Origin of the sequence: Sphingomonas sp. G-3-2-10, assembly GCF_012927115.1 — a bacterium.
GTDB lineage: Bacteria > Pseudomonadota > Alphaproteobacteria > Sphingomonadales > Sphingomonadaceae > Sphingomonas.
This window is the reverse complement of record NZ_JABBFY010000001.1, coordinates 226098-283401: the sequence shown is the minus strand read 5'-3', so window position 1 is coordinate 283401 and position 57304 is coordinate 226098. Positions and strand designations below refer to the sequence as shown.

General features: G+C 66.2%; 53 protein-coding genes, 1 tRNA gene and 1 pseudogene (2 of these 55 only partly in view). 26 read left to right on the top strand and 29 right to left on the bottom strand.

Annotated features, from left to right (window positions below; genetic code table 11):
- The 5 genes from HHL13_RS01410 to HHL13_RS01390 all read left to right on the top strand — a co-directional run.
- A protein-coding gene (locus tag HHL13_RS01410) for an ATP-binding protein (RefSeq protein ID WP_240953589.1) crosses the window boundary here: on the top strand, positions 1–824 show its 3' portion. The gene continues 1147 nt to the left of window position 1, outside the view; only the last 824 of its 1971 coding nucleotides appear in the window; its start codon lies beyond the left edge, outside the window; its stop codon occupies positions 822–824.
- A 50-nt stretch (positions 825–874) separates the two neighbouring features.
- Complete coding sequence (locus HHL13_RS01405; protein WP_169553996.1) at positions 875–1402, top strand: hypothetical protein; 528 nt, start codon at positions 875–877, stop codon at positions 1400–1402.
- Between the two features lie 43 nt (positions 1403–1445).
- On the top strand, positions 1446–2153 hold the full coding sequence (locus HHL13_RS01400) for a DUF922 domain-containing protein (protein ID WP_169553995.1): 708 nt from the start codon (positions 1446–1448) through the stop codon (positions 2151–2153).
- Positions 2154–2195: 42 nt separating this feature from the next.
- On the top strand, positions 2196–4061 hold the full coding sequence (locus tag HHL13_RS01395) for a M1 family metallopeptidase (RefSeq protein ID WP_169553994.1): 1866 nt from the start codon (positions 2196–2198) through the stop codon (positions 4059–4061).
- 88 nt (positions 4062–4149) lie between these two features.
- Positions 4150–5406, top strand: a complete 1257-nt coding sequence (locus HHL13_RS01390; protein ID WP_169553993.1) for a hypothetical protein — start codon at positions 4150–4152, stop codon at positions 5404–5406.
- Positions 5407–5413: 7 nt separating this feature from the next.
- On the opposite strand, the gene HHL13_RS01385 is transcribed toward HHL13_RS01390, so the two are convergent.
- From HHL13_RS01385 to HHL13_RS01360, 6 genes are read right to left on the bottom strand one after another with little or no spacing between them, the layout of a single operon-like run.
- Entirely contained in the window at positions 5414–5689 is a 276-nt protein-coding gene (locus tag HHL13_RS01385; RefSeq protein ID WP_169553992.1) for a hypothetical protein, read from the bottom strand.
- Positions 5650–5991 carry a DUF423 domain-containing protein gene (locus HHL13_RS01380; RefSeq protein WP_169556710.1) on the bottom strand — a complete coding sequence of 114 codons (342 nt, stop codon included), beginning with the start codon at positions 5989–5991 and terminating at the stop codon, positions 5650–5652. Before HHL13_RS01380 ends, HHL13_RS01385 begins: the two co-directional genes overlap by 40 nt.
- Entirely contained in the window at positions 5991–6473 is a 483-nt protein-coding gene (locus HHL13_RS01375; protein WP_169553991.1) for a hypothetical protein, read from the bottom strand. Before HHL13_RS01375 ends, HHL13_RS01380 begins: the two co-directional genes overlap by 1 nt.
- On the bottom strand, positions 6470–6931 hold the full coding sequence (locus HHL13_RS01370; protein ID WP_169553990.1) for a hypothetical protein: 462 nt from the start codon (positions 6929–6931) through the stop codon (positions 6470–6472). The genes HHL13_RS01375 and HHL13_RS01370 overlap by 4 nt, the downstream gene beginning before the upstream one ends.
- Positions 6928–8715: a cation:proton antiporter gene (locus HHL13_RS01365; RefSeq protein ID WP_169553989.1), complete on the bottom strand. Its 1788-nt coding sequence runs from the start codon at positions 8713–8715 to the stop codon at positions 6928–6930. The genes HHL13_RS01370 and HHL13_RS01365 overlap by 4 nt, the downstream gene beginning before the upstream one ends.
- Positions 8715–9152, bottom strand: coding sequence for an iron-sulfur cluster assembly scaffold protein (locus tag HHL13_RS01360; RefSeq protein ID WP_169553988.1), 438 nt, complete (start codon positions 9150–9152; stop codon positions 8715–8717). Before HHL13_RS01360 ends, HHL13_RS01365 begins: the two co-directional genes overlap by 1 nt.
- 230 nt (positions 9153–9382) lie before the next feature.
- On the opposite strand from HHL13_RS01360, the gene HHL13_RS01355 reads away from it, so the two are divergent.
- Positions 9383–10204 (top strand): phytanoyl-CoA dioxygenase family protein, encoded by an 822-nt coding sequence (locus HHL13_RS01355; protein WP_206376816.1) that lies wholly within the window; start codon positions 9383–9385, stop codon positions 10202–10204.
- Between the two features lie 91 nt (positions 10205–10295).
- Here the strand turns inward: HHL13_RS01355 and HHL13_RS01350 are convergent, their stop codons facing one another.
- The 4 genes from HHL13_RS01350 to radA form a co-directional block, all read right to left on the bottom strand.
- Positions 10296–10868, bottom strand: coding sequence for a CvpA family protein (locus tag HHL13_RS01350; protein WP_169553987.1), 573 nt, complete (start codon positions 10866–10868; stop codon positions 10296–10298).
- A 68-nt stretch (positions 10869–10936) separates the two neighbouring features.
- A complete protein-coding gene (locus HHL13_RS01345; protein WP_169553986.1) occupies positions 10937–11500 on the bottom strand; it encodes a lipocalin family protein in 564 nt (187 codons plus the stop codon).
- A gap of 52 nt (positions 11501–11552) precedes the next feature.
- Positions 11553–12209, bottom strand: coding sequence for a DsbA family oxidoreductase (locus HHL13_RS01340; protein ID WP_206376815.1), 657 nt, complete (start codon positions 12207–12209; stop codon positions 11553–11555).
- An 88-nt stretch (positions 12210–12297) separates the two neighbouring features.
- Positions 12298–13683 carry a DNA repair protein RadA gene (radA, locus tag HHL13_RS01335; protein ID WP_169553984.1) on the bottom strand — a complete coding sequence of 462 codons (1386 nt, stop codon included), beginning with the start codon at positions 13681–13683 and terminating at the stop codon, positions 12298–12300.
- A gap of 129 nt (positions 13684–13812) precedes the next feature.
- Here radA and HHL13_RS01330 point away from each other — a divergent pair, with 129 nt between their 5' ends.
- Positions 13813–14916 carry a helix-turn-helix transcriptional regulator gene (locus tag HHL13_RS01330; protein ID WP_169553983.1) on the top strand — a complete coding sequence of 368 codons (1104 nt, stop codon included), beginning with the start codon at positions 13813–13815 and terminating at the stop codon, positions 14914–14916.
- Position 14917: 1 nt separating this feature from the next.
- Here the strand turns inward: HHL13_RS01330 and HHL13_RS01325 are convergent, their stop codons facing one another.
- The gene (locus HHL13_RS01325) at positions 14918–16015 is read right to left on the bottom strand and encodes an alpha/beta hydrolase (RefSeq protein WP_169553982.1); all 1098 of its coding nucleotides are present in this window, start codon (positions 16013–16015) and stop codon (positions 14918–14920) included.
- Positions 16016–16228: 213 nt separating this feature from the next.
- On the opposite strand from HHL13_RS01325, the gene HHL13_RS01320 reads away from it, so the two are divergent.
- Complete coding sequence (locus tag HHL13_RS01320; RefSeq protein WP_169553981.1) at positions 16229–16669, top strand: surface-adhesin E family protein; 441 nt, start codon at positions 16229–16231, stop codon at positions 16667–16669.
- 129 nt (positions 16670–16798) lie between these two features.
- Positions 16799–17947 (top strand): glycosyltransferase family 1 protein, encoded by a 1149-nt coding sequence (locus HHL13_RS01315; protein ID WP_169553980.1) that lies wholly within the window; start codon positions 16799–16801, stop codon positions 17945–17947.
- Between the two features lie 148 nt (positions 17948–18095).
- Here the strand turns inward: HHL13_RS01315 and HHL13_RS01310 are convergent, their stop codons facing one another.
- Both HHL13_RS01310 and HHL13_RS01305 read right to left on the bottom strand, forming a co-directional pair.
- Positions 18096–18419 (bottom strand): DUF2218 domain-containing protein, encoded by a 324-nt coding sequence (locus HHL13_RS01310; RefSeq protein ID WP_169553979.1) that lies wholly within the window; start codon positions 18417–18419, stop codon positions 18096–18098.
- Between the two features lie 80 nt (positions 18420–18499).
- Positions 18500–19108 (bottom strand): PadR family transcriptional regulator, encoded by a 609-nt coding sequence (locus HHL13_RS01305; protein WP_169553978.1) that lies wholly within the window; start codon positions 19106–19108, stop codon positions 18500–18502.
- 118 nt (positions 19109–19226) lie between these two features.
- On the opposite strand from HHL13_RS01305, the gene HHL13_RS01300 reads away from it, so the two are divergent.
- The 6 genes from HHL13_RS01300 (at position 19227) to HHL13_RS01275 (ending at position 24034) form a co-directional block, all read left to right on the top strand.
- Positions 19227–20546, top strand: a complete 1320-nt coding sequence (locus HHL13_RS01300; RefSeq protein ID WP_169556708.1) for a replication-associated recombination protein A — start codon at positions 19227–19229, stop codon at positions 20544–20546.
- A gap of 279 nt (positions 20547–20825) precedes the next feature.
- Positions 20826–22232 (top strand): serine hydrolase, encoded by a 1407-nt coding sequence (locus HHL13_RS01295; RefSeq protein WP_240953588.1) that lies wholly within the window; start codon positions 20826–20828, stop codon positions 22230–22232.
- Between the two features lie 10 nt (positions 22233–22242).
- Positions 22243–22590 carry a hypothetical protein gene (locus tag HHL13_RS01290; RefSeq protein WP_206376814.1) on the top strand — a complete coding sequence of 116 codons (348 nt, stop codon included), beginning with the start codon at positions 22243–22245 and terminating at the stop codon, positions 22588–22590.
- A gap of 172 nt (positions 22591–22762) precedes the next feature.
- A complete protein-coding gene (locus tag HHL13_RS01285; RefSeq protein ID WP_169553976.1) occupies positions 22763–23623 on the top strand; it encodes a hypothetical protein in 861 nt (286 codons plus the stop codon).
- Positions 23624–23640: 17 nt separating this feature from the next.
- A tRNA-Thr gene (locus HHL13_RS01280) sits at positions 23641–23716 on the top strand.
- A gap of 24 nt (positions 23717–23740) precedes the next feature.
- Complete coding sequence (locus HHL13_RS01275) at positions 23741–24034, top strand: hypothetical protein (protein ID WP_169553975.1); 294 nt, start codon at positions 23741–23743, stop codon at positions 24032–24034.
- A 7-nt stretch (positions 24035–24041) separates the two neighbouring features.
- Here the strand turns inward: HHL13_RS01275 and HHL13_RS01270 are convergent, their stop codons facing one another.
- The 5 genes from HHL13_RS01270 to HHL13_RS01250 form a co-directional block, all read right to left on the bottom strand.
- Positions 24042–24518 carry a GNAT family N-acetyltransferase gene (locus HHL13_RS01270; RefSeq protein WP_169553974.1) on the bottom strand — a complete coding sequence of 159 codons (477 nt, stop codon included), beginning with the start codon at positions 24516–24518 and terminating at the stop codon, positions 24042–24044.
- Complete coding sequence (locus HHL13_RS01265) at positions 24515–26218, bottom strand: ABC transporter ATP-binding protein (protein WP_169553973.1); 1704 nt, start codon at positions 26216–26218, stop codon at positions 24515–24517. The genes HHL13_RS01270 and HHL13_RS01265 overlap by 4 nt, the downstream gene beginning before the upstream one ends.
- Before the next feature lie 45 nt (positions 26219–26263).
- Complete coding sequence (locus HHL13_RS01260; protein WP_169553972.1) at positions 26264–27598, bottom strand: pectate lyase; 1335 nt, start codon at positions 27596–27598, stop codon at positions 26264–26266.
- 85 nt (positions 27599–27683) lie between these two features.
- Entirely contained in the window at positions 27684–30992 is a 3309-nt protein-coding gene (locus HHL13_RS01255) for a TonB-dependent receptor (protein ID WP_169553971.1), read from the bottom strand.
- A gap of 319 nt (positions 30993–31311) precedes the next feature.
- Positions 31312–32343 carry a LacI family DNA-binding transcriptional regulator gene (locus HHL13_RS01250; protein ID WP_169553970.1) on the bottom strand — a complete coding sequence of 344 codons (1032 nt, stop codon included), beginning with the start codon at positions 32341–32343 and terminating at the stop codon, positions 31312–31314.
- A gap of 137 nt (positions 32344–32480) precedes the next feature.
- On the opposite strand from HHL13_RS01250, the gene HHL13_RS01245 reads away from it, so the two are divergent.
- Positions 32481–33851, top strand: a complete 1371-nt coding sequence (locus HHL13_RS01245; RefSeq protein WP_169553969.1) for a pectate lyase — start codon at positions 32481–32483, stop codon at positions 33849–33851.
- A 115-nt stretch (positions 33852–33966) separates the two neighbouring features.
- Here the strand turns inward: HHL13_RS01245 and HHL13_RS01240 are convergent, their stop codons facing one another.
- Entirely contained in the window at positions 33967–34455 is a 489-nt protein-coding gene (locus HHL13_RS01240) for an Lrp/AsnC family transcriptional regulator (protein WP_169553968.1), read from the bottom strand.
- A 74-nt stretch (positions 34456–34529) separates the two neighbouring features.
- Here HHL13_RS01240 and HHL13_RS01235 point away from each other — a divergent pair, with 74 nt between their 5' ends.
- On the top strand, positions 34530–35462 hold the full coding sequence (locus HHL13_RS01235; protein WP_169553967.1) for a DMT family transporter: 933 nt from the start codon (positions 34530–34532) through the stop codon (positions 35460–35462).
- Here HHL13_RS01235 and HHL13_RS01230 read toward each other — a convergent pair.
- The 8 genes and pseudogenes from HHL13_RS01230 to HHL13_RS01195 form a co-directional block, all read right to left on the bottom strand.
- Complete coding sequence (locus HHL13_RS01230) at positions 35447–37009, bottom strand: carboxylesterase family protein (RefSeq protein WP_169553966.1); 1563 nt, start codon at positions 37007–37009, stop codon at positions 35447–35449. The genes HHL13_RS01235 and HHL13_RS01230 overlap by 16 nt on opposite strands.
- Positions 37006–38337, bottom strand: coding sequence for a methyl-accepting chemotaxis protein (locus HHL13_RS22685; RefSeq protein WP_169553965.1), 1332 nt, complete (start codon positions 38335–38337; stop codon positions 37006–37008). Before HHL13_RS22685 ends, HHL13_RS01230 begins: the two co-directional genes overlap by 4 nt.
- Positions 38338–38393: 56 nt before the next feature.
- Entirely contained in the window at positions 38394–39398 is a 1005-nt protein-coding gene (locus HHL13_RS01220; RefSeq protein WP_169553964.1) for a sugar kinase, read from the bottom strand.
- Positions 39395–40150, bottom strand: a complete 756-nt coding sequence (kduD, locus tag HHL13_RS01215) for a 2-dehydro-3-deoxy-D-gluconate 5-dehydrogenase KduD (RefSeq protein WP_169553963.1) — start codon at positions 40148–40150, stop codon at positions 39395–39397. The genes HHL13_RS01220 and kduD overlap by 4 nt, the downstream gene beginning before the upstream one ends.
- Before the next feature lie 130 nt (positions 40151–40280).
- Entirely contained in the window at positions 40281–41123 is an 843-nt protein-coding gene (gene kduI / locus HHL13_RS01210; protein WP_169553962.1) for a 5-dehydro-4-deoxy-D-glucuronate isomerase, read from the bottom strand.
- Positions 41124–41140: 17 nt separating this feature from the next.
- Positions 41141–42589, bottom strand: coding sequence for a glucuronate isomerase (gene uxaC / locus HHL13_RS01205; RefSeq protein ID WP_169553961.1), 1449 nt, complete (start codon positions 42587–42589; stop codon positions 41141–41143).
- A gap of 243 nt (positions 42590–42832) precedes the next feature.
- Positions 42833–44146: pseudogene (locus tag HHL13_RS01200) on the bottom strand (MFS transporter); the annotation flags it as partial.
- 31 nt (positions 44147–44177) lie between these two features.
- Positions 44178–44984, bottom strand: a complete 807-nt coding sequence (locus HHL13_RS01195) for a 2-keto-4-pentenoate hydratase (RefSeq protein WP_169553959.1) — start codon at positions 44982–44984, stop codon at positions 44178–44180.
- Between the two features lie 225 nt (positions 44985–45209).
- On the opposite strand from HHL13_RS01195, the gene HHL13_RS01190 reads away from it, so the two are divergent.
- The 5 genes from HHL13_RS01190 to HHL13_RS01170 are packed head-to-tail and all read left to right on the top strand — an operon-like array spanning position 45210 to position 51614.
- Positions 45210–46334 carry an 8-amino-7-oxononanoate synthase gene (locus HHL13_RS01190; protein ID WP_169553958.1) on the top strand — a complete coding sequence of 375 codons (1125 nt, stop codon included), beginning with the start codon at positions 45210–45212 and terminating at the stop codon, positions 46332–46334.
- The gene (gene bioD / locus HHL13_RS01185) at positions 46331–46957 is read left to right on the top strand and encodes a dethiobiotin synthase (protein ID WP_169553957.1); all 627 of its coding nucleotides are present in this window, start codon (positions 46331–46333) and stop codon (positions 46955–46957) included. Before HHL13_RS01190 ends, bioD begins: the two co-directional genes overlap by 4 nt.
- The gene (locus HHL13_RS01180) at positions 46954–48210 is read left to right on the top strand and encodes an adenosylmethionine--8-amino-7-oxononanoate transaminase (RefSeq protein WP_169553956.1); all 1257 of its coding nucleotides are present in this window, start codon (positions 46954–46956) and stop codon (positions 48208–48210) included. Before bioD ends, HHL13_RS01180 begins: the two co-directional genes overlap by 4 nt.
- A 49-nt stretch (positions 48211–48259) precedes the next feature.
- Positions 48260–50383, top strand: coding sequence for a malate synthase G (locus HHL13_RS01175; protein ID WP_346775456.1), 2124 nt, complete (start codon positions 48260–48262; stop codon positions 50381–50383).
- 55 nt (positions 50384–50438) lie between these two features.
- Entirely contained in the window at positions 50439–51614 is a 1176-nt protein-coding gene (locus HHL13_RS01170) for a phage tail sheath C-terminal domain-containing protein (protein ID WP_169553954.1), read from the top strand.
- On the opposite strand, the gene pobA is transcribed toward HHL13_RS01170, so the two are convergent.
- Together pobA and HHL13_RS01160 are read right to left on the bottom strand one after the other, a co-directional pair.
- Positions 51611–52777, bottom strand: coding sequence for a 4-hydroxybenzoate 3-monooxygenase (gene pobA, locus HHL13_RS01165; protein ID WP_169553953.1), 1167 nt, complete (start codon positions 52775–52777; stop codon positions 51611–51613). The two genes, HHL13_RS01170 and pobA, sit on opposite strands and share 4 nt — an antisense overlap.
- A 202-nt stretch (positions 52778–52979) precedes the next feature.
- Positions 52980–54095: a 5-methyltetrahydropteroyltriglutamate--homocysteine S-methyltransferase gene (locus HHL13_RS01160; RefSeq protein ID WP_169553952.1), complete on the bottom strand. Its 1116-nt coding sequence runs from the start codon at positions 54093–54095 to the stop codon at positions 52980–52982.
- 86 nt (positions 54096–54181) lie between these two features.
- Here HHL13_RS01160 and HHL13_RS01155 point away from each other — a divergent pair, with 86 nt between their 5' ends.
- The 4 genes from HHL13_RS01155 to HHL13_RS01140 form a co-directional block, all read left to right on the top strand.
- The gene (locus HHL13_RS01155; RefSeq protein WP_169553951.1) at positions 54182–55210 is read left to right on the top strand and encodes an aromatic ring-hydroxylating dioxygenase subunit alpha; all 1029 of its coding nucleotides are present in this window, start codon (positions 54182–54184) and stop codon (positions 55208–55210) included.
- Complete coding sequence (locus HHL13_RS01150; RefSeq protein WP_240953587.1) at positions 55200–55616, top strand: MarR family transcriptional regulator; 417 nt, start codon at positions 55200–55202, stop codon at positions 55614–55616. Before HHL13_RS01155 ends, HHL13_RS01150 begins: the two co-directional genes overlap by 11 nt.
- Before the next feature lie 81 nt (positions 55617–55697).
- Complete coding sequence (locus HHL13_RS01145; protein ID WP_169553950.1) at positions 55698–56870, top strand: cytochrome P450; 1173 nt, start codon at positions 55698–55700, stop codon at positions 56868–56870.
- Positions 56867–57304, top strand: partial view of a phytanoyl-CoA dioxygenase family protein gene (locus HHL13_RS01140; RefSeq protein WP_169553949.1) — the 5' portion only. The gene runs 381 nt beyond the window's last position; only the first 438 of its 819 coding nucleotides appear in the window; it begins with the start codon at positions 56867–56869; the stop codon falls past the right edge of the window. The genes HHL13_RS01145 and HHL13_RS01140 overlap by 4 nt, the downstream gene beginning before the upstream one ends.

The window sequence follows — 57304 nt, the reverse complement described above, 5'->3', positions numbered from 1 at the left end:
TGCGCACCGGTCGCGTCTGGCCGGTCGAGGCCGATCCCAACCAGCTCGAAAACGCGATCATCAATCTCGCGATCAACGCCCGCGACGCGATGCCGGACGGCGGCAAGCTCACCATCGAGACCGCCAACACCCATCTCGACAAACATTATGTCGAACGCGACGTCGAGGTCACGCCCGGCCAATATGTCGTCATCTGCATCTCCGACACCGGCGAGGGGATGGAAGAAGACACGATCGCCCACGCCTTCGAGCCTTTCTTCACCACCAAGGAAGTCGGCCGCGGCACCGGTCTCGGCCTGTCGATGGTCTATGGCTTCATCAAGCAGTCCGGCGGCCATGTCGGCCTCTATTCCGAGCCCGGCCACGGCACGACGGTGAAGCTCTATCTCCCACGCTATTTCGGCCCCGATGCCGAGCCGGAGGAAACCGCTGCCGATCACCCCGTCTCTGAAGGTCAGGGTGAAACGATCCTGGTGTGCGAGGATGACGAGAACGTCCGGGCCTTCACGGTCGAGGTGCTGCGCGAACTCGGCTACCGCGTGATCGAAGCCGGAGACGGCCCCGCCGCGCTCGCCGCGCTCGATCAGGCCGGTCAGATCGACCTGCTGTTCACCGACGTCGTCCTGCCCGCCGGCATGACCGGCGCCCAGCTCGCAGCGCAGGCCCAGTCCCGCCGGCCCGGCCTGAAAGTCCTCTATACGACCGGCTATGCCCGCAACTCGATCGTCCACCACGGCCGGCTCGATCCGGGGGTGGAACTGCTGCCCAAGCCGTTCACCTATGCCGACCTCGCGGCGCGGATCCGGGAATTGCTGGATCGGTAGAAGCGGCCCGGCATTGGCGCGCGACTGCCTCTGCGCTAACCTCATGCGCTATGCGGGTTCGGGGCATCGGCGGATGGCGGCAAACGACATTGCTTCTCGCCATTCTGGCGATTCCGGTCGTCGCATTCCTGATCACCAAACCATCGTTTCGCGCAAGCGAAGTGGATCCGCTCCCGATTGTCCGTGAGGCCCAACGCAAATCCTTTTGGGGATCGACCCCAAAATGGATCGATTGGACCGATGAAAAGCGGATCTTCCGCGAAGTCCGTGATGCGGGTTACTTATATTGCTACCGCTTTGGAAAAATCGACGAAGCCTGCTCCAGCGATCAGGATGAGGCCGTCCATACCGCAGTGCTTCTGCTGATGGTCGATCGCGAGCAGCGTGGCGCGAAAAACAAGTCAGGGTTTAGCCGCGAGCAGCTTTGGGTTGCCGAGCACCCCCACATAACGCGCGATATTCGTGCCTATTGCTGGAAGCTCTACCGCGACCATGGCGGCAAGGATGCGCGCCTCATTGCATCGTGCCTCGCTAACCTGCCGGCATTTTCTCCTATGGTCGATCTTCCGGTCGATTAGTCCCTTCTGGCAATCCCCCGCCCCCTGCGCCACCATGCTGCGCATGGGGACCATGCCCGTCCGTCTCGACACGATCGATCGCTTCGCAAAGCGCGGGCTGTGGATGTGCCTGCTCTGGCCGATGCTCGCCGCGCCCGCGCCCTTGTTCGGTCCGCCCGCCATGCCGCCGGAGCTGCGCAATGTCGGTAGCGTGGAGATTCAGGAATTCGATGTGACGGGCGTGACGCTGGGCGAGATCCGCCAGTCGGTCGAGGACAATCTCATCGAGTCGCCCGGCATCGACGATCTCGCGCTGGCGACCACGCGATCGCGGCTCGAATGGGACTGGAACAGCACGACGACTTCCGACGGCGGATGCCGGATCGGCACACCGGTCGCCGATCTGGACTTCCGCGTCCTGCTGCCGCGCCTCATCAGCACCGGGCAATCGCCCGAGGTGCTCGATCGCTGGAAACGCTATCGCCGGGGGCTCGAGATGCACGAGGCCCGGCATGTCCATATCACGCTCGACTATGCCCGGCGCATCCGCCAGGCCGCGACCGGTCTCGAATGCACCGAAGCGGCAAAGGTGGTGGCGCAGCTCGAACGCGAAGCGACGCTCGCGCACGACGCGTTCGACGATCAGGTCTGCGCGGCGTGGAACCGGGGGGACACCGGCCAGTCCGCGCGCGACGAATGCACCGAAGTCTATCTCGAGCCGGATCCGCCCCGCAGGGTCGCGGCGCCGATGCCGGATGCCGTCGCCCGATAGCCGTCAGTTGCGGTTCATCGCCCATCGGCATAGCAGGGCGCCATGCGTAACTTCATTGCCTCGCTCGCCGCGATCTTCCTCGCGCTTCCCGCTGCCGCACAGGTCGCCCCGATCCTCACCACGCCCGAAGCGAAGGACGTGTGGACCCGGGCCCGGCCCGAAATCGCTCGCGTCACCCATGTCGATCTGAACCTGCGCGCCGATTTCGCCGCGAAGACGATGACCGGCCACGCCACGCTCGACATCCTCGCAGCGAAGGGTGCGAAAGAGATCGTTCTCGACATCGACGACCTCACTATCGCCGCGATCACCGACGCTCGCGGCCGCGCGCTCAAGTACACGGTCGGCGCCGACGATCCCGAACTGGGCAGCCCGCTCACCATCCAGCTGGGTGGCAGCAAGCGGATCATCATCCGCTACACGACGAAGCCCGGTGCCAGCGCGCTCCAGTGGCTCGCGCCCGAGCAGACCGCCGGCAAGCTACAGCCCTATCTCTTCAGCCAGGGTCAGCCGATCAACAATCGCAGCTGGATTCCGACGCAGGACAGCCCCGGCATCCGTCAGACCTGGTCCGCGACGATTACCGTCCCCGGCAATCTCGTCGCGGTGATGAGCGCCGCGCGCCTCAACGACGGCAAGGCGAAGGCCGCTGCCAATGGCGAGCACAGCTTCAGCTTCAAGATGGACAAGCCCGTCCCGCCCTATCTGATCGCGCTCGCGGTCGGCGATCTGAAGTTCAAGGCGCTCGGCCCGCGCTCGGGCGTATGGACCGAAGCCTCGATGCTCGAAGCCGCCGCGACCGAATTCGCCGATATCGAGAAGATGATCGACGCCGCCGAGGCGCTCTATGGCCCGTATCGCTGGGGCCGCTACGACATGCTCGTCCTGCCGCCCGCCTTCCCGTACGGCGGCATGGAAAATCCGATGCTGACCTTCCTCACGCCGACCATCCTGACCGGCGACCGCTCGAACACCGATGTCGTCGCACATGAGCTGGCGCACAGCTGGTCGGGCAATCTCGTCACCAACGCGACCTGGTCGGACAGCTGGCTCAACGAAGGCTTCACCACCTATTTCGAGAACCGCATCATGGAAGCGCTGTACGGCGCCGAGCGTGCCGCGATGTATAGCGATCTCGACTGGGACGGCCTCCAGCGCGACATCCGCCTCGCCGGCGGTCCCGATGCGCTGCCCACCCGCCTGCATGGCAATCCGGGCGAGACCTATGGCCAGCTCGATTATTTCAAGGGATCGGTATTTCTCCGCACGATCGAGCGCACCGTCGGCCGCGAGCGGTTCGACGCCTATCTCCGCTCCTATTTCGACCGCCACGCCTTCCAGCCGCAGACCACCGCAGGCTTCCTCGCCGACATTCGCGCCAATCTGATCAAGGGCGACAAGGATCTGGAGGAACGCCTCCAGCTTGATCGCTGGGCCTATGGCGCGGGCCTCCCCGCCAATGCCGTCCATGTCACCAGCACCACGCTGGCCGCAGTCGATGCCAAGCTCGAAGCGTTCAAGGCCGGTGGCCCGGCCAGCGCGGTCCAGCCGATGGGCTGGAGCACGCAGGAATGGCAGCGTTTCCTCAACGGCCTGCCCCGCCAGCTTCACGCAGCGCGCCTGAAGGAGCTCGACGAGACGCTCGGCCTGTCGGCGTCGAACAACGCCTATGTCCGCTCGGCCTGGCTCGATCTGGCGATCGGCAACCGCTACGAGCCCGCGCTGCCCTCGCTGCGCGAGTTCACGCACAGCGTCGGCCGCGGCCTGCTGATCCGTCCGCTCTACACGCGGCTGATGGAGCAGGGCGACTGGGGCAAGGCAATCGCAAAGGACCTCTTCGCCTCCGCCCGCGCCGGCTATCACCCGTCGACGGCGGCCGGGATCGAAAAGATTCTGAATCCCAAATAAGCCGTCCGAAATGGCGAGTTGATCCAATACAACTCGTTTCCGATATGCAACGATCTCCGCTCGATCATCTGATGCGCGGAGAGAATGCATGTCGGCGGCCGGAACCTGGGACTTCGTCTATGGCATCACCAACCGCGGGCTGAACGGCCTGCTGGGCCAGATCGCCGCCGCTTCGCCCGGCCTGTTCGGCACTACGGTCGCCATCAACGGAGCCCAGGTCGAAGCGGTAATAGTCCAGATACCGACCGCCCATATCGCTTCGCTTCAGCCGGTCGCGGGCAACAGCGCTTCGGCCGCGGTAACACTCGGCTCACCCGGCACGCAGGTGCTGGTGATCCCCTCCACCACCGGCTTCGCACCGGGCGACGTCAGCGTCACCTGCGGCGTCCAGCTCAACGGCTCGACGCTGGCGTGGCAGGTCACCGCTGACTCGATCAGCTCCACGGCGCTCACCGCCTATCCGGGCCTCGCCGATCAGGTATCGGGCGGGCTGGCATTCCATATCTATGACACGCTGCTCCAGCCCTTCCAGCTCACGCTGGGCGCGCCGATGGTCGACAATCTCGGCGCCTTCTCGCTCACCTCGATCGCGATCGACGGCAGCCACGCCGCGATCCTCGCCTTCAGCGCCCTCACCTCGTCGACCCTTGTTCTTCCGGATCCGGACGCGAGCTGGCTGACCGGCGGCGCCTTTGTCGGTTTCGGGCCGAACCTGCTCAACACGATCATCGCGCCGTTCCTCGTCCCGGCGACCCAGAATTCGGGCAGCCCCGATCCGAATCTCAGCTGGGACTATTCAGTCCCGCTTATTCCCGATGCCGGCACTGGCCTGCTCGCGACGATCGGCCGGTCCGATCTCCCGCCTTCGACCGTTCTGATCGCGTTCGATCTCAACACCATCACGCCGGTGACGCTGCACACGCCGGAGCCTTTCCCCAACTTCATTTATGGCGTCGAATTGTCGGGGATCGCCTATGCGCAGATGCGGATCGACTTCGAACCCATGCCGTCGCCCGGCACGTGGCAACCGGTCGGCACGATCACCATCCTCGATTCGACCCAGGTCTTCGTGAACCCGACGCAATATATCTACGATATCGGCGTCGATTCCTGGTCGCTCGACTTCGGAGACCTGATGACCGAGGGTCTGATCATCGCCATCGGCAACGCACTGATCGGCCTGAGATTCCCGCTGATGATGTTCGAAACGATCGCCGTCACCCCGCCTCAGGGGCCCGCGCTCGCGCTGAATTTCATCAATCCCACGGCATCGGCACTGGCCGCGCCTGGCAACAGCGCGATGCTGGTGGTGAAGGGCGATATCGGCGTGACGGCGGCCAGCTAGACTCGCTTCATTGCAGGCAGGTCCCCAGCGCGTGTGCCAACAGTTCCGGCGACATCATCCCCGGCACGATCAGCATCGCCAGCAGAATCGCCGCCAGCGTCCGGTCTGAGCTTTCGCGGTAGAGCAGCAATGCGGTCAGCACCGGCGGCACGATGCTGAGAGGGAGCACCCACGGCCCTCTAGCCGCCAGCAGCACCAGCACAACCTCTCCCGCCAGCACCAGCTGGCGGGCGACGGTGAGGTTCAGGCAGCTCGCTCGCGCGCAGCGCCGATCGCCAGACACACCCAGCCCGCGATCAGCAGCACCCCGCCGATCGGCGTCACCGCGCCCAGCCAGCGCGGCAGCCCCAGCGCCATCAGGTACAGCGTCCCCGCGAACACCAGCCCGCCCGCCACGAACATGACGGGAGACCAGCGCATCCCCATCCGCAACGCCACCAGCGCCGCGACGGCATGCACCATCTGGTACTGCGCCCCGGTCTTCAGCCATTCCTGCGCCACGCCCGTCGCGCCATGCGCCCCGAACGCGCCCGCAATCACCGCCAGCGCGCCCGACAGGCACGCAAGGATCGTCATCGTCCGCATCATCTCGCCACGCTCCGTACCCGCCCCGTACACCCGCTGCGCCGGGCAATGTCCTGCAGGATCGTCAGGTCCGCCGCATCGATCCACGAGACCCCGTCGTTCAGGTGGATCCGCACCGGATACCGTTCCGGCGCGCGCATCGGAATCCCGGCATTGAAGCCGCCATCGCGCGTCCGCAGCGAGATCAGCAGATCGACGCGCACGGCATGGCGCTCCTGCGCAGATACTTGGCTTTCGTCCGGCACGCTATCGGGACGCGTCCGCAACAGCGCCGCCACCAGTTCGCGCCGGTCGCGTCCGCGCGGCTCGCAGGCGCGCGTCTCGACGATGGTCACCCGCGCATCGCCGGGCGGCGCAGCTTCATAGGTTGGCGGCCGCGTGTAGCGCATCGAAACCGAGGTGATGCCATATTCCCCGTCCGCCGGCCCGGCACACCCCGCCAGACCCGCCAACGCCGCCAGCATGAATGATCCGTTCTTCATTCGCCGGTCTCGGGATAACCGCACCCCGCGTCCGCGGCCACATCATGCACCTGCACCAGATCTGCCGGGTCGAGCCACGCCAGCCGCCCGCCAAAGAAGATATGCGCCTTCCCGCCTTCCTCGTCCGGCCTCGCGATCACCGCGACCAGATCGGTCCTGCCGGCGCGCCGGAAGCGGATCACCATGTCGGCACCCAGCCCGTCGCGCATCTCCTTCAGCGCCTGCGCCCGCTTCAGCGCATCGATCATCCGCTCGATCTGCCCGCGGTTCAGATCGCATCTCTTGCCCTCGCGCTCGGGCACGATATCGTCGGCAAGCACCTCGCTTCGCTCGATCCACGCATCGCCGATCGTCGCCACGTCGATATAGTCGAACGCCGAAGCCCGCTGCGCCATCGCTTCCGGCGCCGTTAGCAGCGGGGCCAGCAGCGCAGCGAAGGCAAGCGCGAGCAGCCTCACCCGGTCTTCTCGATATCGTCGACCAGCGCCGCGGCCAGCGCCTCGGTGCTGAACATCGTCTCGCGCGCCGCGCGCAGGTCTCCGGTATCGCGCTGGATCTTCAGCCGTGCCGAATCCCGGCGGCGATATTCGGCTTCGGTCTTCTCGATCTCCATGTGATCGACGCCGACGGCCTCCATCGCCTTGCGCGCCATCGCGATCGCGCTTTCCAGAACTTCGCGGACGATCCCCGTTACCGGCGCGCCCTTCAGCTTGATGATGCTGCGCCGGTCATAGGCGCGCACGAAGATGCTCGCCTGCGGGAAGGCATGGTGGATCGCCTCGATCGCTTCGGTGTCCAGCTTGTCGCCGTCCTGGCAGAACAGGATCAGTTCGGCATCCGCCGCACCAGCCAGCCGCAACAGGTCGATCCGCGTCCCGTCGCCATAATAGACCTTCGATCCGAAATCGCCGGCCACGTCGATCATCTCGACATCGGTGTCGATCAGCGTGACGGGGATGCCCTGCCCCATCAGCATCTGCGCCACCGTCTGGCCGAAGCGGCCGTAACCGACCACGATCGCATTGCTGCCATCATGCTGCGGCCCCTCGCGCTCCTCGCCCGGCGCGGCCTCGCCATCGACGCGCAGATTCTGCGTCAGCATCATCAGGAACGGCGTGGTCGCCATCGAAAGCGTCACGATCGCGCCGAACAGGCTCGCCGCCTCGCCGGTCACCAGATACGCCGCCTGCGCCTGCGCGAACAGAACGAAGCCGAATTCGCCGCCCTGGCTCAGCAACAGGCCCAGCGCGAACGCCGCGCGCCGCTTCATCCCGAACAACATGGCGATGCCCATGATGATCACTGTCTTGGCCGCGATAAGCGCAACCGCCATGCCCGCCACGAAGAACGGCCGCTCGGCGATCGCGTTCAGGTTCAGCGTCATGCCCACCGCGAGGAAGAACAGCCCGAGCAGGATCGAGCGGAACGGCTCGACATCGGCTTCCAGCTCGTGCCGGTACGGGCTGTCGGCCAGCATCACGCCCGCGACGAACGCGCCCAAAGCCGCCGACACGCCCAGCCACTCCATCAGCGCCGACGCCGCGATCACCGTGAAGAGGCCCGCAAACACGAACATCTCGCGCTCGCCCAGATTGCCGATCAGCCGGAACAGCGGCCGCAACAGATAGCGGCCCGCCAGGATCAGCCCCAGCACCGCCGCCAGCGTATAGAGCCCCAGCAGCCAGCCCGGCGTCCCGCCCGCGTCGGCCGGATTGCGGCTCATCGCGGCGGTGATGGTGATCAGCGGGATCAGCGACAGGTCCTGGAACAGCAGGATCGCAAAGGCGCGCTCGCCGAACGGTGTGCGCATCCGTCCCGCCGATTGCAGCATCGGCAGCACCTGCGCGGTCGACGACAGCGCCAGCGGCAGGCCCAGCGCGAACGCCGCTTCGACCGAGAAGCTCGTCCCCAGCAGCACGATACCGGAGATCGCCAGACCGCACAGCACGACCTGCAACAGGCCCAGCCCGAAAATGTCCTTGCGCAGCCGCCACAAGCGGCTCGGGCTCAATTCCAGCCCGACCAGGAACAGCAGCAGCGCGATGCCCAGCTCGGCAATGCCCAGCTTGCCCTCTGCATCGCCGACCAGTCCCAGCACATGCGGCCCCACCAGCGCACCGGCGACGAGGAAGCCCAAGGTCGCGCCCAGCCCCAGCCGGCGAAAGATCAGCACGAATACCAGCGCGAAGCCGAGCAGCGGCACGCCGTCCCTCAGCAGCGACATCCCCCCATGATCTTCCATCAGGCCGCCTTCCCTCTCGCCGCCAGTTCCGCCGCCTCCGCCACCGCCTCGAACGCCAGCCGGATCGAGGGATGCCGCGCCCGGTGCGGCAAGGCCGGTTCGAACAGGCTCAGCCCCGGCCAGTCCGGCGCCGCCTCACGCTCGCCCGCCAGCCACGCCGCCAGTTGATCCCGCGCCTCGGCCAGTTCGGCGACGCCTTTCCCGCGCACCGCCGCCGACATCAACGCCGCCGAAGCCTGACCCAGCGCGCACGCCCGCACCAGCATCCCGATCTCCGTCACCCGCCCCTCGCCGTCCAGATCGACATCCACCGTCACCCGGCTCCCGCACACCGGCGATCGCTTTTCGACGCTCGCCTGCGCCCCCTCGATCCGCGCGTGAAACGGGATCGAAGCCGCAAGGCGAAGAATTTCGGCGTTGTAGAGAGGCGCGCTCATTCCCCCCGATGTAGGCGAGCGGCACGCGAAGGGCGAGAGGGCCGACCAAATTCCTCCCTGGCACAAGGAAGGGGCCGATTTCGCGCCTCCCCCGAAGCAGCCGTTCATGTTGCGTCCACTGCCGATCGCATTATGTTGAGCGCATGAAGTTCATCACTCTCAATCGTGCGTCCGCCTTTCCGCTGATCTAGGCCAGCCGGTTTCGGCTCACTCGGTGGCTTTGCCGCCAGATGGCCCACGCCTTTTTGAGAGACTTTATGCGAAACAAATCAGATCCTGCGCTCAGCGCAGAAGAAGTTGACTCGTTCGTGCGAGACGGCTTCGTCCGCATCGACGAGGCCTTTAGCGAACATACCGCGGAGCAGGCCCGCTCGATCCTGTGGAACGCCACCGGTTGCACCCCCGACGACCGTTCATCATGGACCCGGCCAGTCATACGCCTGGACCAATTCGGCCAGGCCCCGTTCCGGGAGGCGGCGAATACGCCGAAGCTGCACGCGGCATTCGATCAGCTTGTCGGTGCTGGCCGCTGGTGGCCTCGTGACAGTCTGGGAACCTTTCCGGTTCGCTTCCCCTCCGAAGATGCAGCCGGCGACGACGGTTGGCACATCGACGTGAGTTTCGGGTACGAACACCCGGACTTCATGGAATGGCGCGCCAATGTGAGCAGCAAGGGACGAGCACTGCTGATGCTGTTCCTGTTTTCGGATGTCGGTGCCGATGATGCGCCGACCCGCATTCGTGTCGGCTCGCATTTCGACATCGCCAGGCAACTCGCGCCGGCCGGCGACGCTGGCCTGACCCTTCGCGAGCTTGCCGCAGATGGGTTTGCCGGCTCCGCGCATCGGCGAGAGGAACTGGCTTTGGGCAAAGCGGGCACAGTCTATTTGTGCCATCCCTTTCTCGTGCACGCCGCGCAACGGCATCGTGGAACAACACCGCGGTTCATGGCCCAACCGCCTTTGATGCCACGTGAGCCCGTCTCTCTGTGCCGGCCGGACGGAGACTATTCTCCTGTCGAACAGGCGATCCTGAACGCGATCTCTGGCTGACAGGTAATCTTGATCGGCCCGTTTGCTTCAAGCCCGCGAGGGTGAGAAGCGGACGGGCCCCGTTCCCGCCTACCGGTTCGCGACCTGAGGCTCAGTCGCCCGAACTCACATTCTCGAACTCGGCTTCAGCCGCATTGTCCGTATCGCCCCCGAACACCGGCTCGCCCTTGCGCCGCTTGTCCACGAAATCCGCCACGAACGCGCTCGTCGCGTCGAGCAGCGGATAGGTCGTCGACTGGGTGATCCATTCCGGCCGCTTCGCCGGGCCGCCGCGCACGGTGTCGACCACCAGCACCAGCAGCAGGAAGGCGATGCTGACCAGCACCAGCCCCTTCAGCGCGCCAAAGCCCAGCCCCAGCGCGCGATCGACCGGGCCGAGGAAGCTCTGCCGCGTCCGCGAACCCACGGCATTCGCGATCAGCCGCCCGCCGAAATAGGTCACGCCCGCCAGGATCGCGAACGACAGCACCGCCGCGCCCTGCGCCGTGCCCACCGGTCCCGACAGCGCCGACGCCAGCGGGGTGTGCAGCAGCTTGAGCGCCAGCACGATCACCAGCCACACTGCCAGCGCGAGAATCTCGGTCACGAAGCCGCGAATGAAGCCCAATATTGCCGCGCCGCCGATCGCGATCAGCACGATGATGTCGAGTCCGCTGAATGCCATTGTCGAATCCCTCCGCCCCGCGGCGATGATAGGGTGTCGTGCGCGTTAACGAAAGCCGCGCCGCGCGCTCAGATGTGGCGCGTCAGCCGCAGCGCCCAGCGGTCGTATCCCAGCGTCTCGACGCGCTTCAGGATCGCTTCGGTCACCGCCGGCGCGGGCTTGGCCTCGCGCGTCAGCACCCACAGATAGCGCCCGCCGGGCTCGCCGACGATCGACCAGTCATACGCGTCGCCATGATCGAGCACCCAATAGTCGCCGGTATAGAATGGCCCGAAGAATGAGACCTTTAACTTTGCATTGGTCTCTTCGTCCGCGACGATCGCATGGCCCTCGACAAAGCTCCGCTCGCCCTTCGGCCCGCCCTGAGCGCCGCTGTTGGCGACGATGATCGTCCCGTCCTCGTCCAGCGAATATTCCGCCGTCACCGCGTCGAGGCCCTTTTCGAAGCGGTTCTCGTGCCGTGCCAATTCGAACCATTTGCCCAGATAGCGGTCCAGATCGACGCTCTTGGCGGGCTCGGGCACCTTGGGATTGATCACCGGCGGCCGCGTCGATCGCGAATAGAGGAACGCGCCGCCGATCGCGGCAGCCGCCACGCCCGCGGCGATCTTGAGGGCAGTCGATTGCTTCATCCGCTCATGATGCGATGCCGCGGCGCGAAATGGTAGGCCCCAATTCCGCGCCTCAGGCTTCCTTCGCCGCGATCAGGCGCAGCTGGCGCTCATATTCCTCCGGGGGCAACCCGCCCGAGATCAGGTAGCGATCGTTGACCACCACGGCCGGCACGCTGTTGATCCCCCGGCTCTGCCACAGTGCCTCTTCGGACCGCACCTGATCGGCATAGCCGCCGGATTCGAGAACCGCGCGCGCCGCCGCGCCGACCAGGCCGACAGATTCCGCGGCGGCGACCAGCGCGTCATGGTCGCCCGGATCGGCCTGGTCAGTGAAGTTCAGCACCAGCAACCGGCGCTTCAATTCCAGTTGGCGCCCTTCTTCCCTGGCCCAGGCAAGCAGGCGGTGGGCATCGAACGTGTTGTAGATGCGGCTGTCGTCGGACGAATTCATCACCACGCCGACACTCGCGGCACGCTCGCGGATCATATCGCGATTGGCACGGATCTGCGCCGGCGCCATGCCGTATTTCTGGCTCAGATGCTCAAGGCCGTTCTGCCCGCCCGCCGGCATTCCCGGGTTCAACTCGAACGGGTGGAAGCTGATATCCGCGACGACCTCGCCCTGCAGCGCGTCGAGCGCCTGTTCCAGCCCGCCCAATCCAACCGCGCACCAGGGACAGGCGATGTCGGAAACAAAATCGATCTTGAGCTTGGTCGTCACGGGCATCTCCGATGAAGTGACGCCAAGGTTGGGGCTACCGCCTCCGTCGGCAAGTCCCGCATCGCCACAGCCCCCCGCAAATGATCCGCCGGCCTCACCGCCCCAGCAAATGATCCACGAAACTCCCCAGATCCTTGAACCCCGACAGCGACAGCGCCCCCTTCTCCTTCGTCATCGCCGCCGGAGCCAGCGCTCGCCCGAACCCCAGCTTCGCCGCCTCGCGGCACCGCAAGGACCCATGCGCCACCGGCCGGATTTCGCCCGACAGCGCGATCTCGCCGAACGCGACGCAATCGCTCGCCAGCGGCCGCTCGCTCAGCGCCGACACCAGAGCCGCCGCCACCGCCAGATCCGCCGCCGGGTCCTGCACCCGGTATCCGCCCGCAATGTTCAGATAGACTTCGCAGGCCGAGAAGCTGAGGCCGCACCGTGCCTCCAGCACCGCAAGGATCATCGACAGGCGCGAGCTGTCCCACCCCACCACAGCCCTGCGCGGGGTGGCACCCGAAGCCAGCCGCACCGTCAACGCCTGTACCTCGACCAGCACCGGCCGCGTCCCCTCCAGCGCGGGGAACACGATCGTTCCGGTCACGCTCTCGTCCCGCGACGTCAGGAACAGCGAAGACGGATTGGAGACTTCCGAAAGCCCCTCGCTCTCCATCGCAAACACGCCGATCTCGTCGGTCCCGCCAAAGCGGTTCTTCACCGCACGCAGGATGCGATAGAGGTGGCTGCGCTCGCCCTCGAACGCCAGCACCGTATCGACCATATGCTCCATCACGCGCGGCCCGGCGATGCTGCCGTCCTTGGTGACATGGCCCACCAGCACCACCGCCGTCCCGCGCTCCTTGGCGAAGCGGATCAGTTCGCCCGCCGCCGCGCGGACCTGGCTGACGGTGCCCGCCGCGCCTTCGATCAGGTCCGAATGCATCGTCTGGATGGAGTCGATGATCAGCAGCGCGGGTGGCTCGCCCCCCAATTCTGAACTGCTTCCCATCGTCGTCAGGATATCCCGCACCGAAGTCGCCGCCGCCAGCAGCACCGGCGCATTGCCCAGCCCCAGCCGTCGCGCGCGCAGTCGCACCTGGTCCGCGGCTTCCTCGCCCGAGACATAGGCGACCTTCAGCCCGCGCATCGCCACCTTGGCCGCCGCCTGCAGCAGCAGGGTGGATTTGCCGATTCCCGGATCGCCGCCGATCAGCGTGGCGGACCCTTCGACGAACCCGCCCCCCAGCGCCCGGTCCAGCTCGGCGATTCCGGTCGACATCCGCTCGGGCAGCGCCACATCGGCGTCCAGCCCGGAGAGCAAAATCGCCCGCCCGCCCGATTGCAGGTTATGCTTCGCCGAAAATGGCGTCACGTTCCCGCCCGCATCCTCGACCAGCGAGTTCCAGTCCCCGCAATCGGCGCACTGCCCCGCCCATTGCGACGTGACCGACCCGCAGGCCTGGCAGACATAACGTTTCCGGGGCTTCGCCATGCGGCGTTGGTAACGTGAGAACAAGAAGGGAACAAGTTAAATTCTCTCTCCCCTCGGGGGAGAGGGAGTCTGGCCCTCCACACCGAATTATGCCACCCAATCTGCACCCCAGCGCAGGAACGGCAATAGATGCACAACGCCGCCCAGGAAGCCGAACTGATCGACCGCATCTACGAATGCGCCGTCGTCCCGGAACTGTGGCCGCAGGTGCTCGACGATGTCGCGAAGATGACCGGCAGCCGCGGCGGACTGCTCTTCTCCGCGCGCAAGTCGCTTTACTGGACCGCTTCGGAGACCGTCCGCGACGTCTTCGCCGAATATGTCAACGACGGCTGGTTCACCCGGTGCAGCCGCCGCGTCTGCCTCTACAGCCGCAGCGAGCCTTCCTTCTTCGTCGAACAGGATTTCTGGACCGAGGAGGAACTCGACGCCAATCCGATCTATCGCGACTTCTTCCGCCCGCGCGGCCTCGGCTGGTCGGCGGGTACCGGCCTGGCGGTCCCCACCGGGGACAATATCGTGTTCAGCGTCGAGCGCGAATATGGCGGCGGTCCGATCCAGCCCGAACAGGTCGCCTGGCTCAATTCGCTCCGCCCGCATCTCGCGCGCAGCGCCTTCGTCACCGCGCGCCTTCGCCTGCAACGCGCGCAGGGCGCCAGCGAAGCCCTTACCGCGCTTGCGCTTCCCGCGGTCCTGCTCGACGGAAACGGCGCGGCGATCGAAGCCAATCCGCTCGCCCGGGATCTTGGCGATCTGATCGTCTGGGGCGCGAACAACCGCATCCTGCTGGCCGACAAGCGCGCCAACGAGATGCTCCACGGCGCGCTCGCCGCAATCGAAGTCACGGCGGAAACGGCCACCCGGTCCTTCCCGGTTCGCGACGCTGACGGAAAGGCGGCGATGGTCGCGCATCTTATCCCGATCAAGCGCTCCGCCCACGACATTCTCGGCACAAGCTATGCCCTGCTGATGCTCACCCCGGTCGCTGCCGAGCGCCGCCCGTCGAGCGATCTGGTCAAGTCGCTGTTCGATCTCACCCCGTCCGAAGCCCGCGTCGCCGGCGCCATCGCAACCGGCAAGACGCTCGAGGAGATCGCCTCCGACGGCAATGTCGCGATCACCACGGTTCGCTCCCAGCTTCGCCGCGTGCTGGAAAAGACCGGCTGCACCCGCCAGGCCGAAGTCGCCGCGCTCCTCGCCAACATCGCGATCGGCCCCGCCAGCGAAGCCTGAGCTATTTCCTCAGGCGCTTGTCGAAGAAGCGCACCACCACGTCATAGACTTCGCGCGATTCGGGCAGGTCAGGGTCCATGTGGAAAGCGTGCGGCAGCCCTTCCCACACATGCAGCTCGGCTTCGACGCCCTGCTTCACCATCCGCGAATGGGTATAGACGGTCGAACTCAGCGCAAAATCGCGCGTGCTCGTCACCAGCAAAGTCGGCGGGAACTTCGCCAGCAGTTCCAGGGACCGCGCCGGAAAGGCCAGCGGATCGTTGGGCGATACCCCGGTGAAATAGGGGTTCACCGCCATCGTGTGCGCCGAAGTATCGTACACGAAGCGCGAGGAATCGCCTTCGGTCCAATAGACCCCGCCTTCGCACAGCATCGCGATCGCCCCGGGCAGCGGCAGCTTCTCCTTCAGGAACCACGCCACGCTCTGCGCGGTCAGCAGCCCGCCCGCCGAGCAGCCGAAAATGCCGATGTCGCGCGGGTCATGGGTTTTCAGCAGCTCGCGATACACCGCCGCCACATCCTCGCTCGCCGCGGGAAAGGTGAAATCCGGCCCCATCCGGTAGTCCACGCTGACGACCTTGATCCGCCCAATCGCCGCGATCGGCACGGACTCGATCCGGCTCAGCGTCCGCGCGCCGCCCATGAACGCGCCGCCATGCACGTTGATCAGCACGCGCCGCCGGTTGGCCGGGGCGATCCCGCCGCGCGGCATCACCACTTCGGTCCGCACCCCGCCCATCAATTGCTCGGTGATCGAGACGTCGAACTGCGCGCGTAGCTTCGCGTAGCCGGGCGATGCGTAGAAGGCTTCGGCCTCGCAGGCGCGGATTGCGGGGATGTCGGCCTTCGCCGCGCCCGCCATCGAGGGACAGGAAACCGGTGCGTTGCTCGGCCGCGGCTGGGGCGGCGCGGGCGGCGGGTTGCGCTGCGCGTTCAGCACCGCGCGCGTTTCGGGGCTCAGCAGGGTGGACTCCGGAAAGGTCCGCGCAGGGGCATGGACCGTCCCGTCGGCGTCGACCGTCTGCGCGCTCGCCGCGACCGGTCCGATCGCCAGCAACCCCGCCAAAATCCCGCACACCATGCCTGCCGGAAACCCCATGACGCCCTTCTCCTGCCGCTCGCTTGCCCAGCGAGTCGTTCCACAAAACAAATACAGTTTTATATTTGATACACAATGCCGGACGCGGCGCATGTCGATCCATCCTCCAAATGGAGGATGACCGCGCCTGCTCCACCGGCGCACCTTGCGTCTCGTGAGGCGCTGGCTCGGAAGGACCGGTCGGCTGCCCCCGCACCATTTTAGGAGGATGTCATGCGTTTGCTTCTCGCTGCCGCCGCGCTCGCGCTGCCGATGTTTCCCGCCACTGCCGCCGCTCAGGAATGGGTCCGCGTCGGCGGCAACGAACAGCTTGCGGCCTATGTCGATTCCGCTTCGATCTTCCCGAGCAGCGGCAAGATCGTCGCCACCACCTTCTCGGGCTATTCCAAGGCGCTGGGCGATACCCAGATCTGGTTCACCGCGGTGAAGATCGAATATAACTGCAATGCCAAGCAGTTCCGGACGCTCGAATATACTTTCTACGACAAGAGCGGAAAGTCGCTCGGCACCGAGCCTTCGGCCACGATCGACCAGATCCGCACGATCACGCCGGGCAGCATCGACGAAGCCTATATGAAGTACGCCTGCACCAAGAATGGCGGCGTGCCCGTCCAGAGCCCCTTCGACGACACCCGCCAGCGCCTCCCGCGATAACGGCCTGCCGGGCTGCCGGGCGGGAGGCTGAACCTCCCGCCCGGCGCTGATCGCGCGCCTGCGCTTGATCCCCCGCAAATCCCCCAAACTCGACACCGGGATCGCCGGGCGCTATTCGCCCGCCCCAATATGAAGACCGAAGATCTCCGCGTTGCCCTGTTCAGCGGCAACTATAATTACGTCCGGGACGGCGCGAACCAGGCGCTGAACTTCCTCGTCGGCCACCTGCTCAATCAGGGGGTGAAGGTCCGCGTCTATTCGCCGACCACCGATACCCCGGCGTTCGAGCCGACCGGCGATCTGGTCAGCGTGCCCGCCTTGCCGATGCCCGGCGGCCGCGACGAATATCGCTTCGCCACCGGCATCAAGAAGGTGCTGCCCGATCTCGAGGCGTTCAATCCAAACCTCGTCCATGTCTCGGCGCCCGAAATCCTCGGCCACCGCGCCGTCACCTGGGCGCGCAGCAAGGGGATCACTTCGGTCGCGTCGGTCCACACCCGGTTCGAAACCTATCCCCAATATTACGGCATCGGCTTCCTCACGCCGCTGATGATCCGCGCGCTCACCCGCTTCTACAATCGCTTCGACGCAGTGCTCACCACCGGCCCGATGATGACCGAGCTGATCCAGAGCTGGGGCGTGAACAAACCCATCAGCATCTGGTCGCGCGGCGTGAACCATGACCGCTTCAATCCCAACATGCGCAGCCTCGAATGGCGCCGCTCGCTCGGCATCGCCGACGATGAAGTCGCGATCGGCTTTCTCGGCCGGCTGGTGCTGGAAAAGGGCCTCGACGTCTTCGCCGACGTGATCAAGCGGCTCGACGCGCGCGGCGTGAAGCATCGCGTGCTGGTGATCGGCGAAGGCCCCGCGCGCGAATGGTTCGCCGAACGCGTGCCGCAGGCGGCGTTCGCCGGCTTCCAGTCGGGCGACGATCTCGGCCGCGCCGTCGCGTCGATGGACGTGTTCTTCAATCCGTCGGTGACCGAGAGCTTCGGCAACGTCACGCTCGAGGCGATGGCCGCCGGCGTCGCGGTTGTCGCCGCCTATGCGACCGGCCCGGTCGGACTGGTCGAAGACGGCGTCACCGGCATCCTGTGCGATCCCAAGGACATGGAAGCCTATACCGACGCCATCGCCCGCTTCGCGACCGACCACGAGTTCCGCAAGGCCGCCGGTGCCGCGGGTCACGAACTCGGCAAGCGCTACGAATGGGACCGCATCAACCAGGCCGCGCTGGACACGTACCTCGAAGCAATGGCGCGTAAGGGTCTGTAACCAAAAAAATCCTCCCCCGGAGGGGGATGGGGGGACCGCGAAGCGGTGGAGGGGGCTTGCCACAGGCGATATCGCGTGGGGCGCTCCCCCTCCGTCAGCCTTTGGCTGCCACCTCCCCCTCCCGGGTGAGGATTTTGCCGATCCACCGCTACTTCCAATCGAACCCCAACGGCGCCTCGCGAAAAGCGAACCGGTCGAGATGCCGCGCAACCGCGCCCTTCAGCCCTTCCAGTTGCGCCTCGCTCGACGCGTCGATGCGCACGTCCAGCCCGCCTTCGGCGACGTTGAACGTCACCACCGCATCGCCCGGATGGTCCGCGCCGCGCGCGTCCTTCGGAAAGATCACGGTGCCGTTCTCGGGCGTGAATTCGACCTGCAGGTTATGGCTCCAATGCTTGCACAGCTGCTGGAGATAGCGGCTCGCGCTTGCCGTGGGGACAAGGGCGCTGCTGCTGACGGTGGCGATGGACATGATACTTGCTTCCGAAGTTTGCGTTGCGGCCGGGTGCAGCCCCAGCCGCCGCCTGAGAATTTGGAGACGGGTCAAACGGCTTACAACCGCTCGATCTTCTGCACCGCCTCGTCGATGATCGCCGCCACCTGGTGCAGCGTGTCGGGATCGATATCCTCGCGGGTCAGCCGGTCCTGCAACGCGCTGCGCAGATTGCCCATCGCGCGGCGCACGGGCCCGCCGCTGGTCCGTTCGGACACCGAACCCAGTTCCGCGAGCCGGGTCAGAAGCAACTTCAGAGTCTCGGACTGTTCAGTCAGCTGTTCGGTGCCCGCTTGGGTCACCGCGAACTGCTTCTTCGCGCCATCGGTCTTCTGCTCTTCGATCAGGCCCATATCGACCAGCATCGTCAGGGTCGGATAGACCACGCCCGGGCTGGGCGCATAGGCCCCGCCGCTCAGCGCCTCGATCTCGCGGATCAGGTCGTATCCGTGCCGCGGCGTCGCCGCGATCAGGCTCAGCAGCACCAGCCGCAGCTCGCTCCCGTCGAACATCCGGCGGCGTCCGCCACCGCCACGCGCCCCGCGCCCGCCATCGGGCCCATGCCCCCAGCCGCCGCCGAAGCCACCCCCGAAACCACGTCCCCGGCCCATGCCGCGCGTGGCGCAATCGCGGCCCTTCCGGCCGCCATGTTGAAATCCAAATCGCATTCGTAAAATCCTATATGAGCGAATCAAGATGCGTCTAAGATATATCTTGAAAGAGATTATGCAAGCCCGTTCCGTACAAACTTCGCAAACCAGCGTGGATGCTACTATCTGGTCGGCGATGGCCGATCTCTTCGCGACCCACGATTCCCCCGCCCCGCCCGAGGAACTGCCCGAGGGCGCGCCCCTCGCCGACCGCCTCCGCCCCCGCCGGCTCGAGGATGTGGTGGGTCAGGAGCATCTCACCGGCCCCGAAGGCGCGATCGGCCGCATGGTCGCTGCCGGCCGCCTGTCCTCGATCATCTTCTGGGGCCCGCCCGGCACCGGCAAGACCACCATCTCGCGCCTCCTCGCCGATGCCGTGGGCCTCAGATTCGTGGCGATTTCCGCGGTATTCTCGGGGGTTGCCGATCTCAAGAAGGTCTTCGCCGAGGCAAAGGACCATGCCCGGATCGGCCGCAAGACCCTGTTGTTCGTGGACGAAATCCACCGCTTCAATCGCGCCCAGCAGGACGGCTTCCTGCCCTTCGTCGAAAACGGCACCGTCACGCTCGTCGGCGCCACGACCGAGAACCCCAGCTTCGAACTGAACGCCGCGCTTCTCAGCCGCGCGCAGGTTCTCATCCTCCACCGCCTCGACGCCGCAGCGCTCGATCGCCTGCTCCAGCGCGCCGAGGAACTGGAGGGCCGCCCCCTCCCCCTCAACGAAGCCGCCCGTGCCGCGCTGATCGCCAGCGCCGACGGCGATGGCCGCTTCCTGCTCAACCAGGCCGAGACGCTCTTCTCGGTCAACCTGCCCGAACCGCTCGATCCCGCTGGGCTTTCCGCGCTGCTCCAGCGCCGTGTCGCGGTGTACGACAAGGATCGCGAGGGCCATTACAACATCATCTCGGCGCTCCATAAGTCGATCCGGGGTAGCGATCCGCAGGCCGCGCTCTACTATCTCGCCCGCATGCTCACGGCAGGCGAAGAGCCGCTCTACGTCCTGCGCCGCCTCACCCGCGCTGCCGTGGAAGATATCGGCCTCGCCGACCCGAACGCGCTGGTCCAGTGCATGGCCGCCAAGGACACGTACGACTTTCTCGGCTCGCCCGAAGGCGAACTCGCCATCGCCCAGGCCTGCGTCTATCTCGCCACCGCGCCCAAATCGAACGCGGTCTATATGGCGCAAAAGGCCGCATGGCGCAGCGCGAAGGAAACCGGCTCGCTGATGCCGCCCGACAATATCCTCAACGCCCCGACCAAGCTGATGAAGGACATCGGCTACGGCAAGGGCTATGCTTACGATCACGATGCCGAGGACGGCTTCAGCGGGGCAAACTACTGGCCCGACGAACTGCCGCCCCAGACCTTCTACACGCCCACCGAACGCGGCATGGAAAAGCGTATCGCCGAACGCATGGCATGGTGGGACGAGATGCGCCGCAAGAAGCAGGAATAGCGCAATTTTCCTTCCCTGGCGAAGGCGGGGGCCCGTTGCGAAGATGGGCGTAACGAAGTGATGCGCTCACCAACGATCTCCCGCCAACTTGGCCCCAGCCCTCGCTGGGGAGTGCGTCTCCACGAAACGCTTCCAATGTAGGATTTGGTCTGCTTTCGTCCGCCTATGGCCAGCACGCTTTCGACTCACCCGCATCCGATCCCGCGCCGTTCGCGCAATGGCGTCCGCGCCCGGAAGCTTTTTCCGCAATATAGGTGTCAACCGTGTCAACCGGCCGGATTGCGCCGCACGCTCGCAGTGCTGGCCTTCGCTGCGCTGCCGTTGCTCGCTTCCCCCGCCTTCGCCCAGCAACAACGCACCCCGACCGCCTACGAACGCAGCATCGCCGCCGGCTACAAGGCGCTCACTTTGTGCAGCGCGATGTTCAACGGCGGCCGCACCCAGGCGCAGGTCGAGGGGCTGGAACTCACCGGCATCTACACCGATTATCAGCCGCTGATCCCGATGCTCGCCGCCAGCATCAGCCGCTACACGACCAGGCCAAAGACCGGCGCGCCACAGCTCTGGGGCGCCAGCGTCTCGGTGCGGTTCGACCAGAATTTGCCGCCGCGCCGCGCCGACTGGCGCCACGATCGTGGCTGCACCATCCTGCCGCCCGGCTCGACCGCGCCGTCGCCTGCCGCCAGCTTGCCCTCGGCGCCGTTCACGCCCTTTGCGGGCAGCTTGGACGACCGCCCCTGGCCGATGGGTCAGGCAGGCCTCGTCCCGCGCGTCATCCCCGTGCTCGAAGGTCCGGTCGCGAAGGCGCTGAGCGGCGGCTATCAAGGCCGCACCACCTCCGTGATCGTTGTGCAGGACGGCCAGATCGTCGCCGAACGCTATGCCGCCGGCTTCGGCCCGCACAGCACCCAGCGCACCTGGTCGGTCGCCAAGAGCATCGCGGGCACCGTGACCGGCATCGGCGTGCGGCAGGGTCTTGTCCGCACCGCGCAACCCGCCGGCCTGTGGCGCGGCGACACCCGCGCCACCATTACGCTCGACAATCTGCTGCGCATGGCCAGCGGCCTTCACACCGCCTATGCCGGCAACCGCACCGATGCGCTCTATTTCGGCGGCACCACGGTGGACGAGGAAGTCGCCTATTGGCCGATCGAGGCCGCACCCGGCACGCGCTTCCGCTATTCCAACGTCGATATCGTCGCGGCCAGCCGCGTATTGCGTGGCGCGATAAGGAACGACGCCCGCTATGCCGCTTTCCCGCGCACCGAATTGTTCGCCAAGCTGGGCATGACCCGCACCGTCGCCGAGCTCGACGCGGGCGGCAATCTCGTCCTTTCCAGCCAGATCTGGTCCTCGGCGCGCGACTTCGCCCGGCTCGGCATGTTCTGGCTGAACGACGGCGTGTGGCAGGGCCAGCGCATCCTGCCCGTCGGCTGGATGAAGTATATGACTACGCCTAGCGGTCCCCAGCCCGCCACCGGCGCGGGCTATGGCGCGACTTTGTGGCTGTTCGGCCCGGCGCAGGGCCTTCCCGCCGGCACCTTCGCGGCACAGGGCAATCGCGGTCAGGTCATCTTCGTCGTGCCCTCGCGCAAGATCGTCGTCGTCCGCCGTGGCGAGGACGGCGTGGGCAGCGCGTTCGACGCTCCCAAATTCGTCGCCGACGTGCTCAAGGCGCTGCCATGAGGAGCTTGCCGTGAAGGACTGGGACGACGCCGTCGCCACTGCCTTCGCGCTTCCCGAAGTGCGCATGGAGAGTTTCTACGGCACGCTCTGTCCCAAGCTGAACGGCAAGGCGATCCTCTCGCCCGGCCGCGAACCCGGCAGCTTCTGCCTGATGGTCCCGCTCGCCGAGAAGGAAATGCTGATCGAAACCGATCCCGATACCTTCTGGGAAACCGCTCATTATCACGGCTATCCGGCCGTGCTCACCCGCTACGGCACCGGCGCGCGAGACCGCATCGCCCTCTACATCCAGCGCCGCTGGTGGGATCTCGCGAAGAAGCCCCAGCGCATCGCCGCCGGGATGGAAGAACGCCCATGACCCACTCAATTCCTCCCCGGAACGGGGAGGGGGACCGCCGAAGGCGGTGGAGGGGCCGCCGCGGGACGCGGCGGTGTCGCTGTCCGCAAAGGTCTTACCGCCGTGCTTCGCCCGGCGGCCCCTCCACGACCGCTTCGCGGCGCTCCCCCTCCCCGTGCCGGGAAGGAACCAGGTGACTCCCTTCACCAGCTTCATCGCCATCGACTGGTCCGGTCAGGCGATCGAGCGGCCCAAGGGACTCGCGGTCGCCCGCTGCACCGCCGGCGCCGCCGCGCCGCAACTGGTCGAACCGGCAGGCGGCTGGTCGCGCCCCGCGATCCTCGACTGGCTGATCGGCCTGAACGAACGCGCTCTGATCGGCCTCGATCTTTCCCCCGCCTTCCCGTTCGCCGACGAAGGCGCCTTCTTCCCCGACTGGCCCGAAACCCCCGCCGATGCCAGATCGCTCTGGCGCATGGTCGATCAGCTCTGCGCCAAAGACCCGCATCTCGCCGCGACCAGCTTCGTCGCGCATACCGAAGCCCGTCGCCATTTCCGCCAGCAGCGCGATTGCGGAGACCTGTTCCCCGCCGGGCGCGGCCGCTTCCGCATCTGCGAACATGGCCAGGCGCAGGCAGGCCTCTCGCCCTATAGCTGCTTCAACCTTGTCGGCGCCGCGCAGGTCGGCAAATCCAGCCTCACCGGGATGCGCGTGCTCCATCGCCTCGCCGGCCGCATTCCGGTCTGGCCGTTCGATCCGCTGCCCGAAACCGGGCCGGTGATCGTCGAGATCTATACCGCGCTCGCCGCGCGCACCGCAGGGATGCGCAAGGGCCTGTCCAAGATTCGCAACGCCGCGACGCTCGACGCGATGCTCGAGGCGCTTGGCTCAAGCCCGCACAGCCCGCTCGCCCGCTACGACGATCACGCAACCGACGCGATCCTCACCGCCGCATGGCTTCGTACCGCCGCCGAACGTCCCGAAAACTGGCGTCCTTCGGGGCTCACGCCCGATCTGGCGCAAACCGAAGGCTGGACCTTCGGCGTCGCCTGACGCAAGGAGGCGCCCGCGCCGGTTTAGCTCAGATGGTAGAGCAGCGGTTTTGTAAACCGAAGGTCGCGGGTTCGATCCCTGCAACCGGCACCATGATTACCGTTGGAGGGGGACGGAATGATCGACACGCTGACCGCCGATTCGTTCGAGCCGCATCTGAACACGCCGTTCGCGATCAACGTCGAGGGGCAGGAAGAAGTCCTCACCCTCGTCGAAATCGAACGGTACAAGGCATCCGGCGACAATCGCGCGCCGTTCGCGCTGACCTTCCACGGCTCGCTCACCGACGCGATGTACGAATCGCAGATGCTGCCGCTCGATCATGGCGATATGGGCAGGCTGGATATCTTCGTCTCGCCGTTCGGTCGGAATGCGGACGGCACCTATCGCTATCACGCGGTCTTCAACTGATCCCGCTTCAGCGCGGCTTCCACGTCATCGCGACATCGGCGCCATCCAACCCGGTTTCGACGAAGCCCTTGCGCAGATAGAGAAGCCGCGCGGGATTGTGCGGGCGCACGTGCAGATGCACCGGCCGCCCCGCCGCCGCCGCGTCGGCCAGCACCCGGTCCAGCAGCGCCCCGCCCAGCCCCTTGCCCTGCCATTCGGGCATCAGCGCGATGTCGACCAGATGCCGCCCGTCCATCGCCCGCGCGACATAGAGCCGTCCGACCGCTTCGCCGCGATGCTCGACAACCCACCAGTCGGCATCGGCATAGGCGGCGCGATAATGGCTTCGTTGCAGGTTGAACTGCTGGGCCAGCAGCATCTCGATCTGCGCGTCCGCCAGCCCGGCCGCCGCGAACTCGGCATGACGTCCCGACACGAACAGGCGGCGCAGAAAGGCTTCGTCCTCCGCCGCCTCCGCTCGCAGGCTGAACGCCGGCACCTTCACGAAACGACGCGCCCGTCCGCGACGCGGATCACCTGATCGCACCAGCTCAGGCTCTCTTCGCGATGCGAGATCATCAGGATCGTCGGGCGCGGATCCAGCGCCTTGATCCGGTCGAGCAGCGCGGCTTCGCCCGGTGCGTCGATCGCGTTGGCGGCCTCGTCGAGTACCAGCAACCGCGGCTTTCGCAGCAGCGCGCGCGCCAGCCCGATCCGCTGACGCTCGCCACCCGACAGCAAAGTCCCGCGCTCGCCCACGACCGTGTCGAGCCCATGCTCCATCCGCGCCACGATCGCGGTCGCCCCGGCAAATTCCAGCGCGGCCGCCATCTCGGCGTCGGTCGCGTCGGGGTTGCTCCAGTTCAGGTTCCGCCGGACGGTGTCATGGAACAGGAACCCCTCCTGCGAAACATAGGCGATCCGCTGCGCCCAGCCGCTCCGCAACCCGCCTTCCAGCACCGCGCCGCCGACCCATACCGTCCCCGATTGCGGCGACAACAGGCCCACGATCATGTCCACCAGCGTCGTCTTGCCCGCGCCCGACGGCCCGGCGATACCCGCGAACGTTCCTGGCTCGATCCGCACCGTCGCGCCGCCCACGCCGCGTCCGCCGGGATGGTGATAGCTCGCTCCCTCCAGCTCGATCGCGCCGTCCGGCGGGTCCACCGGCTCGCTGCGATCTTCGCCATCGACGCGCAATTCGCGCTCCAGACCGCGAACGGCTTCGAAGCTGGGCAGCGTGAACACGAATTGCTGCGCCGCCTGATAGAGCTGCAGCGCCGGTCCGCTCATGCGTCCGAACACCAGCACCAGCGTGATCAGGATCGCGGGCGAGACCTTGAGGATACCGAAACCGACCAGCACCACACCCGCGCCGAGCAGGCTGGAGACCATCGCGAACACCAGCCGCCCGCGCGCCTGCCGCTGCTGGAAACTCAGCTGGCTGCTCCGGATATCGTTCTGGATCGTCTCGAACTCCGCGATGAAGCTCGCTTGCGCATTCTGCGCGGCTGCGGTCTTCAGGCCGGTCAGGAAACCGCCCGCATTGCCCATCATCGCTTGCCCCGATCGGACCAGCCTCGCACCCAGTTCGCGTGTCGTGTCTTGCGTGGCGAGGAACACCGCTCCGCCGATGCCGAACAGCACGACCGCCACCGCCGCAAGACCGGGCGCGAGCGAGAAGGCAATCGCCGCCTGCACCACCAGCATCGCCGAGGTGACCACACCCTGCACCATGAAATAGGATGAACTGGCCAGCCGCTGGATTTCGGTGGTGATGATGTTGGTCACCCGCGCATGGCGCAGCCCGACCACGCGGTGCCACGGTGCCTCCGCCAGCGCGCGCATCGCCCGGTTGCGCTCGTTTTCGATGAAACCGGTCTGCAATCGCCCGATCGCCATGTCGCGGGCATAGAGCGTGAACGCGCGCACCGCGCTCAGCGTCACGAACACCAGGATCAGCAGACCAAGCTGCTGGAACTGGGTGGTCAGCCCGAACCCGCGCAGCAGGGTGGAGATATAACCGTTTCCGCCCTCGACCACGACGCCGATGATCGGCACCAGCAGCAGCAATCCGGCGCCATCGACGATCGCGGACGCCATTAACAGCGCGCCCACGCGCACGCCGCGCCAGCCGGCATAGGCGATGAACGCGCCGACCATGCCCGAAGCCGCGCGCGACAATTCGCGCATCCGTGAAACCATGCCCCCGCTCATGCCGCAGGGCTTAGCGGCCGGGGGGCGGGCTGCCTAGCGTTTCCCGGCAGCCGCGTCGGCGAGCCAGTCTTCCAGATTGGTGACCCCGTCACGATTGCGGTCGGCGTTGCCATCGGCTGCGTTCCTGGGGTCCAGTCCGTGGGCGCGCTCCCACGCGTCGGGCATCCCGTCGCCGTCGCCATCGGGCGCGGCCTTGCCCGCCGGAAGCTCGGGCCAGCCGCCCACCTGCGTCTGGCTGTCGATCAGCACGCCGCCCTTGGCGCGCACGCTCGCCACGATCCGCGTGTCCACTGCGTCGCGGAACAGCGAAGCGCCTGCCCCGGCCAGCACGCGATCCAGCGCGGCGGGGTCGTCCCGCACCGGCTTCGTCGCGATCGGCGCGGTCAGCCGGTTCTCCGACGCCGCCAGTCCCGCGACAAGGCTCCACGGATCGGCCGGCACCGCACCGTCCATGCTGTTGCGCGCAAACCATGCGCGGCCGCCGGTGCTGCTTTCCTCGAACGCGATCGCGCCCTTGCTGTCCGGCCCGCGCAGATAAGCGTTGCCGACGAAATTATAGTTCGCCCGGCTCGTCTTGTCGGCGTTGTAGCCGGCATGGCTGCCCGCCCAATTGTAGAAGACGTTGGCGCGAATATCGTAGATCGGGCCATCGGGATCGATCGCCGGATCGTTGTAATTGCCCGGCCGCGGCATCCGCGCGCGGTGGTGCGCCCACAGATTATGGTGCAGGCTGATCTCCGCGCCAAAGCCCGACCGCAGCAGCGATCCATAGCCATGCGCGCCCTTGGCGTGGCCCGACCGGTTGAGCGATTCCCCGATGATCGACCATTGCACGGTCACGTCGCGCACGACCTTTTCGGGATCGGTCCCCGGCGCCCCGACCGACAGCGTCTCGTCCACCGACCAGCTCGCCGAGACATGATCGAGGATGATCCGTTCGCCCCCGGTGATCGAAACGGCGTCCGCCTCGACCTTCGATTCATCGCCCAGCCGCGATCGGATGAAGCGCACCACCACGTCATCGGCATGGATCAGCAGCGGCTGGTCGCGCAGCGTGATCCCGCCGCCCGGCGCGGTCTGCCCGGCGATGGTGATCCGCGGCTCGACGATCTTCAGCGGCTTCACCAGCCGGATCGTCCCCGCCACTGCGAACACCACCGTGCGCGGCCCCCTGGCCTCCACCGCCTCGCGTAGCGTCCCCGCTCCCGCATCGGCCAGGCTGGTCACGGTGAACACCCGCCCCCCGCGCCCGCCCAGCGAATGCGCCCCGGCACCCTCGGCGCCGGGAAAGGCCAGCGGCGTCGTCTGCGCCGCCGCTTCGCTGCCCAGCAGCGTCAGCGCCGCCGTCATCATCGTCACACTACGCATCGTCGTCTCCAGACAAGCGAACGGCGTGGCGCGGAGGGAGGCTGTCCCTCCTCCCCGCGCGCCACGCCGCACACTCCCCCTTAAATCAGAAGATCATCCGCACGCCGGCCGTGAAGATCCGCCCGGTGCTCGCATAGGTCTGCGTCACCGGGTTCGCGGCATACATGGTGCGGTACTGCGGATCGTTGGTCAGGTTACGGCCTTCGATCGTCAGCTTGGCGAACTTGGTCACGTTGAACGACAGCGCGAAGTCGATGTTCAGCGTGTCCTCGTTATAGCCGAAGTCCGCCAGCACCGGCGAGTTGCACGCCGCGCCGGCATTGGTGGTGGTGCCCACGCTGCACGTACCCGTCGCCAGCGGGAACCGGTTGACGTAGCGCTTGCGATACGCCCCCGAAACGCGCGCCGACCACACGCTGTTCTCGTAATAGAGCGTCGCGTTGAACGAGTCCGGCGAAGTGTTGAGGAACGGCCCCTCGGCGAAGGTATTAGACGCAGTCGATGCGGTCCCGGTCTGGGTCGTCGAAAGCGCGGTGCCGGTCAGATAGTTCAGCGTCGATTCGATGTGCGTATAGTTCGCAGTCACGCCCATCTTGTCGAACGGCGCTGGCAGGAACCAGAAGTCGGTCTGAAGATTGACTTCGAAGCCCTTGATTGTGCCGCCCGGTGCATCCTTGAACTGGCGGATGCCCCAGGTGCCGCCGTTCAGCGTGTAGGTGTACAGCGTCGACGGCGTCGGGCCGGTGCCCTTCAGGCTTTCCAGCAGCTGGTTATAGACCGTGGGTTCGAACACCGACGACAGCGGCGCTTCGCCTGCCACCTGCTGCGGGAAGGACGCGATGTCCTTCATGAAGAAGGTGACGGCGATCAGGCCGTTGTTCCGGAAATAGCGCTCGAAGCTCAGGTCGAGATTGGTCGCGCGGAACGGCTCGAGATAGGGATTGCCCACCGTCACCGTCGGCGCCGCGCCGCTGGTGGCGAGCGCGGTGGTGAAGGCCGTGGTGCCCGGCGTCAGACTTGCCAGCTGCGGGCGCGCCATGACCTGCGACGCGGCGAAACGGACAAGGAAACCGTTGGCCGGCTCCCACGTCGCGTTCATCGACGGCAGCCAGTCCCAATATTCGTGGGTCGCGCTCACCGGCGTGCCGGCCACGCCGTCGGCGCCGCCGACATTGCCTTCGCCGATCACGCGAGTGTTCGCGACGCGCAGGCCCGCATTGCCGCGCAGCGGACGGCCGAACAGGTCAAGGTTGAAATCGACCTGGAAGAAGCCCGAAAGATCGCGCTCGGTCACCGCACCGCGCTGGCGTCCGTCGACCACGGCGCGGAAATCGCCCCATTTGTTGACGCAATTGCAGTTGATGCCGAACTTGTTGATGAACTTGTCGAGGTCGGGGGCATAATAGGTCGTCGGCGTGCCCGCCGTCACGTTGATGCCCTGACCGAAATTCACCGTCTTGCCGAGATCGGTGATGCCGAGGCCGGCTTCCGCCAGCGTCGGGTTGATCGCTTCGATGCCCTGGTTGCGGCGGCCCTGATCGGCATCGTAATCGAACTGCTTGTAGGTGCCGCCGAAACGCAGCGTCATTTCCGGCAGCGCTTCGAACGCGAAGTTGAAGCGGGCGACGCGGAACTCGTTGTTCACGTCGTTGGTGAAGTAGCGGATCGTCGACAGGCCCTTCACCAGCGACCAGTTCGCCGGATTGGCGACGTCGAAACCGGGGTTGAAGACCGGCATTTTCGTGCCGTTGCGATCGTCGAAGGTATAGCCGTCGCGATCGATCGCGTTGAACTCGGCGAGATAGCCGACCGCGCGGAATTCCGAACGCGACCAGCCGACCGTGGCGTCGAGCGTGAAGGTGTCGGTGAAGTCCTGGCGGAAGTTCAGCGTCGCCTGCTTGAACGTGGTCGAGCCGAACTGCGAGTCGCTGTAGCTGCGCCAGTCGACGTCATCGAGGACCAGATAGTCCGCCTGATTGGCGCCATTGACGTGCGCCGCGCGGATCTTGGTGTTCGGACGGCCGATCAGTTCCTCATAATAGCCGGTCTGGCTGGCGCTCGCGACATATCCCGGCGAAGCCGGGTTGTTGTAATAGTCGAACGGGTTGAGATTGTTCGGATTCATGCTGTTGAGATAGCCGGGCAGCACCGTGTTCCCGCTCAGCAGCCCGTCGCAGTCGATGATCGCGCTGGGCACGCAGTTGGGATACAGCGCAACGCGGTCGGCATTGCCGTTGGCGGTCCCGATCGCGCGCAGCGTGTTCTGCGCCACGCGGGCATTGGTGCCGTTGCGGTTCAGGCCGATGGTGGTGACGCCGGTATTGTCGCTGTTCTGGTCGTACTTCGAATAGACGAAATCGGCGGTGATTTCGGTGCGGCTGGTCGGCCGCCACTGCAGCGTCGCGGTACCGCCAAGGCGCTCATAGCCCAGATCCTGCCGACCGATCGACGGCAGCGTCGGAATGATGGTCGTGGGCGTGATCAGAGCATAGGCGGCGGGATCCGAACCGAAGGTCGCCCCGCTGCCGCCCGGCCGCGCAAAGCCGTAGGTCGCCGGCGTGACGCCGTTCAGCTGCGAGTTGCGATAGGTATATTCGAACGCGCCGATATTGCGGCGATACGAATCGATCTGCTGATCCTGCTTCTGGTACGCGCCCGAGACGAGGATGCCGAAATTGTCGGTGACCCGCACAGACGCCAGGCCGGTGAAGCGCGGATTCCAGCTTTCGCCATTCTCGCGATATTCGCCCTCGACGCCCAGCGCGAAGCGGTTCTTCTTGTAGGCGAGCGGACGGCCCGTGGTCAGATCGATGATCGCGCCGAGCGAACCTTCGTCATTTTCCGCGGCAGTCGTCTTGGTGATCTTCACGCCGCCGAACAGTTCGGAAGCGAAGGTGTTGAAGTCGAAGCCGCGGCTGCGGTTCGCGCCCGAATCCGACTGGTTGCCGCCCGCGACGTTCTGCGCGTCGGCGCCGTTCAGGCGGGTCGACTGGAAATCGCCGCCCAGACCGCGCACGGTGATGGTGCGACCTTCGCCATTGTCACGGTCGATCGAGATGCCGGGAAGGCGCTGGATCGATTCGGCCAGGTTCGCGTCCGGGAAGTCGGCGATATCCTCGGCGGTGATCGCGTCGACGATCTGGTTCGAATTGCGCTTGGTCCCCAGCGCGCTGCTCAGCGAGGCGCGGAAACCGGTGACCACGATGGTGTCGCTTTCCTGCTCCGCAGGCGGATCCTGATCCTGAATGACAATAGCCGTCCCGGCGCTGGCAGCGGTCTGTGCCTGCGCCACGCCGCTCATCATCAGCGCAACGCCGATCGCGCCCAGCGCGCTCGTGCCCCGAAGCGCGATCTGTCCACGGCGCGAACGCACCAACCCGTCGAATCCCAGCATTATGAGCCTCCCCTGGCCATAGAAATCGCCAATCGCGGGGGTTTCTCGCGCCGGATTCGGGATGCTGGTGCGGGTTCGCGGCTGGCTGCCGGGTGGCGTCTTGCCCGACGCGGCCCCGGCGGCACTTCGATGGCCGCCTCACTCCTCCCCAACGCCCCCGCGAGTCTGATGCCCGCTATGGCGCAAGCGTTCCCCACGCTTGGTTCGCGCCTTTTTTGACACCAACCGGAGATAAGTCAACCGGTGTCATAAAATGCCCGGCGTTATCGATCGGCGCTGAAGCAAACGCGCAACACTGGTGAAAGCGGTGCGGCGGACCTCAGACCTTGCGTGGCGGGGCGACCGAAGCCCGGTGGATCAGGGTCGAGGGGAACAGCGAAGGCTCTTCGCTGGCCAGGTCGTCGCCGAAGAAATCGGCGAGCAATTTCAGCGCCGCGGATCGCGCCATCGAGATGATCGGCCAGTGCACCGTCGTCATCGGCGGCCAGATATGCTGGGCGATCGCGGTATCGTCGAACCCGATGATCGACAGATCCTCGGGTACGCTCATCCCCCGCCGACGCGCCGCGTGCAGCGTCGCCGCCGCCATTTCGTCGTTCGACGCGAAGATCGCGGTCGGCCGGGGCGACAGGTCGAGCAGCCGGTCGGCGGCTGCAAGCCCGGTCTCGAACGTGTAGTTGCCATCCGCGATCAGGCTGCGCGGCAGTTTGATATCTGCCTCGGCCAGCGCTTCCTCGAACCCCTTGCGGCGTTCCCGTGCAGAGCGGAAGCCATGCGGCCCGGCGATCAGGCCGATCCGGCTATGTCCCAATGAAATCAGATGGTTGACCGCTTCCTTCACCACCTCGCTGTCGTTCGACGCGACCATATGCTCGGGCGTATCGAGCGTCGTCGAGCCCATCCGGACATAGCGGCAGCCGATATCCTGACACAGCTCGGCGAGCATGTCGTTCTCCGAAACCGGCGGCAGGATCAGCACGCCATAGAGCCGCTGGCGCTCGAGGAAATTCTTCACGTCCGCTAGCATCGTCGACGAGCCGCGATCGATCGGGCGGACGATCAGTTCGAACTCGGTATCGCGAATCGCCTCGAGGATGCCCGCCTGCACGTTCATCACCATCTGCGCGTTCGGGTTGTCGTGGATCAGCCCGACCAAGAAATTCCGGCGCAGCGCCAGCGCGCGCGCCTGCACATTGGGGACATAGCCGATATCGGCGATGACCTTCTCCACCTTGGCGCGGGTATCCGCATTGAGCAGCGGCGATCGGTTGATCACCCGGCTCACGGTCTTCTTGGAAACGCCGGCCAGACGGGCGACGTCGTTGATGGTTGGCTTGCCCATGCTCTTCATAGGGGCGTGCTACACTGTCGCGCGAGACAAAGAAAGTCTGTCCTATGGACAATACGCGGGACAGGATTTGCAAGCCGCGTTTTGAAGGCTAAACGGAACAGGTAACCGGTATCAGCAAACCGGATGGAGAGGTCCGAATGTTCAAGCTTATCGCTCCCGCCCTTGCCGCGACGCTCGCCCTGATGAGCGCGGCGCCCGCAACGGCACAGACCACCGTTCCGGCCTTTCCCGGCGCGGTCGGCCCGGCGGCGGAGACCCCCGGCGGGCGCGGCGGCCAGATCATCCGCGTGACCAATCTCAATGCCGACGGCCCCGGCTCGTTCAAGGCAGCAGTCGAGGCCAAGGGCCCGCGCATCGTGGTGTTCGAAGTCGGGGGCGTGATCGATCTCGCCCGCACGACGATCGAGATTCGCGAACCCTATCTCACCATCGCCGGCCAGACCGCGCCTTCGCCCGGCATCACGCTGATCAAGACCGGCATCGACGTGCGCACTCACGACGTGATCATCCGCCACATCCGCGTCCGGACCGGCGCCGATGGCCAGCCCAAGCGCAGCGGCTGGGAAGCCGATGCCTTCTCCACCGTCGCCGCGCGCAACGTGATCGTCGATCACAACAGCTTCACCTGGGCGATCGACGAGAATATGTCCGCCTCGGGACCCCGCTTCACCGGCAATACGGTGGAGGAATGGCGCGCCGGCACCAGCCGCAACGTGACCTTCTCGAACAATCTCGCCGCCGAGGGTCTGGCAGATTCGAGCCATCCCAAGGGTGAACATTCGAAAGGCTCGCTGATCCACGACAACACCACCGGGATCGTCTTCTACCGCAACATCTGGGCGCACAATGTCGAGCGTCACCCGCTGGTGAAGGGGGGAGCGCAGGTGCTGATGGTCAACAATCTGATCTACAATCCCGGCCACCGCGCGGTGCACTATAATCTGATGGCGCTCGAATGGGCCGGCCATCCCTATGTCACCGGCGAGATCACCGCGATCGGCAACGTTATGCGCGGCGGCAACGACACCAATGAGGGCCTGCCCTTCCTGATGATCGGCGGCGACGGTGATCTCAACTATTACGGCAAGGACAATCGCGCGGTGGATCGCCACGGCGTGAAGCTCCCGATGTTCGGCCGCTATGGGGAGACCCGCGCGAAGATCATCGAGAAGAAGGCGCCGATGATGCCGACCGCCGGCATGACCATCCTCCCCTCGGGCGATGTCGAGACCAGCGTGCTCTACACCGCCGGCGCTCGCCCCTGGGACCGCGACGCCGAGGATATCCGCGTGCTGTTCTTCGTCGCGGAAGGCCGGGGCGACATCATCAACGACGAGAAGGACGTCAGCGCCTATCCGGCCTACAAGCCGACCAAGGCCCCCTTCGTCGAAGCCGACTGGAACCTCGACACGATGGAGCCGAAATCGGGCCGCTATCCGGGTCAGACCGGCCCCGTCCCGCAGGAAGCACTGAGCCCGCGCGACCGCGACATGCGGACGGGGCAGTAACCTTATCGCCCTTCTGCAAGGGGATTAGACTGCTCGAAATTCAATTTTCTGATCCTCCCCCTCCGGCGGAGGATTTTTGAACGTAGATGCCTCCCTCGCCGCTCTCATCCCGGATTTACGGAATCACGATCTCCGCGCCGGTCTTCAGCCGGTCGAGCGCGATCAGGCTGCGGAAATTTGCCACGCAGTCGTTCTGCGAGAAGAGCCGCTGGGTGATCGCTTCATACTCGACCATGTCGGGCGCGACGATCACCAGCACGAAGCTGATTCCGCCGGTGACGTAATAGCATTGCTGCACTTCCGGCGCGGCGTGAAAGAGTGCCTTTGCGCTGCTCACCACCGGTAGCCGTTCGTTGATCAGCGTCACTTCGACGATCGCCGTGATCGTCATCGCCACCGCCCGCGCATCTACGATCGCCACGTTGCGCTCGATGATTCCATCGGCCTCCATCGCCGCGATACGCCTTTGCACCGCGGCGGCGGAGAGGTTCACCGCTTCGCCGATCGTCCGCTGCGGCGTCTTGTTGTCGCGCTGGAGGATGCGCAGGATCGCGCGGTCGAAACTGTCGAGCGCGCGTCGCCCGGCGGGAGTCGTTCGAGCCATAGGTGATTTTTTGTTGCATTTGATGCCCTCAAGTCGAGCACAAATCATGCTGCACCGATGATATTCCCCATCACATGAAGACCGGCACCCATATCGGCATCCTGTGCGGCATCGGCGCCGGCGCGCTGTGGGGACTGGTGTTTCTTGCACCCGAACTGACGCGCGACTTCACGCCGCTCCAGCTCGCCGTTGGCCGCTATCTCGCATTCGGCGCGGTGTCCGCCGCGCTAGTCGCCCCTCGCATCCGTGCGCTCGCCGCCACCCTCACCCGCCGCGACTGGCTGTCGCTCGTCTGGCTCGCCCTTGCCGGCAACACGCTCTACTATGTCCTCCTCGCCAGCGCGGTGCAGACCGGCGGTATCGCCATGACCTCGCTGGTGATCGGCTTCCTCCCCGTCGCGGTCACCATCATCGGCAGCCGCGATCGCGACGCCGTGCCGCTGCGCCGCCTTACCCCTTCGCTCCTGTTGTGCGCGGCTGGCGCAATCTGCATCGGCTGGCAGGCGCTCGCAGCCCCGACGGGCGAGTTCCGCACCCAGCTGATCGGTCTGCTCTGCGCGATCGGCGCGCTCGCCTCCTGGACCGCCTATGCGGTCGGTAACAGCCGCTGCCTCGCCCGGCTCGGCCATGTCTCGGTCCATGACTGGAACCTGCTGACCGGCCTCGTCACTGGCGCGCAGGCGGTGGCGCTGATCCCCTTCACTCTGTTGCTGGAGCCGATCCGCCACGATCCCGCCGCGTGGCTCCGCTTCGCCGGCGTCTCGATGGCGGTCGCGGTCTTCGCCTCGATCCTCGGCAACGCGCTGTGGAACCGGATGAGCCGCCTCCTGCCGCTGACGCTGGTCGGCCAGATGATCCTGTTCGAAACGCTGTTCGCGCTGATCTATGGCTTCATCTGGGAACAGCGGTGGCCGCACGCGCTCGAGGTCGCCGCCTTCGTGCTGGTCGTCTCAAGCGTCCTGTCGTGCATCGCCGCACACCGCCGCCACGCTCAGCTTCCCGGCTGAATATAGGGTACCCGCGCAAACAGCTCGCGTTCCCACTTTCGCGGATCGTTCACCGCGCGGCTCTCCACGTCGAACACCATCGTCGCGCGCTTCGGCAGCGTATAGGCCGGCCATAGCGGCACGCCTTTCGCCACGGGCTTGCCGGTCCGCGCCAGCGCGGCGAAGGCGCCCATCATCTGTCGGCTCAGCCGCTGCGCCTCCGGCCCCGTCCCGGTGATCGAACCCTCGGCGCCCAGCGTGCCGAACACGAGCGGAATGTCCCCGGTATGCGGCGCCCCGCGCGAAGGCTGCACCGGCGACTGATAGTCGAGCTGATAGACCCAGGTCGCCTTCGCCCCAGCGGCGGCCCGAGCATCGGCTTCGATCACCTGCCCCGGCCAGCTCCGCCCCGCCGTGGTCGCACGGTAGAAGATCTGCTCGGGCGTATCGCCGGGGAAGTGCGCGCGATACTCGCTCACCACCCATTCGGGCAGCACGTCCATGCGCAGCTCGGGCGCCATCGTCGCGGCCAGATTGTCCCAGGTCAGCCCCTTCACCCGCGCCGATTCCGCCGGGATGAACGCCCGCGTCTCGTCGCGCGTATTGCCCAATATCATCGGGATATGGTTCGATTGCGGATTGGGATCGGGCCAGAACGGGTGGCGCACGAGCCATTTCATGTCGAGCACCGGCCCGAAATAGACGCCCCCGCCAAGGATCGGATCGACGGCCTCGGTCGCTTCGATCAGCTTGCCCACCGGCAGTTCGAGCAACCGGCCGAGGTCATTCTCCTTCACGCCCAGCTTCGCCAGATAGGCTTGCGCCCGCTTGTGCGCGTTCATCGGGCCCGAGGCGGTGACCTGCTGTCCGCTCATGGTCGCGGCGGAATGGAACAGGCCCTTCGCCGCGGGCATCCCCATCATCGTCGCGATCTTCGCGCCGCCGCCCGACTGGCCGAATACGAAGACGCGTTTCGGATCGCCGCCGAACCCCGCGATATTCTCCCGCACCCATTGCAGCGCCACGATCCGGTCGAGCTGCCCCAGATTGCCGCTGTCGGCGAAGCGCGGATCCATCCGCGCGAGATAGAGATAGCCCAGCGCGTTGAGCCGGTGGTTCACGGTCACCACGACGACATCCTCGGTCGCAGCCAGCGCCTCGCCGTCATTGGTCGGCACCGTAACCGTGCCGTTCGAATAGGCCCCGCCGTGGATATAGAGCATCACCGGCTTGGCGGCCTTGGGATGCGCCTCGGGCGTCCAGATATTGAGGTAAAGGCACTGTTCGTCCATCAGCCCGGAGCCGCTGCGCTGCGGGGCGATGGGGCCGAACTCCCAGGCATTCTGCGTCTCGTCAGAGCGCGGCGCGCGCACCGGCGCCTGAAATCGCTCTGCCCGGCCATAGCGGATTCCCTTGAACGCCCAGCCCTCACCGCTTGGGATGCCGGAGAATTTCCCGGCAGGACAATCGACCAGAATGCCGCGCAGCGCCTGCCCCCGCGCGACCAGCGGCATCGCCGCCAGCGCCAGCCCGCCAGCCATTACCGAACGCCGCGAAACCTCGTTCATCGCGCTACTCCCGTCATGAAGGCCCCGGCCCGTTCCTCGATCAGTTCCAGCGCCTCGCCTGCCGCAATCGCCTGCTGCCCGGCTTCTTCCGCCGCACCCGCCAGATGCGCCACGCGCTCGTTGATCGTCGCGATCAGCGCGGCGATTTCGCGCGAGGACATCGCCGTTTCGTCGATCGAGGCGAGGATCGCCCCCACCGTGGCCACCTGTTCCTCCATCGCCGCCGACAGCGCGCGCACGCGCCCGAGCAGTTCGCCCACCGTCTCGCGGATGGTCCGGTTGGTTTCCGACACCACGTCGCTCGCGCCCTGCGCCTGCCGGATCGTCTCGGTAATCCCGCCCGTCGCGTCGGATGCCTGATCGGCGAGACTGCGCACTTCCTGCGCGACGATCGCGAAGCCGCGCCCGCTTTCCCCGGCGCGCGCCGCCTCGATCGAGGCGTTGAGCGCCAGCAGCTTCGTCTGGTTCGCAATCCCCGCGATCAGCGTGACGACCGATTCGATTCTGGCGGTATGCGCCGCAAGGCTGGCGGCATTGTCCGCGCCCTGCTGTGCGATGGCATCGGCCCGGCCCGCCACGTCCGCGGCCCCGGTCGCATGGTCGCGCGCCTGATCATAGGCCGCGATCAGTCCCGCGGCATTGTGCGCCGAGCTTGCCATCGCCGTCGCCGACTGGTCCGCCGCGATCGATACTTCCGCCGCCGGCGCGCGCAGCGCCTGCAATTCGCTCGCCGTCCGCTCGGTAAAGCGCGCCACGTCGCGGCTGTGCCGCGCGGTACTGGCGATCGCGCGCGCCAGATCGGCCCGCGCCTTCGCCGCTTCCTCGCGCAGCGCCGCCACGTTTCGCGCCCGTGCGATTGCCCGCAGCCGGCTGGCGATCAGCTCGAACTCGACCACCGCCAGCTTCTGCGTCGCGCGCGTCACGCGCTCCAGGGTCGCGGGATCGCGCGTCAGTTCGAAATAGAGTGCATGGACCCGCATCTGCGCCACCACCATCGATGCCGCGACCACGGAGAAGTCGAACTCACCCTGCCCGATCCGGTCGGCCTCGGCGATGATCGTGTCGATCCAGCGCTGGTCGATCGGCCGCGCCAGCTTGGCTTCCGCATAGGCGACGCGCGCGCTGACCATCGCGTCGGTCACCGTCGCGCCAGCACTGCGCCGCTCCAGCAACTCGCGCGCAATCCCCGCAATATGCGGCGCGATCAGCCCCCAGGCTTCGCGCAATTCGGCTTCCCATGCGCCATCGACGCCATAGGTCCTGCGAAATGCAGCGAGTTCGGGCGGCGGCAAAGCCGCTTCCCCTGCTGCGGGAATGCTCCCCTTCATCGACACCCCTCCAAAAGGGCGATGTCTCTCGCCTCTTTATGTCTTGCCGTGACCCATTACCGCCGGACGTCGAGACCCTCCCCGAACGCGTCCAGATCGGCGCGCGTGAACAGGCTGGCATCGCCCGGCAGCGAATGTTTGAGCGCGGTCAGCGCGAGGCCGGCTTCAGCCGCCGCCTTCGCATCGCCGCCGCTTTCGATCAGGCCATGCAGCACGCCCGCCGCAAAGGCGTCGCCCGCGCCGATCCGGTCGACGATGCCCGCAATCAGCACTTCGTCGGTCTGATAGCCGCCCGCGCGCGTATCGACCCGCGCCGAGACGCGATGGCTGTCGGCATCGTCGACATGGCGCGCGGTGTTGGCGATCGTCTGGAGCTTCGGGAATGCAGCGAACGCCGCTTCCGCCGCCTCGCGCCGCCGGTCGGGACCATCGCCCGAGAACTGGCGCCCCAGAAGCAGCGAAATATCGCGATGGTTGCCGAACAGCAGGTCGGCATGAGTGATCAACTGGGTGAGCACCGCCTTGGGATCGCTGTCCCAGCTTTCCCACAGTTTCGCGCGGTAATTGCCGTCGAACGAGACGGGAATCCCCTTCGCTCCCGCTGCTTCGGCCGCCGCCATCGCCGCGCTGGCGGTGTTGTGCCCCAGCGCCGGGGTGATCCCCGAAAGATGCAGCCGCGTCGCACCGCCGAGCAGCGCGTCCCAGTCCCAGCTTTCCGCCGGCCGATCCGCGAACACCGAATGCGCGCGGTCATAGACGACTTCGGAAGCGCGCAGCCCCGCGCCTGGCGTCAGGAAATACAGGCCGAGCCGGCCGGGCTCCGAAACGACCGTCGCGGTATCCACGCCCCGCCGACGCAGTTCGCCGATCGCCGCGGCGCCCAGCGGATTGTCCGCCACCGCGCTGATCATCCGCACCTTGTGGCCAAGACAGGCAAGGCCGGTCGCCACATTGGCTTCGGCCCCGCCGACATTCACTTCGAACTTCGGCGTCTGCAACAGCAGCTCGCGCCCCGGCGGCGAGAGCCGCAGCATCAATTCACCGAAGAAAGCAATCGTCATCGCGCTAGCCAGCCTCCGTCCACTGCAAGGATATGCCCCTGCACATAGTCGGATGCCGATGACGCAAGGAAGACCGCGGCGCCACCCATATCTTCAGGACTGCCCCAGCGGCCCGCCGGGATACGCTCCATGATCGAGCGGTTTCGGTCCTCGTCGGCACGCAGCGCGGTCGTGTTGTTGGTCGAGATATAGCCGGGGGCGATCGCGTTCACGTTGATGCCCTTGCTCGCCCATTCGTTCGCCAGCAGCTTGGTCAGCCCGCCGATGCCCGATTTGGACGCGGTATAGCTCGGCACGCGGATGCCGCCCTGAAAGGTCAGCATCGAGGCGATGTTGATGATCTTGCCGCGGCCCTGCTTCACCATGTGGCGGCCCGCCGCCTGACACAGGAAGAATACCGACTTCATATTGGTATCCACCACCGCGTCCCAATCCTCTTCGGTGAAGTCGAGGCTGTCGTTGCGGCGGATGATCCCGGCATTGTTGACGAGGATGTCGAGCCCGCCGAGCTTCTCCACCGCTTCGTCGACCACGCGGCCGACCGGCTCGATCGACGAGAGATCGGCCGAGATGATCTCCGCCTTGCGGCCCAGCGCGCGGGCTTTCTCGACGGTCTCCTGCGCCGGCGTGCGCCCAACCGCGGCGATATCCGCTCCGGCCGCGGCGAGCGCGAGCGCGATGCCCTGCCCGATGCCGGTATTGGCGCCGGTGACGACCGCGACGCGGCCGGTGAGATCGAAGGGATTGGTCATTTCTTCTTCCTGTCCCCCTCCCGCTTGCGGGAGGGGCTAGGGGAGGGCCGGTCCGCTGGCCGCAAATTGCGGGGTGGAGGGACAGCCCCTCCCCCGGCCCCTCCCGCAAGCGGGAGGGGTGTAAAGAGGCTTACGCCAGCTGGCAGATGTCCAGCACGTTCATGTCGGTATAGTCCTGGTTCTCGCCGGCCATCGCCCAGATGAAGGCATAGGCCTTGGTGCCCGAGCCCATGTGAATCGACCAGGGCGGCGAAATCACCGCTTCCTCGTTGGCCATCACGATGTGGCGGGTCGCTTCGCCTTCGCCCATGTAATGGAACACGCGATCCTTCTCGAGATCGTCCAGCTCGAAGTAGAAATAGATCTCGCTGCGGCGCTCATGGATGTGCGGGGGCATGGTGTTCCACACCGAACCGGGCTTCAGCACGGTCAGGCCCATCACCAGCTGCGCGCTGTCGCAGATGCCGGGGATCACGAGCTGGAAGATGGTCCGCTCGTTCGACTCTTCAAGCGAACCGCGCTCCAGCGCATTGGCGTCGGCGATCGAGAGCTTGCGGGTCTGGAAGCCCTTATGCGCCGGGCACGACGCCAGATAGAAGCGCGCGCCCGCGCCCGAGAATTCGACGTCCTTCGCGCCCATCGTCACGTACAGGCAATCCTTGTTGCCCAGCGTGAAGCTCTCGCCATCGACGGTCACGGTGCCTTCGACACCGCTCACATTGACGATCGCCAGCTCGCGGCGCTCGAGAAACGGATGGCCCGCCGCCGACGCCGGCTCGGTCTGCGCCGGCAACTTCACCGGCGCGCCGCCCACGGCAACGCCGCCGATCACGAAGCGATCGGCATGGGTGTAGTTCAGGACGCACTCGCCTTCGCGGAACAGGCCCTGGATCAGGTAGCGGTCACGCAGCTCGTCATTGGAGACGCACTCCATCATGTCCGGATGGGTGGCGTAATAGGTGCGGTCGAACATGGGTAACTCCGTTGGGTTCAGGCTGCCGCCGCGACAGGCGCGGGAGCGGATTGGTCGAGCTTGTACGCCTTGCGCACCAGCCCGTTGGTAAGATCGAGCGCCAGCTCATGCGCTTCGTCGTCGAGCAGCCGCCCCTCGGCGACCAGCTGGGCGAGGAAGCCGCAATCGATGCGCCGCGCGACGTCGTGCCGCGCCGGAATCGACAGGAAAGCGCGGGTATCGTCGTTGAAGCCGACCGTGTTGTAGAAGCCGGCGGTCTCGGTCACCTGCTCGCGGAAGCGGCGCATGCCCTCGGGCGAGTCATGGAACCACCAGCTCGGGCCCAGCTTCAGGCACGGATAATGCCCGGCCAGCGGCGCCAGCTCGCGGGCATAGGTCGTCTCGTCGAGCGTGAAGATGATGATCGACAGATCGGTCGAGGTGCCGAACCGGTCGAGCAGGGGCTTCAGCGCATGGACGTAATCGGTGCGAGTCGGGATATCCGCGCCCTTGTCGCGGCCGTGGCTGTGGAACAACCCGCCATTGTGATTGCGGCACGAACCCGGATGGATCTGCATCACCATCCCGTCCTCGGCGCTCATCGCCGCCATCTCGGTCAGCATCTGCGCGCGGAACAGCTCCGCATCCTGCGGGGTCCAGCTGTCCGACAGGATCGTGCGGAACAGCCGCTCGGCTTCGTCATGGTCGAGATTCGCGGTCTGCGCGGTGGGATGGCCGTGATCGGTCGCGGTCGCGCCCGCCGCGCGGAAATCCGCCCGGCGCTTGCGGTGCGCGGCGAGATAGCCGTCCCACGACCACACATCCTCGCCGGTCTTCTCGGCAAAGACCTTCATCGCGCCGGCGAACTGCTCATGCTCGACGTCGATCACCGCATCGGGGCGATAGGTGGTGACCACGCGGCCGTTCCAGCCGCTCTTGTGGATCGCGTGATGCGGCGACAGATCGTCCTGCGGCCCCTCGGTCGTCGCGAGAAACTCGATGCCGAAGCGATCGAACAGCGCGCGCGGCTTGAACGCGTCGGTCGCCAGCGTCTCGTTGATCCGGTCGTAATAAAAGTCGGCGGTGGAGCCATCGAGCGCCACGTCGAACCCGAACACTTCGCCGAACACATGGCCCAGCCACATGCTCGACGGCGTGCCGCGGAACAGATGCTGGTTCTCGGCGAAGATGCGCCACGCCTTGCGCGGATCGTGCGGCGGCACGCCGTTCAGGTCGGGCACACCCAGATCGGCCAGCGCGATGCCCTGCGAATAGAGCATCCGGTACAGATAATGGTCGGGCGCCAGAAGAAGCTCGGTCGCGTTCGACCAGTTCTCGTTGGTCGAGAACCAGGTCGGATCGGTGTGCCCATGCGGGCTGATGATCGGCAGCCCGGCCACTTCCGCGTAGAGCGCGCGCGCAATGTCGCGCGTGCGCCCGTCAGCGGGGAACAACCGGTCGGGATCGAGCTTCAACGGGCGTGCCATTTCTTCCTCTTACGCTTCTTTACGTGTCACGGTGTTGACGATGATCGCCAGGATCGCGACCGCCGCGAAGACGCCGATGATCCCGTAATAGCTCGCCGGTCCGAAGCAGGGGCTGACCGGCCCCATCCAGACGGGCACGCAGCCCTCGACCGCCTTCTTGCCCGAAGCCAGAAAGAAGATCACGCCGATCAGGCCCGAAACCGAAGCGACGATCACCGCCCAGGGCGTGCCGCTGCGGAACCTCTCGACGCGCTCCAGCCGCGGCGAGAGCAGGTGCACCGCCAGCACGGCGAGGAAATAGGCCGCGCCCGCAGCGATGAACATCGGCGCATAGCTGCCCACCCGGTCGAGAATGTCGCCCGAATATTTCGAGAACAGCGCGCCGCCGATGGCTCCGGCCGTGCCGCCGATGCCGATCACCGCGCCCACCGCGAAGCGGGGGAAGGTGTCCGAAGGCAGGGTGTAGAGATTGGCCGAGAAGCCCTGATGCGCCGCAGCTGCGATGCCGATCAGCACGACGCTGACCCACAGGTTCGAGACCGAGGTGGCGAACACCACCGGCAGCACACAGATCGCGCAGACGAGCATGGTGATCTTGCGCGCCTTGTTCACGCTCATGCCCGACTTCATCAGGCGTCCCGACAGCCAGCCGCCGGCGATGCTGCCCACGTCGGAAATCAGGTAGATCGCGCCCAGCGCCAGCACGGCGGTCATGGTCGACCAGGTCTTGAGATCGAGGCCGTACTGCGCCCCGAGGAAGCCCGGCAGCCAGAACAGGTAGAACCACCAGATCGGATCGATGAAGAACTTGCCCAGCGCGAACGCCCAGGTCTCGCGCGTGGCGAGCAGCTTCAGCCACAGGCCCGGCGTCTTCACTTCGGGATCGGCGGGGTCCTGGTTGATGTGCGCAAGCTCGGTCGCGCCGACCTTGGGATGCGCGGCGGGATCGTCGCGATAGATGGCCAGCCAGGCGATCAGCCACAGCACGCCGAAGATGCCGGTGACGACGAATACCATCCGCCAGCTCATGCCCATCTGCGAGATCATCAGATAGACGATCAGCGGCGTCAGGATCGCACCGACATTCGCGCCGGCATTGAACAGGCCGATGGCGTAGGCGCGCTCCTTCTGGGGGAACCACTGGGCGACCGACTTCACGCCGGCGGGGAAGTTGCCCGATTCGCCGATGCCCAGACCGAAGCGGGCGAGTGCGAACTGAGTGACGCTGTACGCGCCGCCATGCGCGACGTGCGCGATGGTCCAGATCACGACCGCGACGGCATAGCCCATCCGCGCGCCGATCACGTCCACAACCTTGCCGAAGCCGATATAGCCGACCGCATAGGCGATCTGGAACCACACGACGATGTCGGCATAGGTCCGCTCGTCCATGTGGAGCGAGGGGTCGTCCATCATGATCGGCTTGAGCAGCCCGATCATCTGGCGATCGATATAGTTGATGGCCGTCGCCGCGAACAGCAGCGCCACGATCATCCAGCGATAGCGGGTCATCCGCTCAGCTGTCTGAGCGATGGTCGCTTCTCCGTTTGTCGCCATTCCCCTCTCCCTTATTATCTTATCTATCACATCAGCTTTGGTGCAGCACGCCTATCACGCATCGCACCGCCATGTCATCGCCGAAACGGGCTTCCACCACGGCGCCGGGGCGAACGGGGTGGACGCCGGTGATGGCGCCGGTCGAAATCCACTGGCCGGCGGCCAGCGGCAGGCCACGGTCGCGCGCCAGCTCGAACAGGAAGCGCACCGCGCCATAAGGTCCATCCAGCATGGCGGCGGCAGTTCCCGTTCCGGCTTCGGTCCCGTCGATTGTTAGCGCTACCTTCCAGTCAAGGAAACCCTGTTCGCCCGCTAATTCGGCGCCGACCACCAGCCCGTTATTGTTGCCGAAGTCCGATACGGTAACCGCCGGGCCATGTTCGTTGATCCCCGGGAAGGGCGAACTGGCCACTTCGATGCCCACGCATACCCGGTCGACATGCGCCGCGACCGCGCCATTGGTCCATGCCCGGTCGAAGCTGGCGGGCAAGTTGCCCAGCCGCAGCAGATATTCCGCCTCGGCCGCGGCGAATCCGTCGCCGAACACCGGCATTTCCGGTGCTTCGTCGCTCTCGGCATGGACGACGCCATTGTCGAAGATCGGGCCGGCCAGCCGGTTCGAGCCATATTCCGCGACCAGAGGATCGGCGATGCGGCCGACCTTCCACCCGGCGACGCGGCCGCCGAACAGGCCGATCGCACGCTCCTGGATGCGATACGCCTCGTCGAGCGACGCGGGCAGCTTTCCGCCCGGATAATCCGCCAGCGCGCCGCCCGAATGCCGCGCATCCACGAATGCGCGGGCGATCGCTTCGGCGCCAGCCTGTCCATCACTCAAAACTGCGGCCTTTCGAATCACTCTGCCCTGCCTCGCGCCCTGTTCCACGCGGACGGGCGGGTAAGCGGCGGCAATGCTACCGGTGTCAGCGAATGAGGTCAATGCGCCAATCATTGCGGATCGGGCCTCCGTCATCCCCGCCAACGCGGCGATCGCGCGGGCGGCTTGTGCCTCGCAAAGAATTGAATCGATGACTCGCATCGGGCCCCGCCCTAGGGAAACCGCGTGAATCGCCTCGCTTCCTTCCACGCCGACCTCGCATCGCTGAGCGATCAGGGCCGCCGCCGCGCGCTGATCGACCGGCGCGGGATCGACGTCGCGTCGAACGACTATCTCGCGCTCGCCAACGCCCCTCGCCTCGCCGAGGCCATCCGCGACGCGCTTGCCCGCGGCGTTCCGATCGGCTCGGGCGGCTCGCGCCTGTTGCGGGGCAATCATACGGAGCATGAGGCCCTCGAAGCCGATGCCGCCGTCTTTTTCGGCGCCGAAGCCGCGCTCTCCTTCTCCAGCGGTTTCGCGGCCAATGCGGCGCTGCTCTCGACCCTGCCCCAGCGCGGCGACCTGATCGTCCATGACGAACTGGTCCATGCCAGCGCGCACGAAGGGATGCGGCTGAGCCGCGCCGAATATCTCTCCGCCGCGCACAACGATCCCGCAGCCTTCGAAGGCGCGATCCTGCGCTGGCGGCGCGGGGGCGGCACCGGGCGGCCGTGGATCGCGGTCGAGACGCTGTACAGCATGGACGGCGACGCCGCGCCCTTGGCGGCCCTTGCCGATATCGCCGACCGCCACGATGCGATGCTGCTGCTCGACGAAGCCCATGCCACCGGCGTGTTCGGCCCCGGCGGACGCGGCCTCGGCCATGCATTCGAAGGCCGCGACAACGTCATCTCGCTCCACACTTTCGGCAAGGCGATGGGTTGCGAAGGGGCGGCGATCTGCGGACCCGCGGTGGTGCGCGACTTCCTGGTCAATCGCGGGCGGGGGTTCATCTTCTCGACCGCCCCCTCCCCGCTGATGGCCGCCGCCGCTCGCGAAAGCCTGCGCATCCTCGCCGATGAGCCGGAGCGGCAAGCCGCGCTCTGGACGCTGATCGGCGAAGCAGAACGCCTGCTCGCTCCGTGCGGCGTGGCGCCGACCGGATCGCAGATCCTGCCGCTCATCCTCGGCGACGATCACACCACGATGCGCGTCGCGGCGGCGGTGCAGGCGGCCGGGTTCGACGTGCGCGGCATCCGCCCGCCCACGGTTCCGGCAGGCACCTCGCGGCTACGCATCTCGCTGACCCTCAACGCCACCGCCGCCAATGTCGCCGCGCTGGCCGAGGTGCTGAAGGGGGCGCTGGCATGAGCCGCACCATCGTCGTCACCGGCACCGATACCGATGTGGGCAAGACCGTCTTCGCCGCCGGCCTCGCGGGCGCGTTGCGCGCGCATTACTGGAAGCCGGTGCAAGCCGGGCTCGACGGCGGCAGCGACAGCCTGTCGGTTGCGGCGCTCTCGGGCCTGCCGCCCCAGCGCATCCTGCCCGAAGCGTATCGCCTGAACACGCCCTGCTCGCCCGACCGCGCGGCGGAGATCGACGGCGTGACCATCGATCCCGACCACCTTACCCCGCCCGAAACCGACAGCACGCTGATCGTTGAAGGCGCAGGCGGCGCGATGGTCCCGGTGAATCATGACCTCGTCTTCGCCGATCTGTTCGCCCGCTGGGGCCATCCGGTGGTGATCGTCGCCCGCACGACGCTCGGCACGATCAATCACAGCCTGCTGACCATCGAAGCGCTGCGCCGACGCAACGTCCCGATCCTCGGCGTGGCGTTCGTCGGCGAACCGGTCGAACATAGCGAGGCGACCATCGCTCGCCTCGGCGGCGTGAAACGCCTCGGCCGCCTGCCGCACCTCACCCCGCTGAACGCCGAAACGCTCGCCACCGCCTTCGCCAAGGCGTTCGACCCCGCGGACTTCGCATGACCTCCCCGGTCTGGCACCCCTTCACCCAGCACGGCCTGAACGAGGCGATCCCGCGCATCGTCCGCACCGAAGGCGCCGCACTCCACACCGATGACGGCCGCCGCATCGTCGACGCCATTTCGTCATGGTGGGTCACCACCCACGGCCACAGTCACCCGCGCATCATGGCCGCCGTCGCCGATCAGGCCGCCAGGATGGACCAGATCATCTTCGCCGGCTGGTCCCACGAACCCGCCGAGACGCTCGCGCGCGGCCTGACCGAAATCATGCCGCACGAGCTCACCCGCGTCTTCTATTCGGACTCAGGCTCCACCGCCGTCGAAGTCGCGCTCAAGATGGCGCTGGGATACTGGGCCAATCGTGGCGAACCGCGCCACCGCATCCTCGTGATGCAGCACAGCTATCATGGCGATACGATCGGCGCGATGTCGATCGGCGCGCGCGGGGTGTTCAATCAGGCATACAGTCCGTTGCTGTTCGACGTCGGCACCCTGCCCTTCCCGGCCGCCGGAGCCGAACAGGCCACGCTCGACGCGCTCGACGCCGCGTGCCGCGAGCAGCCCGCCGCCCTGATCGTCGAGCCGCTGATCCTCGGCGCGGGAGGCATGTTGATCTACCCGCCGCATATCCTCACCGAGATGGCGGCGATCTGCGCGCGCCACGGCGTCCTCTTCATCGCCGACGAAGTCATGACCGGCTGGGGTCGCACCGGCACCCTGCTCGCCTGTGAGCAAGCGGGTGTCGTCCCCGACATCCTCTGCCTCTCGAAAGGGCTGACCGGCGGCAGCGTCCCCCTGGCGGTAACGATGGCGCGCGAGCCGATCTACGAAGCCCATCTCTCGACCGACCGGGCGAAGATGTTCTTCCACTCGTCCAGCTACACCGCCAATCCGATCGCCTGCGCCGCCGCCGTCGCGAACCTCGCCATCTGGCGCGACGAACCGGTCCTCGCCCGCATCGCCGATTTGAGCAAGCGCCAGCGCACCCGCCTCGCCGCGCTCACTAACGTCCGCAACGCCCGCCAGATCGGCACGATCACCGCGATGGAACTGGGCGACGAGAGCGCCGCATATATGTCCAATCTCGGCCCGCGCCTTCTGGCGTACTTCCGCGACCGGAACCTGCTGCTCCGTCCGCTCGGCAACACCATCTACGTCATGCCGCCCTATTGCATCGGCGACGACGATCTCGACGCGATCTATTCCGCCATCGCCGATGCCGCAGCCTCTTGTGCGAATGGGAGTTTCGGCTAGAGCGAAACTTCCCCAGGATGATCGTGAACCCTTGCCCAAGGAGTATCCTGTGGAACGTGCCGGCCTGATCATCGACGACCTGTTGGCCGAATTCATCGAGCGTGAAGCCCTGCCCGGAACCGGTGTGGACCCCGCGTCCTTCTGGACCGGCTTCGCGACGCTGCTGACCGATCTCGCGCCCCGCAACGCCGAACTGCTGGCGAAGCGCGACGTGCTTCAGGCACAGATCGACGGCTGGTACGCCGATCGCGTCGGCCAGCCCTTCGATGTCGCTGCGCACAAGGCGTTCCTGACCGAGATCGGCTATCTCGTCCCCGAACCCGCGCCGTTCGCGATCAGCACCGCGAATGTCGATCCGGAATTCTCGTCGATCCCCGGTCCGCAGCTCGTCGTCCCCGTCACCAACGCCCGCTACGCCCTCAACGCCGCCAATGCGCGCTGGGGTAGCCTGTACGATGCACTCTACGGCACCGACGCACTTGGCGACCTCCCAACCGGCAAGGGCTATGACCCGGCGCGCGGCGCGCGCGTCGTCGAACGCGCCAAAGCATTCCTCGATTCCGCCTTCCCGCTGGCAAAGGGAAGCCATGCCGATGCCGCGCGCTACAGCGTCCGCGACGGCAAGCTCCAGATCGGGTTCACCACCCTCACCGATCCCGCGCAGTTCGCCGGCTATCGCGGCGACGCCGAAGCGCCCGCTGCGATCCTGCTGAAGCATCACGGCCTGCACGTCGAGATCGTCATCGATCCCGATCACCCGATCGGCGGCGTCGACTTGGCCAGCGTCGCCGACGTCATCGTCGAAGCAGCCATCTCGACGATCATCGATTGCGAGGATTCGGTCGCCGCGGTCGATGGCGAGGACAAGGTGATCGCCTATCGCAACTGGCTCGGCCTGATGCAGGGCAACCTCACCGCCAGCTTCGCCAAGGGCGGCAGGGCCGAGGAACGCACGCTCGAACCCGACCGCAGCTATACCGCACCGGACGGCACCGCGCTGACCCTGCCCGGCCGCTCTGCGCTGCTCGTCCGCAATGTCGGCCATCACATGCTGACAGGCATCGTCACGCTGAACGGCCAGCTGGTCCCCGAAACGCTGATCGACGCGGTCGTCAGCTCGCTCTGCGCGCTGCACGACGGCAAGGGCGCGTTCCGCAACAGCCGCGCGGGATCGGTCTATATCGTCAAGCCCAAGCTCCACGGTCCCGAGGAAGTCGCATTCGCCTGCGAACTGTTCGGCCGCGTCGAGGACCTGCTGGGGATGGCGCGAAACACGCTCAAGATCGGCATCATGGACGAGGAGCGCCGCACCAGCGCGAACCTCGCCGCCTGCATCCACGCCGCGCGCGAGCGCACCGTCTTCATCAACACCGGCTTCCTCGACCGTACCGGCGACGAGATCCACACCGCGATGGAAGGCGGGCCGATGGTCCGCAAGGAAGCCGTGCGCAACACCGGCTGGATCAAGGCATACGAGGCCCGCAATGTCGGTATCGGCCTCGCCTGCGGGCTGAAGGGCAAGGCGCAGATCGGCAAGGGCATGTGGGCCGCGCCCGATCGCATGGCGGACATGCTCGCGCAGAAGATCGGCCATCCGAAGAGTGGCGCCACCACCGCCTGGGTCCCCTCGCCCACCGCCGCGACGCTCCATGCGATGCACTATCACGACGTCGATGTGCTCAACGTTCAGACCGAGATGGCGAAGTCCCCGGTCACCGGCGAACTCGACACGCTGCTGACGCCCCCGCTCGCAACCGGCACCAATTTCTCGCCCGAGGAAATCGCGCAGGAGCTGGACAATAACTGCCAGGGCATCCTCGGCTATGTCGTGCGCTGGGTCGATCAGGGCGTCGGCTGCTCCAAGGTGCCCGACATCCACGACGTCGGCCTGATGGAAGATCGCGCGACCTTGCGCATCTCGTCGCAGCATATCGCCAACTGGCTCCGCCACGGTATCCTGACCGAAGCACAGGTCGACGAAGCCCTGCGCCGCATGGCCGCGGTGGTCGATCGCCAGAACGAAGGCGATGCGCTCTACGTCCCGATGGCCCCGGCCTTCGACGGCAACGCCTATAAGGCCGCCCGCGCGCTCATTTTCGAGGGCCGCGACGCTGCCAACGGCTATACCGAATTCGCCCTCACCGAATGGCGGCAACGCGCCAAATCGGCCTGAAAAGCGAGAAGCCCTTCCGCGATCGCATGCTAAGCATCGGTAGCGGGAGGACTTCATGGCGATTCAACCGACCTATCCGGGCGTCTATGTGCAGGAACTGCCCAGCGGCACGCACACGATCAGCGGCGTCTCCACTTCGGCAACCGCATTCGTCGGCTATCTCGCCAGCGGGCCGCTCGGCGCCCCGGTCCAGTGCCTCAACTTCGGCGACTTTCAGCGCGCGTTCGGCGGACTCGACGCACAAAGCCCGACCAGCTTCCAGGTCAGCCAGTTCTTTCTGAACGGCGGCAGCGAAGCATGGGTCAGCCGCCTCGCCGCGCCGCCGACCGGCTTCGACATTGCAGGCGACGCCAGCAAAGGTACTGGCATCTTCGCGCTCGATGCGATGCCGATCGTCAACCTGATCTGCGTTCCCGACATCGCGGCGATGGACGCGGGCGATTACCTCGCCGCCGCCACCGCAACGCTGAACTACGCCATCCAGCGCAAGGCCTTCGCGATCCTCGACATCCCCGCCACCATCCAGACTCCGGCCGACGCAGAAACCTGGGCGACGAACACGCCCGCCAGCTTCGGTACCGGCATCATCAGCGCCGCGGCCTATTTCCCGCAGGTCGAAGTCCCCGCACCCTTCTCGCCCGATCCGATCCCGCTCGGCCCCAGCGGCACGATGGCGGGCCTCTATGCCGCCACCGACATCAGCCGCGGCGTGTGGAAGGCCCCGGCCGGCATCACCGCTGCGCTCGCCGGGGTCGAGCAGCTCCAATATGTGATGACCGATGCGGAGAACGGCGCCCTCAACCCGCTCGGCATGAACGCGCTGCGCACCTTCCCGGTCTATGGCAATGTCGCCTGGGGTGCCCGCACGCTCGCTTCGGCCAATCCCGCCGATGACGACTGGAAATACATCTCGGTCCGCCGCCTCGCGCTCTATATCGAGCAGAGCCTGACGCAGGGCCTGCAATGGGTGGTGTTCGAACCCAATGACGAGAGCCTGTGGGCGCAGATCCGCCTGTCGGTGAACGCCTTCCTCCAGCCGCTCTTCCTGCAGGGCGCGTTCGTCGGGACGACGCCCGCCCAAGCCTATCAGGTAATCTGCGACGCCTCGACCACCACGCCCGAGGACATGGACAATGGCGTGGTCAACATCCTGATCCTGTTCGCCCCGGTGAAACCCGCGGAGTTCGTGGTGATCAGCATCCAGCAGATGGCCGGGCAATCGTCGAGCTAGAGCGGCAGCCCCACATAATTCTCGGCGATCACCGTCTGCATCGCTTCGGAGCTGGCGACATAGTCCAGTTCGGCCAGCTGCATCCGATGCTCGAACGCGCCATCCTCGGGGAAGCGGTGCATCAGCTTGGTCAGATACCAGCTGAACCGCTCGGCCTTCCATATCCGCGACAAAGCCCTGGCGGCATAGCCGTTCAGCCCGGCGTCGTCCCCGCCGCGATAATGCGCGATCAGCGCGTCCGAGAGATACGCCACGTCCGATGCGGCAAGGTTCAGCCCCTTGGCACCCGTAGGCGGCACGATATGCGCGCTGTCCCCGGCGAGGAACAGCCGGCCATGCTGCATCGTCTCGAACACGTAGGAGCGCAGCGGCGCGATCGACATTTCCAGTGCCGGACCGCGCGTCACGCCGCGTTCCGAGATCGGGTCGAAGCGTAACGCCAGTTCGTCCCACAGCCGCTCCTCGGGCCAGTCTTCGACCTTCTCGGTCAGCGGCACCTGGATATAGTAGCGGCTGCGCGTGGCCGAACGCATCGAGGCAAGTGCAAAGCCGCGCGGGCCATTCGAATAGATGAGTTCCGGATGACAAGGCGGCACGTCCGCCAGCACGCCGAGCCAGCCGAACGGATATTCCCGTTCATATTCGCGAACCAGATGCGCCGGGATGGCCTTGCGCGACGGCCCGTGGAATCCGTCGCATCCGGCGATGAAGTCGCACTCGATCCGGTGCGAAATTCCGTCTTTCGAATAGCTGACCGAAGGCGATCCCTCGAGGTCATGCAGCGCCACGTCCTTCGCTTCGAACACGATCTCCAGCCCGCGATCCGGCGCGGCGGCAATCAGGTCGCGGGTCAGCTCGGTCTGGCCATAGACCATCACATGCTTGCCGGTCAGCCGGGTTATGTCGATCCGGATCAGCCGCTCGCCGTCAGCGAGGTTGAACCCCTCCTCGATCAGCCCCTCTTCGTTCATCCGCTGGTCGACGCCAAGCTGGCGCATCAGGTCGGTGGTGACCGTCTCCAGCACGCCCGCACGGATGCGGCTTTCGACATAATCGCGCGTCTGGCGCTCGAGGATGATGCACTCGATCCCCGCCGCGCGCAGCAAATGGCCGAGCAACAGGCCCGAGGGGCCCGATCCGATGATGGCGACTTTTGTCTTCATGAAAGCGCTTGTCATACGCTTGCATCGCGCGCGCCAATCGGAATGGAATGGACGCTATCCGATTTCCGGAAGTTATGCTTCTTCTTCGTCGCCCCGGACTTGTTCCGGGATCCACCGGGCGGCACCGGAGAAGCAAGAGCCTCAAGTCCGTCCGTCGCGGCTCAGCGGACCCCGGCACAAGGCCGGGGTGACGATCCGAAGCTTAAATCTCCCCCCAAACGTCCCGGGCAACATCGATCACCAGCTTCAGCTTGTCCGCCTGCTGGCCCATCGACACATCGTTGCCATGCACCGTCGACGAGAAGCCGCACTGCGGGCTCAGCGCCGCCTGCTCCAGCGGCATGAACTTCGCAGCTTCGTCGATCCGCCGCTTCACATCGTCCTTCGATTCCAGCTCGCCCAGCTTGGTCGTCACCAGCCCCAGCACCACGGTCTTGCCCTTGGGCACATGGCGCAGCGGCGCGAAATCGCCCGAACGCGGATCGTCATATTCGAGGAAATAACCGTCCACGTTCAGCGCGTTGAACAGCACTTCGGCAACCGGCTCGTAACCGCCCTCGGCGGCCCAGCTCGACCGGAAATTGCCGCGGCACAGATGGACGCACACGGTCATGTCCGCCGGCTTGTCGCGGATCGAATCGTTGATGATCTTCGCATAGAGCTTCGGAAGTTCGTCCGGATCCATCCCGCGACGCTTGGCATTCTCGCGCTGCGTCTCGTCGCACAGATAGGCCAGGTTCGTGTCGTCGAGCTGGAGATAGCGGCACCCGGCGTCGGCCAGGCTGGCGATCTCGGCGCGATAGGCGGCGGCCAGATCGTCGTAGAACTGGTCGAGATCGGGATAGGCCGTCGCGTCGATCGCATCGCGGCCGCCCCGGAAATGCAGCATCGTCGGCGAGGGGATCGTCACCTTCGGCGTCGCGCTCGTCACTGAGGCAAGAAAGTCGAAATCGGCGCGCTGGATGTCGCGCGCATGTTCGACCTTGCCGGCGATCTTCATCACCGGCGGGGCATATTCCAGCTCCTTGCCGCCATGCTGGTGGAACTTCACCTGCGTGCCGCCAGCTTCCTCGACGCCGTCGAGCTGGAGCAGGAAATCGGTGTGGAAATAGGTCCGGCGGAATTCGCCGTCGGTGATGCCCTTCAGCCCCAGATCTTCCTGGAATTTCACCACATCGCGGATCGCCGAATCCTCGACGGCGCGCAGCGCGGCCGCGTCGATCGCGCCTTCCTTAAACTGCGCCCGCGCATCGAGCAGCGCCTTGGGACGCAGGAAGCTACCGACATGATCGGCACGGAATGGCGGCTTGGCGGACATTGGACCCTCTCCCACTTGACGAGTGAATATTTGTACGTGTTACATACAAATATATTGGCCCGGTCAAGAGGCAGAGGAGTTTGAGTATGACCTTCGTTCGCAATCGCTGGTACGTCGCCGCCTGGGACAGCGAAGTCGACCGCGCGCCGCTTGCCCGCACCATCTGCGGCGAGCCGATCGTGCTGTGGCGCAAGCTCGACCGCAGCGTCGTCGCGCTGCGCGATGCCTGCCCGCACCGGCTGCTGCCGCTGTCGATGGGGATCAAGGAAGGCGATTCGATCCGCTGCCGCTATCACGGGCTCAAGGTCGGGCCGGATGGGGTGGCCGAGGAGATGCCGGTCAAGTCCGAGCGGGTGAACAAATCGATCTGCGCCACCGCTTATCCCATCGTCGAGCGGCATCGCTATGTCTGGATCTGGATCGGCGAAGCGGCGAAGGCCGATCCCGATCTGATCCCCGATTTCTGGCCGTGCAGCACGCCGGGCTGGACCTTCGACGGAGGCTACAGTCACATCGCCTGCGACTATCGTCTGGTTATCGACAACCTGATGGACCTGACCCACGAAACCTATGTCCATTCGGGGTCGATCGGCCAGCATGAGATCAACGAAAGCCCGCTCGAAACCGAAACGCGAGGCGACGAAGTGATCGTCCGCCGCTGGATGCCGGGCATCGAGCCGCCGCCCTTCTGGCGCGATGCGCTGCGTTCGGAGGGGCCGGTCGACCGCTGGCAGATCTGCCACTTCCTCCCGCCCTCCTCGGTGCTGATCGATGTCGGCGTCGCCCCGGTCGGCGCGGGCGCCACGCCGGAAAAGCATGATCAGGGCGTGCGCGGCATGGTGATCGACGCGATGACGCCGGAGTCCGAGACCACGACCCATTATTTCTGGGGCATGGCGCGCAACTTCGACATCCACGACACCGGCTTCACCGCCCGCTTCAAGGCGCAGCAAGGCCAGGTGTTCAACGAGGATGTCGAGGTGCTCGAGGCCCAGCAGCGTTCGATGAACGCCAATCCCGACATGAAGCTGCGCGCCTATTCGATTGACCAGGGCGGGGTTCGCGCGAGAAGGATCATCGATCGTCTCGCCAAGGAACCCGCGCTTGCCGAATAATCTCGACGAAGTTCTAGGGCTGCACCTGCGCCTCGCTCACGGCGCGGTGCTGCGCCACTTCACCGATCACTTCGCCGAACTGGAGCTGACCCAGAAGCAGGTATCGGTGCTGTGGCTGGCGCACGACCATCCAGGGATCGCCCAGACCGATCTTGCCGCGAAGCTGCAGATGGACCGCGCGACGACGATGGCGATCGTCCATGCTCTCGAACGCCGCGGCTTTCTGGTCCGCGGCCATGCCGAAGGCGACAAGCGGCGCGTCGCCTTCACGTTGTCGAGCGAGGGCGAAACTGCGCTGGCCGAAGCGCGCAAGGCCATCGCCACGCACGAAGCATGGCTGAAAGGCAAGTTCAGCGCGGCCGAGGTGAAGCAACTCACCGCCCTCCTCCGCCGGATACACGATTAGCTTATACCCCCCATAGCAACTGACTGTTATCGCCTCGGCAAAGGCCGGGTTTAACCTCTCTCAAAATCAAGGAGAGGCAGCATGGCGACACAACCCGACTGGGACCCCACGATCGAGCAGGACGTGCCCGCGCGTTACGCCCAGATGGCGGACCAGCGCGCGCGATGTCCGATGGCCCGCGCCGGACGGCATGGCGGCCAGTGGGACGTGCTGCGCTATGCCGATGTGGTCGAGGCGGCGAGCGATCCCGAGCGGTTCAGCAACGGCCTGCAAAGCCGCTACGCCAAGCCGATGCCGCCGCTGGAATATGATCCGCCCGAGCATCGCGACTATCGCCGGATGCTGGCGGTGTTCTTCACGCCGAAGCGCATGGCGGAGCTGGAGCCGATCGTTCGCCGCAACGCCCGCGAACTGCTCACGCCGATGGTCGCGGCGGGCCGGGGCGATCTGGCGCAGGGCTACAGCTACCCCCTTCCCGCGCTCGGCCTGTGCGCGCTGCTCAACATCGACGGGAACAGCTGGGGCCAGATCAAGGAATGGTCCGAACATACGCTGCTCAAGGATTCCGAAGACCCCGCCGAAGAGGCCATCGCCGATGCCGGCCACGCCCGGATCATCGAATATGCCCACACCATGATCGCCGACCGCCGCGCCCATCCGCGTCACCCGGAGGAGGATATCGCCGCCGCCCTGCTCGCCGCGCGCGTTGGCGGCGAAGCGATGGACGACGACACGATCGCCCGCACGCTGCGCATCCTGATTTCCGCGGGCCACAATTCGACCACCAGCGCGATCGGCAACATGATCCTGCACCTGGCCGAGCACCCCGAGGATCAGGCCCTGCTCCGCAGCGACCTGTCGCGCATCCCGGCCGCCGCCGAGGAGATCCTCCGCGCCGACACCCCGGTGCAGGAAATGCCCCGCGTCGCCACCCGCGACACGACGCTGGGCGGCTGCCCGGTAAAGGCCGGCGATCGGCTCGGCATGTTCTGGGCCGCGGCCAACCGCGATCCAGAGGCATTTCCGCAGCCGGACAAGATCATCCTCGACCGCAAGCCCAATCGCCACCTAGCCTTCGGCCACGGCATCCATACCTGCCTCGGCGCGCCGATGGCCCGGATGGAGATGCGGGTGGCGATGGAAGAGCTGTTCGCGCTCACCGGCCATTTCGCGCTCGAAGCCCCGGCGAAACGCGCCCGCTTCCACCGCATGGGCGTGGTCAATCTTCCTCTCGTGCTCGAGCCCGCGAAATGATCACCGAAGACCAGATCCAGCAGTTCGAGCGCGACGGCGCGATCATCCTGCGCGACGTGATCGGCGCGCACTGGATCGACCGGATGCGCACCGCGATCGACACGGTGATGGCCGATCCCGGCGGCCTTTCCTCGAACATGACCGGCGAAGGCGGCGGCCGTTTCTATGGCGACTTCTTCCTGTGGCGGCACAATCCCGAATTCCGCGCCTTCATCTTCGAGTCTCCGCTGGCGGGCCTCGCCGGCGAGATGATGCGATCGAAGAAGGTCAATTTCTTCTACGAGCAGTTGCTGGTGAAGGAGCCCGGCACCGCGGCGGTGACGCCCTGGCATCAGGACCTGCCCTATTGGTGCGTCGGCGGGTGGCAGGTCGTGTCGGTCTGGGTGCCGTTCGATCGCGCCACGCCCGACAATGGCGTCGTCACCTACGTCAAG

What these genes read in the sequence shown, in the direction of transcription:
- HHL13_RS01405 (WP_169553996.1), top strand. Translation starts at nt 875, where the DNA reads ATGCGGGTTCGGGGCATCGGCGGATGGCGGCAAACGACATTGCTTCTC.
- HHL13_RS01400 (WP_169553995.1), top strand. Translation starts at nt 1,446, where the DNA reads ATGGGGACCATGCCCGTCCGTCTCGACACGATCGATCGCTTCGCAAAG.
- HHL13_RS01395 (WP_169553994.1), top strand. Translation starts at nt 2,196, where the DNA reads ATGCGTAACTTCATTGCCTCGCTCGCCGCGATCTTCCTCGCGCTTCCC.
- HHL13_RS01390 (WP_169553993.1), top strand. Translation starts at nt 4,150, where the DNA reads ATGTCGGCGGCCGGAACCTGGGACTTCGTCTATGGCATCACCAACCGC.
- HHL13_RS01380 (WP_169556710.1), bottom strand. Translation starts at nt 5,991, where the DNA reads ATGCGGACGATGACGATCCTTGCGTGCCTGTCGGGCGCGCTGGCGGTG.
- HHL13_RS01375 (WP_169553991.1), bottom strand. Translation starts at nt 6,473, where the DNA reads ATGAAGAACGGATCATTCATGCTGGCGGCGTTGGCGGGTCTGGCGGGG.
- HHL13_RS01365 (WP_169553989.1), bottom strand. Translation starts at nt 8,715, where the DNA reads ATGGAAGATCATGGGGGGATGTCGCTGCTGAGGGACGGCGTGCCGCTG.
- HHL13_RS01360 (WP_169553988.1), bottom strand. Translation starts at nt 9,152, where the DNA reads ATGAGCGCGCCTCTCTACAACGCCGAAATTCTTCGCCTTGCGGCTTCG.
- HHL13_RS01355 (WP_206376816.1), top strand. Translation starts at nt 9,383, where the DNA reads ATGGCCCACGCCTTTTTGAGAGACTTTATGCGAAACAAATCAGATCCT.
- HHL13_RS01350 (WP_169553987.1), bottom strand. Translation starts at nt 10,868, where the DNA reads ATGGCATTCAGCGGACTCGACATCATCGTGCTGATCGCGATCGGCGGC.
- HHL13_RS01345 (WP_169553986.1), bottom strand. Translation starts at nt 11,500, where the DNA reads ATGAAGCAATCGACTGCCCTCAAGATCGCCGCGGGCGTGGCGGCTGCC.
- HHL13_RS01340 (WP_206376815.1), bottom strand. Translation starts at nt 12,209, where the DNA reads ATGCCCGTGACGACCAAGCTCAAGATCGATTTTGTTTCCGACATCGCC.
- radA (WP_169553984.1), bottom strand. Translation starts at nt 13,683, where the DNA reads ATGGCGAAGCCCCGGAAACGTTATGTCTGCCAGGCCTGCGGGTCGGTC.
- HHL13_RS01330 (WP_169553983.1), top strand. Translation starts at nt 13,813, where the DNA reads ATGCACAACGCCGCCCAGGAAGCCGAACTGATCGACCGCATCTACGAA.
- HHL13_RS01325 (WP_169553982.1), bottom strand. Translation starts at nt 16,015, where the DNA reads ATGGGGTTTCCGGCAGGCATGGTGTGCGGGATTTTGGCGGGGTTGCTG.
- HHL13_RS01320 (WP_169553981.1), top strand. Translation starts at nt 16,229, where the DNA reads ATGCGTTTGCTTCTCGCTGCCGCCGCGCTCGCGCTGCCGATGTTTCCC.
- HHL13_RS01315 (WP_169553980.1), top strand. Translation starts at nt 16,799, where the DNA reads ATGAAGACCGAAGATCTCCGCGTTGCCCTGTTCAGCGGCAACTATAAT.
- HHL13_RS01310 (WP_169553979.1), bottom strand. Translation starts at nt 18,419, where the DNA reads ATGTCCATCGCCACCGTCAGCAGCAGCGCCCTTGTCCCCACGGCAAGC.
- HHL13_RS01305 (WP_169553978.1), bottom strand. Translation starts at nt 19,108, where the DNA reads ATGCGATTTGGATTTCAACATGGCGGCCGGAAGGGCCGCGATTGCGCC.
- HHL13_RS01300 (WP_169556708.1), top strand. Translation starts at nt 19,227, where the DNA reads ATGGCCGATCTCTTCGCGACCCACGATTCCCCCGCCCCGCCCGAGGAA.
- HHL13_RS01275 (WP_169553975.1), top strand. Translation starts at nt 23,741, where the DNA reads ATGATCGACACGCTGACCGCCGATTCGTTCGAGCCGCATCTGAACACG.
- HHL13_RS01265 (WP_169553973.1), bottom strand. Translation starts at nt 26,218, where the DNA reads ATGGTTTCACGGATGCGCGAATTGTCGCGCGCGGCTTCGGGCATGGTC.
- HHL13_RS01260 (WP_169553972.1), bottom strand. Translation starts at nt 27,598, where the DNA reads ATGCGTAGTGTGACGATGATGACGGCGGCGCTGACGCTGCTGGGCAGC.
- HHL13_RS01255 (WP_169553971.1), bottom strand. Translation starts at nt 30,992, where the DNA reads ATGCTGGGATTCGACGGGTTGGTGCGTTCGCGCCGTGGACAGATCGCG.
- HHL13_RS01250 (WP_169553970.1), bottom strand. Translation starts at nt 32,343, where the DNA reads ATGAAGAGCATGGGCAAGCCAACCATCAACGACGTCGCCCGTCTGGCC.
- HHL13_RS01245 (WP_169553969.1), top strand. Translation starts at nt 32,481, where the DNA reads ATGTTCAAGCTTATCGCTCCCGCCCTTGCCGCGACGCTCGCCCTGATG.
- HHL13_RS01240 (WP_169553968.1), bottom strand. Translation starts at nt 34,455, where the DNA reads ATGGCTCGAACGACTCCCGCCGGGCGACGCGCGCTCGACAGTTTCGAC.
- HHL13_RS01235 (WP_169553967.1), top strand. Translation starts at nt 34,530, where the DNA reads ATGAAGACCGGCACCCATATCGGCATCCTGTGCGGCATCGGCGCCGGC.
- HHL13_RS01230 (WP_169553966.1), bottom strand. Translation starts at nt 37,009, where the DNA reads ATGAACGAGGTTTCGCGGCGTTCGGTAATGGCTGGCGGGCTGGCGCTG.
- HHL13_RS22685 (WP_169553965.1), bottom strand. Translation starts at nt 38,337, where the DNA reads ATGAAGGGGAGCATTCCCGCAGCAGGGGAAGCGGCTTTGCCGCCGCCC.
- HHL13_RS01220 (WP_169553964.1), bottom strand. Translation starts at nt 39,398, where the DNA reads ATGACGATTGCTTTCTTCGGTGAATTGATGCTGCGGCTCTCGCCGCCG.
- kduD (WP_169553963.1), bottom strand. Translation starts at nt 40,150, where the DNA reads ATGACCAATCCCTTCGATCTCACCGGCCGCGTCGCGGTCGTCACCGGC.
- kduI (WP_169553962.1), bottom strand. Translation starts at nt 41,123, where the DNA reads ATGTTCGACCGCACCTATTACGCCACCCATCCGGACATGATGGAGTGC.
- uxaC (WP_169553961.1), bottom strand. Translation starts at nt 42,589, where the DNA reads ATGGCACGCCCGTTGAAGCTCGATCCCGACCGGTTGTTCCCCGCTGAC.
- bioD (WP_169553957.1), top strand. Translation starts at nt 46,331, where the DNA reads ATGAGCCGCACCATCGTCGTCACCGGCACCGATACCGATGTGGGCAAG.
- HHL13_RS01180 (WP_169553956.1), top strand. Translation starts at nt 46,954, where the DNA reads ATGACCTCCCCGGTCTGGCACCCCTTCACCCAGCACGGCCTGAACGAG.
- HHL13_RS01170 (WP_169553954.1), top strand. Translation starts at nt 50,439, where the DNA reads ATGGCGATTCAACCGACCTATCCGGGCGTCTATGTGCAGGAACTGCCC.
- pobA (WP_169553953.1), bottom strand. Translation starts at nt 52,777, where the DNA reads ATGAAGACAAAAGTCGCCATCATCGGATCGGGCCCCTCGGGCCTGTTG.
- HHL13_RS01160 (WP_169553952.1), bottom strand. Translation starts at nt 54,095, where the DNA reads ATGTCCGCCAAGCCGCCATTCCGTGCCGATCATGTCGGTAGCTTCCTG.
- HHL13_RS01155 (WP_169553951.1), top strand. Translation starts at nt 54,182, where the DNA reads ATGACCTTCGTTCGCAATCGCTGGTACGTCGCCGCCTGGGACAGCGAA.
- HHL13_RS01145 (WP_169553950.1), top strand. Translation starts at nt 55,698, where the DNA reads ATGGCGACACAACCCGACTGGGACCCCACGATCGAGCAGGACGTGCCC.